General features: G+C 67.2%; 54 protein-coding genes (2 of these 54 running past the window's edge). 36 read left to right on the top strand and 18 right to left on the bottom strand.

From position 1 onward, the window contains the following. From MKK51_RS02205 to MKK51_RS02180, 6 genes are all read left to right on the top strand, one after another. Positions 1-99: the 3' portion of a CmpA/NrtA family ABC transporter substrate-binding protein gene (locus MKK51_RS02205; protein ID WP_243974703.1), read on the top strand. It extends 1,263 nt beyond the left edge of the window; only the last 99 of its 1,362 coding nucleotides appear in the window; the start codon falls outside the window, past its left edge; its stop codon occupies positions 97-99. A 3-nt stretch (positions 100-102) separates the two neighbouring features. Further along, entirely contained in the window at positions 103-942 is an 840-nt protein-coding gene (gene ntrB, locus MKK51_RS02200; protein WP_243974702.1) for a nitrate ABC transporter permease, read from the top strand. Positions 943-951: 9 nt separating this feature from the next. Continuing rightward, positions 952-1,914: an ABC transporter ATP-binding protein gene (locus MKK51_RS02195; protein ID WP_243974701.1), complete on the top strand. Its 963-nt coding sequence runs from the start codon at positions 952-954 to the stop codon at positions 1,912-1,914. A gap of 61 nt (positions 1,915-1,975) precedes the next feature. Then, positions 1,976-2,464 carry a cyanase gene (gene cynS / locus MKK51_RS02190; RefSeq protein WP_243974700.1) on the top strand — a complete coding sequence of 163 codons (489 nt, stop codon included), beginning with the start codon at positions 1,976-1,978 and terminating at the stop codon, positions 2,462-2,464. Between the two features lie 166 nt (positions 2,465-2,630). Continuing rightward, entirely contained in the window at positions 2,631-3,038 is a 408-nt protein-coding gene (locus MKK51_RS02185; protein WP_243974699.1) for a DoxX family protein, read from the top strand. Between the two features lie 226 nt (positions 3,039-3,264). Next, positions 3,265-3,945, top strand: coding sequence for an AAA family ATPase (locus tag MKK51_RS02180; RefSeq protein ID WP_243974698.1), 681 nt, complete (start codon positions 3,265-3,267; stop codon positions 3,943-3,945). A 60-nt stretch (positions 3,946-4,005) separates the two neighbouring features. Here the strand turns inward: MKK51_RS02180 and MKK51_RS02175 are convergent, their stop codons facing one another. Continuing rightward, positions 4,006-5,391 carry a dipeptidase gene (locus MKK51_RS02175; RefSeq protein ID WP_243974697.1) on the bottom strand — a complete coding sequence of 462 codons (1,386 nt, stop codon included), beginning with the start codon at positions 5,389-5,391 and terminating at the stop codon, positions 4,006-4,008. Positions 5,392-5,673: 282 nt separating this feature from the next. Between MKK51_RS02175 and MKK51_RS02170 the strand changes: the two genes are divergently transcribed. The 3 genes from MKK51_RS02170 to MKK51_RS02160 are packed head-to-tail and all read left to right on the top strand — an operon-like array spanning position 5,674 to position 9,472. Then, complete coding sequence (locus tag MKK51_RS02170; protein ID WP_243974696.1) at positions 5,674-6,192, top strand: (2Fe-2S)-binding protein; 519 nt, start codon at positions 5,674-5,676, stop codon at positions 6,190-6,192. Next, positions 6,189-7,202, top strand: a complete 1,014-nt coding sequence (locus MKK51_RS02165; RefSeq protein WP_243974695.1) for an FAD binding domain-containing protein — start codon at positions 6,189-6,191, stop codon at positions 7,200-7,202. The genes MKK51_RS02170 and MKK51_RS02165 overlap by 4 nt, the downstream gene beginning before the upstream one ends. A 14-nt stretch (positions 7,203-7,216) precedes the next feature. Next, on the top strand, positions 7,217-9,472 hold the full coding sequence (locus MKK51_RS02160) for a xanthine dehydrogenase family protein molybdopterin-binding subunit (RefSeq protein WP_243974693.1): 2,256 nt from the start codon (positions 7,217-7,219) through the stop codon (positions 9,470-9,472). Between the two features lie 64 nt (positions 9,473-9,536). Here the strand turns inward: MKK51_RS02160 and MKK51_RS27340 are convergent, their stop codons facing one another. The 3 genes from MKK51_RS27340 to MKK51_RS02145 all read right to left on the bottom strand — a co-directional run bounded on the left by MKK51_RS27340 (position 9,537) and on the right by MKK51_RS02145 (position 12,911). Next, a complete protein-coding gene (locus MKK51_RS27340; RefSeq protein WP_243974691.1) occupies positions 9,537-11,396 on the bottom strand; it encodes a calcium-binding protein in 1,860 nt (619 codons plus the stop codon). A 422-nt stretch (positions 11,397-11,818) separates the two neighbouring features. Then, positions 11,819-12,337, bottom strand: coding sequence for a hypothetical protein (locus tag MKK51_RS02150; protein WP_243974689.1), 519 nt, complete (start codon positions 12,335-12,337; stop codon positions 11,819-11,821). A gap of 76 nt (positions 12,338-12,413) precedes the next feature. Then, complete coding sequence (locus MKK51_RS02145) at positions 12,414-12,911, bottom strand: GNAT family N-acetyltransferase (protein WP_243974688.1); 498 nt, start codon at positions 12,909-12,911, stop codon at positions 12,414-12,416. A gap of 443 nt (positions 12,912-13,354) precedes the next feature. Here MKK51_RS02145 and gntA point away from each other — a divergent pair, with 443 nt between their 5' ends. The 10 genes from gntA to mnhG all read left to right on the top strand — a co-directional run bounded on the left by gntA (position 13,355) and on the right by mnhG (position 22,271). After that, on the top strand, positions 13,355-14,077 hold the full coding sequence (gntA, locus tag MKK51_RS02140) for a guanitoxin biosynthesis heme-dependent pre-guanitoxin N-hydroxylase GntA (RefSeq protein ID WP_243974687.1): 723 nt from the start codon (positions 13,355-13,357) through the stop codon (positions 14,075-14,077). Further along, positions 14,058-14,705: a DUF1989 domain-containing protein gene (locus MKK51_RS02135; RefSeq protein ID WP_243974686.1), complete on the top strand. Its 648-nt coding sequence runs from the start codon at positions 14,058-14,060 to the stop codon at positions 14,703-14,705. The genes gntA and MKK51_RS02135 overlap by 20 nt, the downstream gene beginning before the upstream one ends. Before the next feature lie 51 nt (positions 14,706-14,756). Continuing rightward, positions 14,757-15,473, top strand: coding sequence for a ribonuclease HI (gene rnhA, locus MKK51_RS02130; protein WP_243974685.1), 717 nt, complete (start codon positions 14,757-14,759; stop codon positions 15,471-15,473). Then, the gene (locus MKK51_RS02125) at positions 15,470-16,033 is read left to right on the top strand and encodes a DNA-3-methyladenine glycosylase (RefSeq protein WP_243974684.1); all 564 of its coding nucleotides are present in this window, start codon (positions 15,470-15,472) and stop codon (positions 16,031-16,033) included. The genes rnhA and MKK51_RS02125 overlap by 4 nt, the downstream gene beginning before the upstream one ends. Before the next feature lie 197 nt (positions 16,034-16,230). Further along, positions 16,231-19,161, top strand: coding sequence for a monovalent cation/H+ antiporter subunit A (locus MKK51_RS02120; protein WP_243974683.1), 2,931 nt, complete (start codon positions 16,231-16,233; stop codon positions 19,159-19,161). Beyond that, entirely contained in the window at positions 19,161-19,529 is a 369-nt protein-coding gene (locus MKK51_RS02115; RefSeq protein ID WP_018041828.1) for a Na+/H+ antiporter subunit C, read from the top strand. The genes MKK51_RS02120 and MKK51_RS02115 overlap by 1 nt, the downstream gene beginning before the upstream one ends. Further along, on the top strand, positions 19,526-21,133 hold the full coding sequence (locus tag MKK51_RS02110) for a monovalent cation/H+ antiporter subunit D (RefSeq protein WP_243974682.1): 1,608 nt from the start codon (positions 19,526-19,528) through the stop codon (positions 21,131-21,133). Before MKK51_RS02115 ends, MKK51_RS02110 begins: the two co-directional genes overlap by 4 nt. Then, the gene (locus tag MKK51_RS02105) at positions 21,130-21,621 is read left to right on the top strand and encodes a Na+/H+ antiporter subunit E (RefSeq protein ID WP_243974681.1); all 492 of its coding nucleotides are present in this window, start codon (positions 21,130-21,132) and stop codon (positions 21,619-21,621) included. Before MKK51_RS02110 ends, MKK51_RS02105 begins: the two co-directional genes overlap by 4 nt. Positions 21,622-21,648: 27 nt before the next feature. After that, positions 21,649-21,933: a K+/H+ antiporter subunit F gene (locus tag MKK51_RS02100; RefSeq protein WP_027171019.1), complete on the top strand. Its 285-nt coding sequence runs from the start codon at positions 21,649-21,651 to the stop codon at positions 21,931-21,933. Then, the gene (mnhG, locus tag MKK51_RS02095) at positions 21,930-22,271 is read left to right on the top strand and encodes a monovalent cation/H(+) antiporter subunit G (RefSeq protein ID WP_243974679.1); all 342 of its coding nucleotides are present in this window, start codon (positions 21,930-21,932) and stop codon (positions 22,269-22,271) included. Before MKK51_RS02100 ends, mnhG begins: the two co-directional genes overlap by 4 nt. A 26-nt stretch (positions 22,272-22,297) precedes the next feature. On the opposite strand, the gene MKK51_RS02090 is transcribed toward mnhG, so the two are convergent. Together MKK51_RS02090 and MKK51_RS02085 are read right to left on the bottom strand one after the other, a co-directional pair. Continuing rightward, complete coding sequence (locus MKK51_RS02090) at positions 22,298-24,049, bottom strand: monovalent cation:proton antiporter-2 (CPA2) family protein (protein WP_243974678.1); 1,752 nt, start codon at positions 24,047-24,049, stop codon at positions 22,298-22,300. 69 nt (positions 24,050-24,118) lie between these two features. Next, positions 24,119-25,057, bottom strand: a complete 939-nt coding sequence (locus MKK51_RS02085) for a pirin family protein (protein WP_243974677.1) — start codon at positions 25,055-25,057, stop codon at positions 24,119-24,121. Between the two features lie 438 nt (positions 25,058-25,495). On the opposite strand from MKK51_RS02085, the gene MKK51_RS02080 reads away from it, so the two are divergent. Next, positions 25,496-27,688: a transglycosylase domain-containing protein gene (locus MKK51_RS02080; RefSeq protein ID WP_243974676.1), complete on the top strand. Its 2,193-nt coding sequence runs from the start codon at positions 25,496-25,498 to the stop codon at positions 27,686-27,688. A 293-nt stretch (positions 27,689-27,981) separates the two neighbouring features. On the opposite strand, the gene dut is transcribed toward MKK51_RS02080, so the two are convergent. The 3 genes from dut to MKK51_RS02065 all read right to left on the bottom strand — a co-directional run bounded on the left by dut (position 27,982) and on the right by MKK51_RS02065 (position 29,798). Next, the gene (gene dut / locus MKK51_RS02075) at positions 27,982-28,488 is read right to left on the bottom strand and encodes a dUTP diphosphatase (RefSeq protein ID WP_243974675.1); all 507 of its coding nucleotides are present in this window, start codon (positions 28,486-28,488) and stop codon (positions 27,982-27,984) included. Beyond that, positions 28,485-29,372: an HpcH/HpaI aldolase/citrate lyase family protein gene (locus tag MKK51_RS02070; RefSeq protein WP_243974674.1), complete on the bottom strand. Its 888-nt coding sequence runs from the start codon at positions 29,370-29,372 to the stop codon at positions 28,485-28,487. The genes dut and MKK51_RS02070 overlap by 4 nt, the downstream gene beginning before the upstream one ends. 210 nt (positions 29,373-29,582) lie before the next feature. After that, positions 29,583-29,798 (bottom strand): hypothetical protein, encoded by a 216-nt coding sequence (locus MKK51_RS02065; protein ID WP_243974673.1) that lies wholly within the window; start codon positions 29,796-29,798, stop codon positions 29,583-29,585. A gap of 451 nt (positions 29,799-30,249) precedes the next feature. On the opposite strand from MKK51_RS02065, the gene MKK51_RS02060 reads away from it, so the two are divergent. Beyond that, complete coding sequence (locus tag MKK51_RS02060; protein ID WP_243974672.1) at positions 30,250-32,445, top strand: putative bifunctional diguanylate cyclase/phosphodiesterase; 2,196 nt, start codon at positions 30,250-30,252, stop codon at positions 32,443-32,445. Positions 32,446-32,452: 7 nt separating this feature from the next. Here MKK51_RS02060 and MKK51_RS02055 read toward each other — a convergent pair whose 3' ends face one another. The 3 genes from MKK51_RS02055 to MKK51_RS02045 all read right to left on the bottom strand — a co-directional run bounded on the left by MKK51_RS02055 (position 32,453) and on the right by MKK51_RS02045 (position 34,200). Continuing rightward, entirely contained in the window at positions 32,453-32,797 is a 345-nt protein-coding gene (locus MKK51_RS02055; RefSeq protein ID WP_243974671.1) for a hypothetical protein, read from the bottom strand. Positions 32,798-32,911: 114 nt separating this feature from the next. Beyond that, on the bottom strand, positions 32,912-33,589 hold the full coding sequence (locus MKK51_RS02050; protein ID WP_243974670.1) for a transglutaminase-like cysteine peptidase: 678 nt from the start codon (positions 33,587-33,589) through the stop codon (positions 32,912-32,914). A 212-nt stretch (positions 33,590-33,801) separates the two neighbouring features. Continuing rightward, complete coding sequence (locus MKK51_RS02045; protein WP_243974669.1) at positions 33,802-34,200, bottom strand: DUF3775 domain-containing protein; 399 nt, start codon at positions 34,198-34,200, stop codon at positions 33,802-33,804. Positions 34,201-34,323: 123 nt separating this feature from the next. Here MKK51_RS02045 and MKK51_RS02040 point away from each other — a divergent pair, with 123 nt between their 5' ends. The 3 genes from MKK51_RS02040 to MKK51_RS02030 all read left to right on the top strand — a co-directional run bounded on the left by MKK51_RS02040 (position 34,324) and on the right by MKK51_RS02030 (position 36,452). Next, positions 34,324-35,076, top strand: a complete 753-nt coding sequence (locus MKK51_RS02040) for a DUF429 domain-containing protein (protein ID WP_243974667.1) — start codon at positions 34,324-34,326, stop codon at positions 35,074-35,076. A gap of 9 nt (positions 35,077-35,085) precedes the next feature. Beyond that, entirely contained in the window at positions 35,086-35,643 is a 558-nt protein-coding gene (locus tag MKK51_RS02035; RefSeq protein ID WP_243974666.1) for an NUDIX hydrolase, read from the top strand. Positions 35,644-35,780: 137 nt separating this feature from the next. Continuing rightward, positions 35,781-36,452, top strand: a complete 672-nt coding sequence (locus MKK51_RS02030; protein ID WP_243974665.1) for a carbonic anhydrase — start codon at positions 35,781-35,783, stop codon at positions 36,450-36,452. A 154-nt stretch (positions 36,453-36,606) separates the two neighbouring features. Here the strand turns inward: MKK51_RS02030 and MKK51_RS02025 are convergent, their stop codons facing one another. Next, entirely contained in the window at positions 36,607-37,308 is a 702-nt protein-coding gene (locus MKK51_RS02025; protein WP_243974726.1) for a DUF4142 domain-containing protein, read from the bottom strand. Positions 37,309-37,678: 370 nt separating this feature from the next. Here MKK51_RS02025 and MKK51_RS02020 point away from each other — a divergent pair, with 370 nt between their 5' ends. The 9 genes from MKK51_RS02020 to MKK51_RS01975 all read left to right on the top strand — a co-directional run bounded on the left by MKK51_RS02020 (position 37,679) and on the right by MKK51_RS01975 (position 46,970). Then, a complete protein-coding gene (locus MKK51_RS02020; protein ID WP_243974664.1) occupies positions 37,679-38,539 on the top strand; it encodes a universal stress protein in 861 nt (286 codons plus the stop codon). Between the two features lie 143 nt (positions 38,540-38,682). Continuing rightward, entirely contained in the window at positions 38,683-39,288 is a 606-nt protein-coding gene (locus MKK51_RS02015; RefSeq protein ID WP_243974663.1) for a hypothetical protein, read from the top strand. 116 nt (positions 39,289-39,404) lie between these two features. Beyond that, positions 39,405-40,004, top strand: a complete 600-nt coding sequence (locus MKK51_RS02010) for a hypothetical protein (RefSeq protein WP_243974662.1) — start codon at positions 39,405-39,407, stop codon at positions 40,002-40,004. 191 nt (positions 40,005-40,195) lie between these two features. After that, positions 40,196-40,843: a cytochrome b/b6 domain-containing protein gene (locus MKK51_RS02005; RefSeq protein WP_243974661.1), complete on the top strand. Its 648-nt coding sequence runs from the start codon at positions 40,196-40,198 to the stop codon at positions 40,841-40,843. Further along, positions 40,840-41,619: a molybdopterin-dependent oxidoreductase gene (locus MKK51_RS02000; RefSeq protein ID WP_243974659.1), complete on the top strand. Its 780-nt coding sequence runs from the start codon at positions 40,840-40,842 to the stop codon at positions 41,617-41,619. Before MKK51_RS02005 ends, MKK51_RS02000 begins: the two co-directional genes overlap by 4 nt. A 491-nt stretch (positions 41,620-42,110) precedes the next feature. Beyond that, a complete protein-coding gene (locus MKK51_RS01995) occupies positions 42,111-42,302 on the top strand; it encodes a hypothetical protein (RefSeq protein ID WP_243974658.1) in 192 nt (63 codons plus the stop codon). A 66-nt stretch (positions 42,303-42,368) separates the two neighbouring features. Further along, positions 42,369-43,235 (top strand): serine O-acetyltransferase, encoded by an 867-nt coding sequence (gene cysE / locus MKK51_RS01990; protein WP_243974657.1) that lies wholly within the window; start codon positions 42,369-42,371, stop codon positions 43,233-43,235. A gap of 353 nt (positions 43,236-43,588) precedes the next feature. Further along, entirely contained in the window at positions 43,589-44,980 is a 1,392-nt protein-coding gene (locus MKK51_RS01980; RefSeq protein ID WP_279600922.1) for a family 2B encapsulin nanocompartment shell protein, read from the top strand. After that, positions 44,967-46,970 carry a family 2A encapsulin nanocompartment cargo protein cysteine desulfurase gene (locus MKK51_RS01975; protein WP_243974656.1) on the top strand — a complete coding sequence of 668 codons (2,004 nt, stop codon included), beginning with the start codon at positions 44,967-44,969 and terminating at the stop codon, positions 46,968-46,970. Before MKK51_RS01980 ends, MKK51_RS01975 begins: the two co-directional genes overlap by 14 nt. Before the next feature lie 76 nt (positions 46,971-47,046). Here MKK51_RS01975 and MKK51_RS01970 read toward each other — a convergent pair whose 3' ends face one another. The 4 genes from MKK51_RS01970 to MKK51_RS01955 all read right to left on the bottom strand — a co-directional run bounded on the left by MKK51_RS01970 (position 47,047) and on the right by MKK51_RS01955 (position 52,951). Beyond that, positions 47,047-47,475, bottom strand: coding sequence for a DUF6691 family protein (locus MKK51_RS01970; protein WP_243974655.1), 429 nt, complete (start codon positions 47,473-47,475; stop codon positions 47,047-47,049). Further along, the gene (locus tag MKK51_RS01965) at positions 47,475-47,966 is read right to left on the bottom strand and encodes a YeeE/YedE family protein (RefSeq protein WP_409565594.1); all 492 of its coding nucleotides are present in this window, start codon (positions 47,964-47,966) and stop codon (positions 47,475-47,477) included. Before MKK51_RS01965 ends, MKK51_RS01970 begins: the two co-directional genes overlap by 1 nt. A 107-nt stretch (positions 47,967-48,073) precedes the next feature. Further along, a complete protein-coding gene (locus tag MKK51_RS01960; RefSeq protein WP_243974653.1) occupies positions 48,074-49,765 on the bottom strand; it encodes a methyl-accepting chemotaxis protein in 1,692 nt (563 codons plus the stop codon). Positions 49,766-49,936: 171 nt separating this feature from the next. Continuing rightward, entirely contained in the window at positions 49,937-52,951 is a 3,015-nt protein-coding gene (locus MKK51_RS01955) for an FAD-binding and (Fe-S)-binding domain-containing protein (RefSeq protein ID WP_243974651.1), read from the bottom strand. A gap of 126 nt (positions 52,952-53,077) precedes the next feature. On the opposite strand from MKK51_RS01955, the gene MKK51_RS01950 reads away from it, so the two are divergent. Continuing rightward, complete coding sequence (locus tag MKK51_RS01950; protein WP_243974650.1) at positions 53,078-54,124, top strand: threonine aldolase family protein; 1,047 nt, start codon at positions 53,078-53,080, stop codon at positions 54,122-54,124. A 7-nt stretch (positions 54,125-54,131) separates the two neighbouring features. On the opposite strand, the gene MKK51_RS01945 is transcribed toward MKK51_RS01950, so the two are convergent. Further along, positions 54,132-54,893, bottom strand: a complete 762-nt coding sequence (locus tag MKK51_RS01945) for a GntR family transcriptional regulator (RefSeq protein WP_243974649.1) — start codon at positions 54,891-54,893, stop codon at positions 54,132-54,134. A gap of 159 nt (positions 54,894-55,052) precedes the next feature. Between MKK51_RS01945 and MKK51_RS01940 the strand changes: the two genes are divergently transcribed. Together MKK51_RS01940 and MKK51_RS01935 are read left to right on the top strand one after the other, a co-directional pair. Beyond that, positions 55,053-56,228, top strand: coding sequence for a pyridoxal-phosphate-dependent aminotransferase family protein (locus tag MKK51_RS01940; protein WP_243974648.1), 1,176 nt, complete (start codon positions 55,053-55,055; stop codon positions 56,226-56,228). Between the two features lie 122 nt (positions 56,229-56,350). After that, positions 56,351-56,537 carry the 5' end (the start) of an MFS transporter gene (locus tag MKK51_RS01935; protein WP_243974647.1) on the top strand. It continues 1,109 nt past the right edge of the window, so only the first 187 of its 1,296 coding nucleotides appear in the window; its start codon is at positions 56,351-56,353; the stop codon falls past the right edge of the window.

The following is a 56,537-nucleotide window of genomic DNA, read 5'->3' as shown; positions in this document are numbered from 1 at the left end:
ACGACCACGTCGAAATCCTTCTCGGTGATGGGCAAGGTCTTCGATCCGGCGAAACCCGAGGAGTACCTGAGCTCCTTCGCCATCAAACGGGCGGGCTGAGCCATGAAGGCCTCCCTCCCGCTCCGGGCCGGAATCGTGTCCCTGGCCGTCCTCGCCGCCTTCCTGCTGCTCTGGCAGATCGCGGTGGGCGGGGTCGCCAAGACCGAGGCCATGGATCCGGAATACGCAGCCCTCATGGGCGCGAGCGCGACCACGGGCAAGTCGGCGATGCCGGGGCCCCTCGACGTCGCGGCCACGGCCTGGAAGCACCTCAAGGACCCGTTCTACGATCGCGGGCCCAACGACAAGGGGCTCGGCATCCAGCTCGCCTATTCCATCGGCCGGGTGGCACTGGGCTACGGCCTCGCGGTTCTGGTAGCCATTCCCATCGGTTTCCTCATCGGCATGTCGCCGCTGATGGGCCGGGCCCTCGACCCGTTCATCCAGTTGCTGAAGCCGGTCTCGCCCCTCGCCTGGATGCCGCTCGCCCTCTACACGATCAAAGATTCGAGCCTGTCCGCGATCTTCGTGATCTTCATCTGCTCGCTCTGGCCGATGCTGATCAACACCGCCTTCGGTGTCGCCGGAACGCGCAGGGAATGGCTGAACGTCGCCCGCACCCTGGAGGTCGGGCCGGTCCGCCGCGCTTTCACGGTGATCCTGCCGGCGGCCGCGCCCACCATCCTCACGGGCATGCGCATCTCCATCGGCATCGCCTGGCTCGTCATCGTGGCGGCCGAAATGCTCGTGGGCGGAACCGGCATCGGCTACTTCGTCTGGAACGAATGGAACAATCTCTCGATCACCAATGTGATCGTCTCGATCCTGGTCATCGGCCTCGTGGGCATGATCCTCGACCAGCTGCTGGCGCGCGCGCAGCGTCTCGTCACCTTCCCCGAGTGAGGCCGCGCCATGAGCACGCTCCTCCCCTTCGCGCGGCACTCCGCGAGTGCCGCTCCCGACCCCGCCGCCGGGACCAGCCGCATGTCCTCCTCCGAAAAGTTCATCTCCATCGAGGGGATCGCCCGGCGTTATCCCGCCCCCGGCGGCAAGCCGAACACCGTGTTCGAGAACCTGTGGCTGCCCATGCGGCGGGGCGAGTTCGTCTGCATGATCGGGCATTCCGGCTGCGGCAAGACCACGGTGCTCAACATCCTGGCCGGGCTGGAGGCGCCGAGCGAGGGGGTCGTCATCGTCGACGGGCAGGCGATCGAGGGGACGAGCCTCGACCGGGCGGTGATCTTCCAGGGCCACGCCCTGCTGCCCTGGCGCACGGTGCTCGGCAACGTCGCCTATGCGGTCTCCTCGCGCTGGCGCAAGGCGTCCCGCGCCGAGGTGGAGGAGCGGGCCCGCAAGGCCATCGCAACGGTGGGCCTCGCCGGCTCCGAGCATAAGCGCCCGTCCGAACTTTCCGGCGGCATGAAGCAGCGCGTCGGCATCGCGAGGGCGCTGGCCATCGAGCCCAAGATCCTGCTCATGGACGAGCCGTTCTCGGCCCTCGACGCGCTCACCCGCGGCACGCTGCAGGACGAGGTGCGCCGCATCTGCATCGAGACCGGCCAGACCGTCTTCATGATCACCCACGACGTCGACGAGTCGATCTACCTCGCCGACCGCATCGTGCTGATGACCAACGGCCCCGAGGCCAAGGTGGCGGAGATCGTCGAGAACCCGCTGCCGAAACGGCGCGAGCGCGCGAACCTCCATCACGCGCCGGGCTACTACGCCCTGCGCAACCACCTGATGGACTTCCTCGTCAGCCGCTCGAAGACCCTGCGTGACGCCATGCCCGCCGGCTACGACCAGCGCCACCCGCCCATGGTGCGGCCGGGTTCGGACGGGCCGGAGCCGCTCCCCGTCCCCGTCGCCTCGTAAATCCGCGCCACTCAGATCCGCGCGCCACCCCTCACCTACGTTCCTCCACCGGAGACCTCACATGAAGCGCGAAGACCTCACGGAAAAGCTCCTCGACATCAAGCGCGAGAAGGGCTGGACCTGGAAGCACATCCAGGCCGAGATCGGCGGCCTCTCGCCGATCCTCATCACCGCCGCCTGCATGGGGCAGATGAAGCTGCCGAAAGCCCAGGCCAGGAAGGCGGCGGAGCTGTTCGGCCTGACCGAATCCGAAGAGCGGATGTTGAACGAGGCGCCCTATCGCGGCTCGATCCCGCAGATGCCGCCCACCGACCCTCTGATCTACCGGTTCTACGAGTTGGTGATGGTCTACGGCACCACCTGGAAAGAACTGATCCAGGAGGATTTCGGAGACGGCATCATGTCGGCGATCGATTTCAACATGACCATGGAACGAGAGCCCAACAACAAGGGCGACCGGGTGAAGATGAACCTGTCCGGAAAGTTTTTGCCGTATAAATATTATGACAACGAAGAAGGCGTGCCGGATTACGGCTTCAAGGAGTCGTAGAATCGGGGCCGTAGATCAGAAACATTCCAGGCTGTAGCGTCACCGCGGCTGCAAGCACGCCGCGGTGACTTTTCTCACGCGCGGCGAGTCGACGACGGAGGGGGTTTCGTGCTGATTGCGGAGGCTTGGCCGCACGCACGGCCCTCCCCTCGGAGATTGTTTCAGCATGAATCTCAACGCCCTCTCATCCACCTGGGCTCCCCGCCTCCTCAGCATTCTGCGGATCGTGGCCGGCGTGCTGTTTCTGGAGCATGGCACGCAGAAGCTGTTCGGGTTCCCCATGCGCATGGGCGGCGGGGCGGCACCGGCGCTGTTCACGCTCTTCTGGTTCGCGGCCATCCTCGAGATCGTCGGAGGCGCGCTGATCATCCTCGGCCTGTTCACCCGGCCGGTGGCGTTAATCCTCTCCGGCCAAATGGCCTTCGCCTATTTCATCGCCCATGCGCCGAAGAGCCCATTCCCTGCCCTCAACAGCGGGGATGCGGCCATCCTGTTCTGCTTCCTCTTCCTCTACCTCGCCGCCGCGGGCGCGGGTCCGTGGAGCCTCGACGCGCAGCGCCGCGGACGGTTCTGAGCCGGGGCTCATCGCCCCGTCGGCAATGCCCGGACGGGGTGATCGGAGGGGTCGCGCTCCGTCCGATTCAGAGACGATCCCTGCCATAGGGCGTCCCCTGAAGTCGGCGGGCGTGTTGCCTTCATGCCCGCCTTGGGCGGAGCCGATGGCGGGCTTTCGAGGTGACGGAGACAGGTCGTATGGCGCCTGACGAGACCCATCGGCCGCGCGTCGGCGGGCCGGCGTGATGACGGAGGAGCCGGCCGGCGGCCGGCGCATCCGCGTCGTCGCCATGGCCGTGCAGAAGGGAGGCACCGGCAAGACGAGCCTCGCCGCCTCCCTGTCCGTGGCGGCGGCGGAGGATGGCGAACGCGTGATCGCCTTCGACCTGGATCCGCAGGGGTCTTTGGCCGGCTGGGGCGCTCTTCGCCGGAAGGGCGGAGTGAGCGTCGATCGGGTCCAGGCCTGGGAGATTGGGCAGATGCCCGAGATCCTGGAAGACTGCCGAGAGAACGGAACCACCCTCGTCGTCATCGACACCGCCGGCACCGCCACGGGTCTGGCCCCGGCCTTGCGAACGGCCGACCTCGTCGTCGTGCCGGTGCGGCCGTCGCGGCTCGACCTCGTGGCCGCGAGGCCGACCCTTCAGACCCTCGTCGGCCTCGGGATGCGGAGCCAGCTCGCCCTCGTCCTCAATCAATGCCCGCCCCCGCCCTCCCCGCGCACCGATGCCTATGCGGCACAGTTGCGCTCGCTGGGCGTGCTGGCCGAACCCAACATCGTGCACCGGGTGGATCATCAGGACGCCGTAGCCTCCGGCCTCGGCGTCACCGAATACGCACCCCAGGGCCGGGCCGCCGAGGAGATCCGCGCCCTGTGGAACTGGCTCGACACGAAGATGAGCCTGTCGGGTGCGGAAGCGTCCTGAGCAGGTTCGCAGCCGGTGGTTTCAGGGCGGAAGACCGGCAATCGCTTCCGCGCACCCCGCTCAGCGCTCCCCGAATGCCGCGAGGATGCGCGCCCAGGAGCGCGTGCCCTTGTGGAAGCTCCTGAGATCGTACTTCTCGTTGGGCGAATGGATGCGGTCGTCGTCGAGGCCGAAGCCGATGAGGAGTGTGTTGCGGTCGAGCAAGCGCTTGAAGTCGCCGACGATGGGGATCGAGCCGCCCGCGCCGATGGTCACGGCGGGAACGCCCCATTCCTCGGCGAGCGCGCCCCTCGCGGTGTCCAGTTCGGGCATGTCGAAGGGCAGGCTGATGGCGCGGCTGCCCTTGTAGCAGATCACCTCCACCGAACAGTCGGCCGGAATGCGCTCGCGCACGAAGGCCTCGAAGGTCCGCGCGAGTTGTTCGGGGTCCTGGTCGTCCACGAGGCGGAACGAGATCTTGGCGCTGGCCTGCCCCGCGATGACGGTCTTGGTGCCCTCGCCGGTATAGCCGCCGATGATGCCGTTGACGTCGCAGGCCGGACGCGACTGGATCAGTTCGATGAGCATGCGCCCGCGCTCGCCGGCCGGCTCCGACAGGCCGATGGGACCCAGAAACTTGTCCGCCGTGAAGTCGAGGCCGCGCCACTGCTCCAGGATCTCGGGGGGGGTCTCGCGCACGCCGTCGTAGAAACCCGGAAGAGTCACCTTTCCATCGGCATCGTGCAGGTCGGCGATGATCTTGGACAGGACGTGGATCGGGTTGCGCGCCGCACCGCCGAAGAAGCCCGAATGCAGGTCGCGGTCGGCGCAGGTTACCTTCACCTCGAAATAGGCAAGGCCTCGCAGGGAGGTGGTGATGGCCGGCGTGGTCGGGTTCCACATGCTGGTGTCGCAGACGAGGACGATGTCGGCCGCGAGTTTTTCGCGATTCGCCGCGACCCACTCGGGCAGCCCCTGCGAGCCGTTCTCCTCGGCGCCCTCGATGAGGAGAGTGACGCCGCAGGGCAGTTCGCCCTCCATGGCGATGAAGGCGCGGCAGGCCTCGACGAAGGTCATGACCTGACCCTTGTCGTCCGAGGCCCCCCGCGCCACGATCTGCTTCTCACCCTTGGAATTCAGGGAGATGCGCGGCTCGAAGGGCAGCGTCTCCCACAGGTTTTCCGGGTCCACCGGTTGCACGTCGTAATGGCCGTAGAACAGCACGTGCGGCTTGCCGGGCTTGGGCGCATGCGCCAGCACCACCGGATGCAGCGAGGTCTCGTGGATGGCCGTCTCGAACCCGAGCGCCGTCAGGGTGCCGGTGAGCCATTGCGCCGCCTCGCGGCAATGGCCGGCATAGGCCGGATCGGTGGAAATCGACGGGATTCGCAGGAAGGCGAACAGCCGCTCCAGGGCATTGTCGAGGTCGCGGTCGATGTCGTTGAGAACCGGGTCGAGGGCGGCCATCGCGCGTCCTTCTGACAAGAGGGGATGGCGACAGGGTTAGCCGAGGGGATGAGCGGGCGCAAACCAAGTCGCGGAGCGTCGTGGGCTCGGACGACGTTCAGATGCTGCTCGGCATGCATTCGAAGATCGACACGGAAACCACCCTCCCGGGAACAGGCGCAGATTGGAACGGTTATCGAGTGGACCGGCGTGGGGCGTGGACGTTTCTTCCCCTCGCGCCTCCGCCCATTCGAGAAACGCGGCCGGTGCCCTGCCCGGCCCCTGATCCCTCAGGACACGCCCATGCTCATCGACAGCGGATCGCCCGGCGCTCCGGCCACCATCGGCATCAGCCTGACCATCAACGGCGAGGTCCGTGAGCTTCAGGTGGCGCCGTGGACCACCCTCCTCGATCTGCTACGCGAGGATCTCGACCTGACCGGTACCAAGAAGGGCTGCGACCACGGTCAGTGTGGCGCCTGCACCGTGCTGGTGGACGGCAAGCGTATCAATTCCTGCCTCGCGCTGGCCGTGATGAAGGACGGCACCGAGATCGTCACCGTGGAGGGGCTCGCCAGACACGCCGGACAGGACGGTGCGATGCACCCGCTCCAGGCCGCTTTCGTGGAGCGCGACGCCTTCCAGTGCGGATATTGCACCCCTGGCCAGCTCTGCTCTGCCGCCGGGATGATCGCGGAAGGTCACGCCACGTCGCGTGAAGAAATCCGCGAGGCCATGAGCGGCAATATCTGCCGCTGCGGCGCCTACACCAACATCGTCGATGCCATCGAAGACGTGATGCACGCGGGAGCCGCCCGATGAACCGCTTCGATTACGTCCGCCCGACGACGGTCGAAGAGGCGGTGAGGGCCATCGGCTCGACTGCCAAGGCCCGTTTCATCGCCGGCGGCACCAACCTCGTCGACCTGATGAAGTACAATGTCGAGCGGCCTGAGCGCCTCGTCGACATCACCCGTCTGCCCCTCGAAGCCATTGAGGAGCATCACGGGGGCCTGCGCATCGGTGCCCTCGTCACCAATTCCGCAGTGGCCTATGACGAGCGTATCAAGGACCGCTACCCGCTCCTGGCGAGCGCGATCCTGGCCGGTGCCTCGGGCCAGTTGCGCAATGCCGCCACCACCGGCGGCAACCTCAACCAGCGCACCCGCTGCTATTATTTTTATGACGAGGCCACGCCCTGCAACAAGCGCGAGCCGGGCTCGGGCTGTCAGGCGATCGGCGGCGTCAATCGCATCCACGCCATCTTCGGCACCAGCGAGAAATGCATCGCCACCCACCCGTCCGACATGTGCGTGGCACTGGCGGCCCTCGAAGCGCAGGTCCGCGTCACCGGACCGGGGGGCGAGCGCCGCATTCCCTTTGCCGAGTTCCACCGCCTGCCGGGGGACACACCGCAATACGACACCGCTCTGAAGGCGGACGAGATTGTCCTGTCCGTTGATCTGCCGGACGAGGATTTTGCCGGCCACCACACCTACCTGAAGCTGCGCGACAGGCTTTCCTACGCCTTCGCCCTGGTGTCGGTGGCCGCTTTGGTGCGCCTCGACGGCGACATGATCGGCGAGGCGCGCTTTGCGCTCGGCGGTGTCGCCCATAAGCCCTGGCGCAACGCCGAGGCCGAGGCCTTCCTCACGGGCAAACCCGCCACCCGCGAGAGTTTCGAGGGCGCCGCCGAAATCGTGATGCGGGACGCCAAACCCCAATCCGAGAACGGCTTCAAGATTGAGCTCGCCCGGCGCGCCATCATCCGCGGCCTGACCCAGGCTGCTGCCGGCACGCCCCAGTCGCAATCCGACAAGCGCATCGCCTGAGGACCCGTCCAGACATGGCCAACAGCATCTCCTCCACCGGCACGGACAGCTTCGTCGGCACCGCGCGCAGTCGCGTCGATGGCCCCGCCAAGGTCACCGGCCAGGCGAAATACGCCGGCGAGTTCACCGCCATCGACCTCGCCCACGGCTACGTCGTTTCCGGCGGCATCGCCAAGGGCCGCATCACCGCCATCGACAGCGCGGCGGCGGAAGCCGTACCCGGTGTCCTCAAGGTCTTCACTCATGAGAACCGGCCGCGCACGGCCTGGCTCGACTACAATTACCAGGACGCCGTGGCGCCGCCCGGCTCACCGTTTCGCGCCCTCTACGACGACAAGATCCATTACAGCGGCCAGCCCGTCGCCCTCGTGGTGGCGGAGGATTTCGGCACAGCCCGCTATGCCGCCTCCCTGGTGAAGGTAGCCTACGAGGCGGAGGAGTCCCATACCGACGTGGAGCGCCAACGTGAGTTCGCTTACGAGCCGCCCAAGAAGCGCGGCGGCATCAAGCCGCCGCCCGAGCCCCGGGGCGATGCCGACGGCGCCTTCGCCAAGGCGCCGATCCAGCTGCGTGGCGATTACACGCTGGCCGTGGAGCACCACAACCCGATGGAGCCGCACGCTTCCACCGTGGTCTGGGATGGCGACGGTGCGATCACCGTCTACGACAAGATCCAGGGCGTCTCGAACAGCCAGGGCTACATCGCGGGCGTGTTCGGGATGGACAAGGACAAGGTGCGGGTCCTGAACCCGTATCTCGGAGGCGGCTTCGGCCTCGGCCTGCGCCCGCAATACCAGCTCTTCCTCGCGGTCATGGCCGCGCGCGAGTTGGAGCGCTCGGTGCGGGTGACCCTCACCCGCGACCAGATGTTCACTTTCGGCTACCGTCCCGACGTGCGCCAGACCGTCTCCCTCGGTGCGGACGAAAACGGCAGGCTCCAGTCGATCAAGCACGATGCCCTGTCGGGCACCTCGCGCTTCGAGGACTACCAGGAGGTCGTCGTCAATTGGTCGGCTATCCTCTATGGCGGCTGCGAGAACGTCGCGTTGGGCTACAAGCTGACGCAGATCGACACCTACACCCCCGCCGACATGCGGGCTCCTGGCGCGGTGACGGGGGTGTTCGCTCTCGAGATCGCCATGGACGAACTGGCCTACGCCACCGGCCAGGACCCGATCGCCGTGCGACTCAGCAACTACACCGACCGCGACCCCACCGAAGACAAGCCCTTCGGTTCGAAGGCCCTGCGCTCCTGCTACGAGCAGGGCGCGGAGCGCTTCGGCTGGTCGGAGCGCAATCCTGAGCCCCGCTCCATGCGGGACGGCAAGGAACTCGTCGGCTGGGGCATGGCCACCGGCGTGTGGGAAGCGCTGATGCAGAAGTCCGCGGCGCAGGCGACGCTCACCGCCGACGGCAAGCTCGTGGTCGGCAACTCCACCGGCGACATCGGCACCGGCACCTACACCATCCTCACGCAGATCGCCGCCGACGCCCTCGGCCTGCCCATGGAGGACGTGACGACGAAGCTCGGCGACACCGATCTCGCCGAAGCTCCCGTGGCCGGCGGCTCGTGGACGGCAGCCTCCTCCGGCACTGCGGTGATGAAGGCCTGCCGCAAGATCGCGGCGGACGTCTTCGCCATGGCCCGCGCCATGGACGACTCGCCGCTTGCCAATGTCGATCTCGAGCGCGTCGTCTTTACCGGCGGCCGGATCGAGGTGGCCGGCGACCCGTCGCGCAGCATCTCCCTCGTCGAGGCGATGAAGGCGGCGGGGGTCGACAAGGTGGAGGCCACCGAGAGCGCCGGCCCCGATTCGGGCCACGCCAAGGAATTTTCCTCCTACACCCACTCGGCCGTCTTCGCCGAGGTGAAGATCGACGAGGAGCTGGGCCAGGTCCGCCTCACGCGCATCGTCTCGGCGATCGCGGCGGGCAAGATCATCAATCCGAAGACCGCGCGCAGCCAGATCCTCGGCGGCGTGGTCATGGGGATCGGCTCGGCGCTCGAGGAAGAGTCCATGCTCGACCACACGGTCGGCCGCTTCATGAACCACAATTTCGGCGAGTACCACGTGCCGGTCCATGCCGACATCCAAGACATCGACGTGATCTTCGTGAAGGAGGACGACAAGGCCAACCCGATGGGCGTGAAGGGCCTCGGCGAGATCGGCATTGTCGGCACGGCGGCCGCCATCGCCAACGCGGTGTTCCACGCCACCGGCAAGCGTATCCGCGACCTGCCGATCACCATCGACAAGATCATCGGATGATCCGCGACGGAGCGGCCCGAACCGCAATGGTTCGGGCCGCTCCGTTCGAGGGGATCGGGTCCGCTCAGACGATGACGAAGTCGGACGCCGTTAGGAGCGGCCGCGTGTCGAGAATGGCGAAGACGACGGCCTTGGCCGCCCCGTTGCCGTCAGCGTCGTAGGCGACCTCTCCTGTAGTGTGATCGTAGAGAATGCGATCGGTCTTATCGACAGCGCCGCTGGCGACGTCCTTGAACAGCGCCGCCTTGAGGGTGCCGGTGGCGATTCCCTTGAAGATGGCGTCGTCCAGCCTGATCGTGTCGTCGGCGGCGACGAAGTCCATAATCCGGTCGACGTTCTGCGGCCCGAGCGTCGTGTCGAACACGAACGTGTCCTTGCCGAGCCCGCCGTTCAAGAGATCGGTATTCAACCCGCCGTTGAGAACGTCGTTGCCGCCGAGACCGTATACGACGTTCGCGCCGGTGTTTCCCGTGACCGTGTTGGCAAGAGCATTACCGAAGGCGCGAAGATCATCGGCGCCCGTCAGCAGGATGGAGTCGACATTGTCGTCGGCCGTGTAGTTGACCGATGCCTTGACGAGATCGGAACCCTTGTTGCGCCCCTCGACGATCGTATCGCCCATGTTGTCGACGATGTAAGTGTCGTCGCCGGCACCGCCCTCCATCGCGTCGGCTCCCTTGCCGCCGTCGAGGAGATCGTTGCCGTTGCCGCCGAGAAGTTTGTCGTTGCCGGTATAACCGTAGAGCTTGTCGTTGCCGTCCAATCCGTTGAGCAGGTCAGCCCTCGCCGATGCGCTGGCACCCTTCAGAATGTTGTCGCCCGCCGTTGCCCCAGCGACGGCAAAGTAATCGGCCGTGGTCGTGGAATACACCTGGACGATGTCTTGCGAGTTGGATTCGTTCGATCCGTAGGAATAGTCAGAGCTGACGATGGCGAACTGGCCATTGCTGAGGGCCACGGGATAGCCGCCATCGCTGAAATAGTTCGGCGTGACCGCATCGGAGAAGAACTCGTATTCGTCGCCCGTCGCCTTGCCGTTCTCGTCGTAGAGATATCCGTGCAGGCTCGCGAGGTTCACGTTCTCCCCGAGCTCTTGGAAATCACTCACCACTTGGAGGATCTTCCCGTTCGAGAGGGCGATCATGGACTCGAAGTAGGGATTGCTCAGTTCCGTGTGCCGCACGAGGTCCGCTCCGTGCGTGAATCCCTTGCTGCCGGCGATCCAGATCGAGGAATCGACGGGATTCCGGATGTCCTCGGATTGCCCCTGTCCGGTCTGGTCAAAATAATACTCGGATGCTTGAAATGCGAACGCGAAGTTGCCGTTGGCGAGGGCCGTCGTCGCGTATTTCACATCGACATCCGCCGGCGTCGCCAGATCGTCGGCATGGCCGAGCAGGAACGCGGCGCCCGACACCTTGCCGGCGGCCGTGACCACGCGGGCCATGACGTCGACGCCGGTGGCGTCCGATTCGGTCCAGGTCACCAGGTAGCGTCCGTCCGAAAGGGCGAGCACCTTGGTGCTTTGATGCACGTCGCCGGTCATGTCGCGGTCGACGACGACGGTCGCCTTCAGGCGATGCGCGGCATCGAAGATGTCGACGACCCTGTCGTTGTCGCCATCCGTCGTCCCGGCGGCGATCCGAGCCAAGGCGGTCGTCCCGGTGTTGCCGTAGGCAATGCCGACATCCTGGCCGAAATGGTCATCCGTCCCGTCGACCGTCGCCAGAGCGGTCGTGTAGAACGTCGCTAGTTTCCCCGATGCGGTCATCGTCGCGAGCGCGATCTTGCCGTCGATGTGAAAGCCGGCATCGTCGAAGCGCTGAACGCTTTTGTCGATGCTGACGAGGTACGATCCGTCGCCGACGTCGTGAACGTTGTCCACGGGCGTGGTGCCGAGCTTGATCGGATTCCCGATAGCCACTCCGGCTGCGTTGAACGTCTGGAGGTATTGCGATTGGATGACGGTACCGGTGGACCAATCATTACTCTGATAAGTTTGCAGTATCGAGTATCCACCCTGCGCCGTCGGCACGACACCACTAACGAAACCATTGCCAAAGAGATCGTCCGTCTTGAACGGCTCGCCAACATTGACCAACATCGTCCGCATTATCCCTGCTCAAATATGCGGCGGCAAAAATAGAAACGGTCACACTTCCCGACAAGTGGCCATGGATACGTATTCACCAAATATGGCCGAGAGTGTTAATTTTGCAACCAATACAGCCGTTCGCGTCGCACTAAATACTGATGATATTTTTAACTATCAAATTAAACCCTACTAAATTTGATAATAGATAGAATATTTATTGCCAATTAATAGCAATTAGGATGTCTTAAAAATTAAAATTGAATAAAAATCTTGCCTTTATTGCAGATGCATCTCTTCGCACCCTCTCCGACCGCCCAAGCCGACGAACGCTCATGCTTTCGATCCGAGGCCACAACTCGCCATCGACAGCGGCTCTCCGACTGAGCGTTCAGCCCGCATCTTAACCGCCTTTCCGCCAGATACTCCGTATCCCGCGCGATCCCGGAGAAGTGGCCCGAGCCCCAGGTGTGGAGCCAGGGCAGGCCGACGAAGGACAGGCCGTCCACCGGGGTGACGCCGCGCGTGTGGATCGGCAGGCCGCGCCCGTCGAAGGCGGGAGCGTCGATGATGGCGTAATCGGCGCGGAAGCCCGTCGCCCAGATCACGCTGCCGATGCCGGCCGCCAGACAATCGAGGCTGGGCGCCTGTGGTCCCGGCGCCCAGAGGGGGGTGTAGTGCGCCTGTTCGGGACCGGCGATTCCCCTGGTTGCGATGTGCCTGTCGATGGCGCCCTGGATGCCGGTATAGACCGCATCCGCCCTCCACCACACAGAGGCCGAATCCCTCCCTGTGGGAGGGAAAAGCCAGTGACGCCCCCCCCGTCGCCAAGGCCCTCGACTCAACTCGTCACTTCGCCGGAGAGCAAATGAGCTTCTCCATCAAGATCAACCGCGAAGCGACGGTCTGGACTTCGTAGGGCTTCCATTCACCGGTCGGCACAAACCCCATTCGCTTCCAGAAGCCACCCACGGGATTGGCTTCGACGACTGAGAGCCTGATCACACGGGCTTCAAGATCGTCTCGAATGAATGTCTCCGCTTGCGTATAAAGATCACGACCGAGCCCGGCGCCATGCAAGTTCTCCCGCACGGCAAGAAGACCGATGAAGGCGGTTCCGAGGAGGGGGTATCCGTCGATGATATCCAACAAGCCCACTGGATACCCATCTTGGTGAGCAACGAAAGAATGCTTGTCTTCGATTGAGGCGCTGGGCGGACGAGCCGTCGCAAATTCGAACGCCGCTCCTTCTCTTCGGCATCCACCATCAACGTAGGTGGAATACTTCTGTAGATCGTCGAAGACGCCTTCAACATCGACCAAGTCCTGTGTGGTGACGCGGGACAAGCGTAGTCGTTCGTTCAGCATTCGTTAGGGCGCAGCTTTCCCGGCGATGATGCCGAAAAACGGACCGGCAGAAAACCGCACGAAGCGGACCTTCCAAAGGTCTTCATTGTGGGTCGCATACCGGCCCTGCGGAACGGGCCGTCTCCTTCATATCCCGACCACCGGCCTATGCGGAGTCTCCTCGAATCTACGTCAAGTCGCGCTCAAGATGTGGCGGGCGGATCGCTCGGTAAGCGCAGTTCACTGTATGAAACAGGACCAACCGTCCCAGATGAGACCATGCGACGTATCCGCCCTCATCTTGGCTGATCTCATGCAATCCTGTGGATAGCGACGTCCTGTCCCTGAACGAGTCGGAACCTCCCCGGCGGCGATCGGTTTGCCATGTCCTCATCAAGGCCAGTCGCACAAGCGAGCCTCGACCGACAACGATCCGGAGCCTCATGCTGTTTCCCACCGACGATGCCGCGCACCCCCTCGCCTTGGAATTCCACGCCTTCATCAAGGATCAGCCCTTCCCCTGCGTCGGCGCGAAATCGGCCCTCGCCAAGGGGCAGCTGAAAGTCCTGGTCGCGCGCGACGTCGCTTCGGGCTGGGACGACACGCGGATCTATCCGGCGCTCCTCGCCTTCATTTGCCGCTACAGGGCGAACCCGAAGCTGTTCCAGAGCTTTGCCGTGGTGTTCGAGAAGGCGGCGCCCCTGTCGGAAGAGCTGTTCGAGGGGCACCTGTGGGACCGCGTGCAATCCCTGTCCGACAAGGACGCCTTCCTCGGCCAGCGTTACGACAAGCGTGTGCAGGCCGACCCGGACGACCCGCATTTCGCCCTGTCCTTCGGCGGCGAGGCGTTTTTTATTGTCGGAATGCATCCCGGCGCGAGCCGGCCCGCCCGCCGCTTCTCGCATCCCGTCCTCGTCTTCAATGTGCGCGCGCAATTCGAGCAGCTGCGCGCGGAGGGCCGCTACGAGGGGCTGCGCTCGGCGATCCTCGCCCGCGACGAGGCGCTGGCCGGCTCGATCAATCCGATGCTGGCCCGGCACGGTGATGCTTCCGAGGCGCGCCAGTATAGCGGCCGCGCCGTCGGCGGCGACTGGGTCTGTCCGTTCCAGGGGCGGGCGACGGGCGCCAATGACCCCGTCGCCGAGAATGGCCGCGATGCCGCCTGACACCGCCCTCCCCCCCATCCGCCGCCACGAGATCGCGCCCCGCAGTGGCGTCGCCTTCGAGCTCGCCAAGGGCGACCGCCTCACCGTCATCGACCCGAAGGGCGAACAGGTGGCCGACCTCCTCGCCTTCTCGGCCGCCGACCGCAACGAGGTGATCTCGTCGGGCCGGACCCTCGATTATGCGAGCCGCATCTACCTGACGACGGGCGACCCGATCTACTCCAACCGCTCCAACGTCCTCCTGCGTATCGTCGAAGATACGGTGGGGCGGCACGATTTCCTCCTCACCCCCTGCTCGGCCGACACGTTCCGCATCATCTATGGCGACGCGCATCCGCACCGCGGCTGTTTCGGCAACCTCGCCGCGGCGCTCGCGCCTTACGGCATCGAGCCCGACCGGATCCCGGTGGCCTTCAACGTGTTCATGAATGTCGTGGTGAGCGGAGAGACCGGGGAATTGAAGGTCGAGCCGCCCCTGAGCCGGGCCGGCGATCATGTGACGTTCGAGGCGGAGACCGACCTGATCATCGGGCTTACCGCGTGTTCGGCCCTGCAGTCGAACAACAACGCCTTCAAGCCGATCCACTACGAGATCCGGCCCGCCGGTGTGGCGCTGCAATCGCCCTGACCCTGCGGCTCGTGTTAGGGGCCCCGCTGCCCCGGACACGAGATCAGCGTCATGACGACCACGAAGCCCGCCCTCGCCCGCGCCGTCGCCTATGCCGATGGCGGCTGCGATCCGAATCCCGGCCCCGGTGGATGGGGCGTGGTGATCGAGGGGCCGGAGGGCAAGATCGAGTTGTGTGGTGGCGACCGCGCGACCACCAACAACCGGATGGAACTGACGGCGGCGATCAAGGCCCTGTCGCATTTCCCCGCCGGCTCGGCGATCGAGATGCGCTGCGACAGCCAGTACGTCATCAAATCGGTCACCGAGTGGATGCGCGGCTGGAAGGCGAAGGGCTGGCACACCAGCACCGGGCCGGTGAAGAACGTCGAGCTGATGCAGGAACTCGATGCCCTGAACGCCGCCCGCGACGTGAAGTGGACCTGGGTGCGCGGCCATACCGGCAATGTCGGCAACGAGCGGGCCGACCGGCTGGCGGCGCAGGGGCGACGGCAGGCCCTCGGCCTGGCTCCGGCGGGCGAGCCGGTGCCGTCTCCCGCCGTCCCGGCGGTGGTCCCCCCTCCGGGCGTGTCGGCTGAACCGCCGGCCCCTGTCCCCCGCACGACGCAGGTAACGATCGATCTCGGCCTCGGCCTCGACGTGTCGCGGGGGGCCAAGCTCGCCGGCCTCACGCCCCAGGCCTTCGTCGAACGCGCGATCCGCGTGGCGCTGAAACTCGGGCCGGACGGCATCGCCCGCGTGCTGGATGGCGGTTCCGCCAAGCCGTGAGTCTCGGTGCGGAGTTCTACGCGCGGCCGGCGGCGAGAGTCGCCGCCGACCTGATCGGCTGCCGCCTCCTCGTCTCCGGAATCGGCGGACTCGTCGTCGAGACGGAGGCCTATGACCGGAGCGACCCGGCCTCCCATAGTTTCAATGGCCCGACCCGGCGCAACGCCAGCATGTTCGGGCCGCCGGGCCATGCCTATGTCTACCGGTCCTACGGCATGCACTGGTGCCTCAACCTCGTCTGCGAACCGGGAAGCGCGGTGCTGATCCGCGCACTCGAGCCGGGGCAAGGCATCGAGACCATGCGCGAGCGGCGCGGGCTCGACGCTCTCCGTCTCCTCTGCGCGGGCCCTGGCCGACTGTGTCAGGCCCTGGCGGTGACGAGCCTGCACGACGGCCTCCCCCTCGACCGGCCGCCCTTCGAATTGGAGGACCGACACGCGACACCGGAGATCCGGGCAGACCGCCGTATCGGCATCACCCGCGGGGCAGACACCCCGTGGCGCTTCCTCCTCGCGGGATCGGCCTATCTCAGCAAGCCGATGTCGCGCCGACGGGAATAGGCCGCCGGAAAAGAGGCGGAAGTGCCTTCGATGTCGCGGAAATTCCCGGATTCTCGCGGCTCTCCGCCCTCGCCACGTCCGATGTTGCAGCCTATACCGCAGCTGACCGACGCGAGCGCCCCGCTCTTCGCTTCGCCGGGATCCCCTCCGCACCCGATGGAGGGCGGTCCCGCCCAACGAGGATCTTGCCCGAGCCGATGCCGCCTCACCTGCTACTCGCCACCGCCGCCATCCTGCCCTTCCTCGGTAGCGTCGTGGCGATCTGCCTGCCGGGCCATGCGCGCAACGCCGCGGCGATCGTCGCCGGTGTCGTGATGGTGACCTGCCTCGCCTGCATCGGTCTCCTCTACCCCGCCGTCGCCGGCCCGGACCCCGTGATCTGGGCGATGGACTGGCTGCCGACGCTTGGCGTCCGCTTCGTGCTGCGGCTCGACGGGCTGTCCTGGCTGTTCACCGTCCTTGTACTCGGGATCGGCGCGCTCGTGGTCCTCTATGCGCGCTACTACATGGCGGAAGCGGACCCGGTGCCGCGCCTGTTCTCGTATTTCCTCGCCTTCGTCGGCGCGATGCTCGGCATCGTGCTCTCGGGCAACCTGATCCAGCTCTTCGTCTTCTGGGAATTGACGAGCATCGTCTCGTTCCTGCTCATCGGCTACTGGTCCGACAACGCCTCCGCCCGTGACGGCGCGCGAATGGCCCTCACCATCACGGCGGCGGGGGGCCTCTGCCTGTTCGTCGGGCTGGTGCTGATCGGGCAGATCGTGGGCAGCTACGACCTCTCGGTGGTGCTCGCCTCCGGCGACGCGATCCGCCGCAGCCCGCTCTACCTGCCGGCCCTGGTGCTGGTCCTGGCCGGCGCGCTCACCAAATCGGCGCAGTTCCCGTTTCACATCTGGCTGCCGCGCGCCATGGCGGCACCGACGCCGATCAGCGCCTACCTGCATTCGGCGACCATGGTGAAGGCCGGCATCTTCCTGATGATCCGGTTCTGGCCGGTGCTGGCCGACACCGAGGCCTGGTACTGGATCGTCGGCACCGCCGGCATGATCACGATGCTGGTGGGCGCCTGGAGCGCGATCTTCCAGCACGATCTCAAGGGCCTGCTCGCCTATTCCACCATCAGCCATCTCGGGCTGATCACCCTGCTCCTCGGCCTCGATTCGCCGCTGGCCGTGGTGGCGGCGATCTTCCACACGGTGAACCACGCGACGTTCAAGGCCTCGCTGTTCATGGCGGTGGGCATCATCGACCACGAGACCGGGACGCGCGACATGCGCCGCCTCAGCGGCCTATGGCGGGCGATGCCCTATACGGCGACGCTGGCGATGGTCGCCGCCGCCGCGATGGCGGGGGTGCCGCTCCTCAACGGCTTCCTGTCGAAGGAGATGTTCCTGGCGGAGGCGGTGGACAACGCCGATGGCCACCTGCTCAACCTCGCTTTGCCCGTGCTGGCGACGTTGGCGAGCGCCTTCACCATGCTCTACTCCGTGCGCTTCATCCGGCAGGCCTTCTTCGGGCCGCCCCCCCACGATCTGCCGCATGCCCCGCACGAGCCGGTCCGCTGGATGCGGATCCCGATCGAGCTGCTCGTCCTCGTCTGCGTCGCCATCGGCCTCGTGCCGAACCTGACGATCGGTCCCCTCCTCGCAGGCGCCGTCCGGGCCGTCCTCGACGAACGGACGCCCGATTACGACCTCGCCATCTGGCACGGCTTCAACGCGCCGCTGGCGCTCAGCGTGGTGGCACTGCTGGGCGGCATCGCGCTCTACGTGGCGTTCGGGCGGCGGATCAACACCAATCCCCGCGGCGGCCCCTGGCTCATGGACCGGATCGACGGCGGATGGCTGTTCGAGCGGACGATGACCGGCCTCGTGAACGGTGCCCGCCGGCTGGAAGCGGGTCTCGGCGCCGAACGCCTCCAGGCACAATTGCGCATCCTCTTCCTCACCGTACTCCTGGCCGCCGTCGTAGCGGGAGCCGCACGGGGGCTCGACCTGTTCGCGCCGGGTAAGACCACGGCGTTCGACCCGGCCTTCGGGCTGATGTGGCTCGTGGGCGCTGCCTGCGCCGTCGGTGCGGCGGAGCGGGCGAAGTACCACCGGCTGTCCGCCGCGATCTTCGTCGGCGGGGCGGGCCTCGTCAGCAGCCTCACCTTCCTCTGGCTCTCCGCCCCGGATCTCGCGGTGACGCAGATCCTGGTGGAGATCGTCACCACCGTCCTGCTCCTCCTCGGCCTGCGCTGGCTTCCCAAGCGCGACGCGGCGATTCCGGCGCCGGCCGCGGAGAAGGCGCGGTCGCGCCGTCGCCGTCTCGTCGACCTGTGCATCGCCGCCTTTGCCGGGCTCGGGCTCGCCGGGCTGGCCTACGCCGTGATGACCCGGCCCGCCGTCGACGGCATTGCTCGCTGGTTCGTCGAGGAGGCCTACCCGCTGGCGGGCGGGCGCAACGTCGTCAACGTGCTGCTGGTGGATTTCCGCGCCTTCGACACGCTGGGCGAAATCTGCGTGCTCGGCATCGTCGGTCTGACGGTGTTCGCGCTCCTGCGCCGCTTCCGCCCCGCTGCGGACAGTCTGGGGCCTCCCAAGCAGCAGGTGAATCACGACGCCTATGACGATGCCCGCGAGGGCCGCAGCCTCGGCGACACCGCCGCCGATGCCCTCCTCGTCCCCCGAGTGGTGATGACGTGGCTGTTCCCCTTCATCGTTCTCCTCGCCCTGCACCTGTTCCTGCGCGGACACGACCTGCCGGGCGGCGGCTTCGCGGCGGGCATCGCGCTCACCATCGCCTTCATGCTGCAATACATGGCCCAGGGCGCGCAGTGGGTCGAAGAGCGGCTGCGGATCCAGCCGATCTCTTGGATCGGCATCGGCCTGCTGGTCTCCGTCCTGGTCGGCGCCGGCTCCTGGCTGTTCGGGCGTCCGTTCCTGACCGCCTATTTCGCCTATTGGGAGCCTCCGCTCCTGGGCAAGGTTCCGGTGGCGAGCGCCCTGCTGTTCGATCTCGGGATCATGGTGCTGGTGGTGGGCGCCAGCGCGCTGATGCTCGTCGCCCTGGCTCACCAATCCCTGCGGCGCACCCGCCCCGCCGAGTCGGGGGTGGAGCGGGCCGTCGAGAAGGAGCCCGCCTGATGGAGATCGTCCTGTCCCTGGGGATCGGCGTCTTCGCCGCCTCGGGCATCTGGCTGATGCTGCGCCCCCGCACCTTCCAGGTCGTGCTGGGCATCTCGCTGCTGAGCTACGCCGTCAACCTCTTCATCTTCGCCATGGGCCGTCTGACCGTGGGCGCGCCGCCGGTGCTCGGCGCCGGGGCCGACATCGTCTCGGTGGACGATCCGGTGCCGCAGGCCCTGGTCCTCACCGCCCTGGTGATCGGCTTCGCGCTCACCGCGCTCTTCCTCGTCGTGCTGCTTGCCGCCCGCGGCATCACCGGCAGCGACCATGTCGACGGCCGCGAGCCGCATCTGGCGGAGCCGAATCCAGAGAATCCGCATCCATGAACGCCACGGTTCTGAATGCCCCCCTCGTCAGCGACTGGACCGAGCATCTCGTCGTCCTGCCCATCGTGCTGCCGATCGCGGTGGCCGGGGCGATGTTCCTCATGGACGAGCGCCGGAGTCGGTTGAAAGGGGCGCTCAGCCTCGCCACGGTGCTGGCCCTCCTCGGCATCGCCCTCGCCCTTGTCTGGCGCGCGAGCGAGGCGGCGCAGATCTACCGCCTCGGCAACTGGGCCGCGCCCTACGGGATCGTCCTGGTGGCAGACCGGCTCTCGGCCCTGATGCTGGCGCTCGGCAGCGTGCTGGGCCTGTGCGCCCTGATCTTCTCCTTTGCCCGCTGGGGCCGGGCGGGGCCGCGCTTCCACGGCCTGTTCCTGCTGCTCCTGATGGGCGTGAACGGCGCCTTCCTCACTGGAGACCTGTTCAACCTCTTCGTGTTCTTCGAGGTGATGCTGGCCGCCTCCTACGGTCTCGTCCTGCACGGATCGGGCGAGACGCGGATCCGGGCCGGCCTCGGCTACATCGCGGTCAACCTCGTCGCCTCGCTGTTCTTCCTCATCGGCGTCAGCCTCATCTACGGCACGATGGGGACCCTCAACATGGCCGACCTCGCCCGGCGGCTCGCGGTCCCGGAGGCGGGGGAACTCGCCCTGTTCGAGATCGGCTGCGCCGTCCTCGGGATCGCCTTCCTCATCAAGTGCAGCGCCTGGCCGCTCGGATTCTGGCTGCCCACCACCTACGCGGCGGCGAGCGCGCCCGCGGCCGCGATCCTCGCGATCCTGAGCAAGGTCGGCGTCTATGTGGTGATGCGCCTGAGCCTGCTGCTGTTCGGGGCGGGACTGTCGGAGGGGTTCGGACAGACCTGGATCTTCGCCGCCGGTCTCGCGACGATGGCGTATGGCGCCATCGGCATCCTCGCCGCGCGCGACCTCACGCGAGCGGCGGGCTACGCGGTGATGATCTCGTCGGGCACCGTGCTGGCGGCCTTGGGAACGGGTAACGACGGGGCGCTCTCGGGCGCCCTATACTACCTCCTCGGCTCCACCCTCGCGGCAGGCGCCCTGTTCCTGTTGGCCGAGATCCTCCAGCGCGGGCGCGACCCGCTGGAGGCCGCCCGGGCCGTCTTCGCCGACGAGTACCGCGACCCCTTCGACGATGCCGATGCCACCGAGATCGGGCGGGCGATCCCCGCGGCGGTGGCGCTTCTCGGGAGCGGCTTCCTCGTCTGCACGCTGATGCTGGCGGGAATCCCTCCGCTCTCCGGTTTCGTCGGCAAGCTCGCGATCTTCACGGGGCTCACCACGGGCACGATGACCGCGTCCGCCTGGTGGCTCATCGCCGCGCTGACGCTCTCGAGCTTCGCCACGCTGATGCCGATGGTGCGGCTCGGCATCAAGAATCTCTGGGTTCCGAGCGACGACCCGCCGCCGGTCCTGCGCCTCTCGGAATTCACCGCCCTCGCCGGCCTGCTCGCCGCCTGCCTGGCCCTCGCCCTCTGGGGCGGCCCGGCCCTCGCCTATGCCGACGAGACCGTCCGCTGGTTGGCGCAGCCACAGGATTACGTTCGCGCCGTCCTCGGGGTGCCTCAGGAAGGCGGCGGGTCATGAGCCGCATTCTGCCCTACCCCCTTCTGTCGGCCTGCCTCGCCGCGACATGGCTCCTGCTGAACGCGCCGCTCTCACCAGGCAACGTCCTGCTGGCGCTCCTGATCGGCCTCACGGTTCCCGCCGTCATGCTGGCGCTGAGACCTCAGCCGGTGCGCGTGCGCGCGCCCGGCACCCTCGTCCGACTCGCGGTGACCGTGCTCTACGACATGGTGCGCTCGAACATCGACGTCGCCCGCATCATCCTCGGGTTGCGCCGGGGCGAACGGCGGACCGGCTTCGTCACCATTCCCCTCGACATGCGCGAGCCGTTCGGCATCGCACTCCTGTCGATCATCCTCACCGGCACGCCGGGCACGCTCTGGGTTCAGTACGATTCCGATACCGGCAGCCTGCTCATGCACGTGCTCGACTACACGAAGGGCGACGAATGGGTGCGACGGGTGAAGGACCGCTACGAGCGCCCCCTGATGCAGATTTTCGGTCCATGATTTTCTTCGTCCCATGAGGTTCTTTCCATGAGCGCCACCACCGTTCTCGACTGGGGGCTCGGCTTCGCCCAGGGGATGCTGGTTCTGGCCATGGCGCTCGCCGCATGGCGGATGCTGCGCGGCCCCCGCGCCCAGGACCGCATCCTCGGCCTCGATACCCTCTACCTCAACGGCATGCTGGCGGTGGTGGTCCACGGCATGCGCACCGGCAGCGGCCTCTATTTCGAGGCCGCTCTGATCCTCGGGATGATCGGCTTCACCGCCACCGTGGCGCTGGCGAAGTTCCTGATGCAGGGCGAGGTGATCCAGTGAACGGGGCCGGACTGCCCGTCTGGGCTGCGTGGCTGGTGGTGGTTCTCGCAATCGCCGGCGCGGGCTTCTCGCTCACCGGCGCCTTCGGCCTCATCCGCCTCCGGACGTTCTACGAGCGCGTCCATGCCCCCACCCTGGGCGCGACCCTGGGCATGGCCCTGATCCTCATGAGCTCGATGCTGCTCCTGTCCCTGATCGAGGGCCGCCTCGTCCTGCGCGATGCCCTGATCGGCGTGTTCCTCACCGTGACGACGCCGGTGACGCTGCTCCTCCTCGCCCGCGCCGCGGCGCAACGCGACCGCCACGAAGGCAATCCCGACGCTCCGCCGGACATGTGAGGCGCGGCCGGCGACATCGCCGTTCCTCAGGCCTCCGCCGCATTCCCCCGGATCAGGTCGCGCCCGGCATAGATCCCGCCCACGGTCTCCATATCCAACCGCTCGGCGTCGCGGCGACGGACTTCGGCCATGACCGCGCTGGCGGCGCCCGGCTCGTCGCCGATGGCGAGGAGCGCCTGCTCGCCGAAGGCAAGAGCCGATTCGAACGTCTCCCGGAGCTGGTAGGCGACGCCGGCATGGATGAGTTCGATCGCGTGCTCGCGGTCGCGGGCGCGGGCGAGGACGGGCACCAGGGGGAATTCGGCCCTGGCCAGTTCGGCGATGCGCCGGGCGGCCTCGCGGTCGTCGATGCAGATCAGGATCGCCCGCGCCGTGGCGGCCCCGGCCGCGTGCAGGATGTCGAGGCGCGCGCCGTCGCCGTAATAGACCTTGAAGCCGAATTGTTCGGCGATGCGGATATAGGCGGGATTGGTGTCGATGATCGACACCGAGCAGCCGCGCGAGATCAGCGGCTGGCTCACCACCTGGCCGAAACGGCCGAAGCCGATGATGAGGGCGCTGCCCACGAGGTTCTCCGGCACCTCGACCCCCTCCGTCGAGACCGGGGCCTTAGGGCCGAGGCGGTCGAAGGCGATGACCATCAGCGGCGTGACGGCCATGGAGAGGATGATCGTCGCCGTCAGGATCGCGTTGGTGGTGCCGTCGATGATGCCCGCGCTCGCGGCGGCGGCATAGAGCACGAAGGCGAACTCGCCGCCCTGCGCCATCAGGGCCGCGTGCTCCACCGCCTCGGGATGCAAGGCGCGCAGGAGACGGGCGACGGCGTAGATGACGATGCTCTTCACCACCATGTAGGCGGCGACACCGGTGACGATGAGCACACCGTTCGCGGCGATGACCGTGAGGTCGAGGGACATGCCGACGCCGAGGAAGAACAGGCCGAGCAGGATGCCCCGGAACGGCTCGATATCGGCCTCCAGCTGGTGCCGGAAGCTCGATTCCGAGAGGAGGACGCCCGCCAGAAAGGCACCCATCGCCATGGACAGCCCGCCGAGCTGCATGGCCAGGGCCGAGCCGAGCACGACGAGGAGGGCGGCCGCCGTCATCACCTCGCGGGCCTTGGCCGCGGCGAGCAGGCGGAACAGCGGGTTGAGCAGCCAGCGCCCCGCCGCCACCAGGGCGGCCACGGACCCGAGGGCGATGCCGATGCTGGAGACGCGCTCCATCGTGCCGGTCGCCTGCCCGCCGGGTGCCAGCAGCGCGACGATGGCGAGCAGCGGCACGATGGCGAGATCCTCCAGCAGGAGGATCGCCACGATGCGCTGTCCCTTCGGCGTCGAGAGCGACCCGCGCTCCTCGAGAAGCTGCATGACGATGGCCGTGGAGGTCAGGACGAAGCCGGTGCCGGCCACGAACGCGATGGCGGGCGAGAACCCCATGACGATGCCGACGAGCGTCAAAGCGGCGATGCAGACGCCGACCTGGGCGAGACCGAGCCCGAAGATCTCGCGCCGCATGCCCCAGAGCCGGGACGGTTCCATCTCCAGCCCGATGATGAACAGGAACATCACCACGCCGAGTTCCGCCACATGCAGGATGGCGTGGGCATCCGAGAACAGGCCGAGGCCGAACGGGCCGATGGCGAGCCCCGCCACGAGGTAGCCGAGGACCGAACCCAGGCCGATCCGCTTGAACACCGGCACCGCGACGACGCCGGCGGCGAGGAGGGCCACCACCTGGACGAGTTCGCTCGCGGCACCGGATGCTTCAACTGCCATGATGTCGACGTCTCCGCTGGAAGAGGGTTCGCGGGCGACGCCCCATCGGCCTCGCTCCGGTCTCACGCATCAGGGGTAGCGCACGGGCGGGGGTGATTCCGGTAACGGGATGAACTCGGATTCGCCGGGCACGGTGTCGAAGCGGGCCTGGTGCCAATCCTCCTTGGCCTGCTCGATCCGCTCGGGGCGCGAGGAGACGAAGTTCCACCAGAGATGGCGCGGCCCATCCATGGGCTCGCCGCCCAGCACCATGAACCGCGCGGCTTCGGTCGCCCGCACGCTGATGCGGTCGCCGGGATTGAAGACCAGAAGCTGGCCGGGGCCGAACCCGTCCCCGGCGATATCGATGGCGCCCGAAACGGTGTAGATCGCGCGCTCGTCATAGGTCGGATCGAGGGGCAGCACGGCGCCTGCCTCCAGCATCACGTCGGCATAGACCATCGGGCTCGACGTCCGTACCGGCGATCGCGCGCCGAAGGCCTCCCCGGCGATCAGCCGGACGGTCTTGCCCTCGCCGGTGAGGATCGGCAGCGCATCCGCCTCGTAATGCTCGAAGGCGGGGGCGGTCTCCTCGTCCTTGCCGCTGAGCGCGACCCAGCTCTGGATGCCGAACAGCTTCGAGCCGGTCCGGCGCAGCCCGGCGCCGGTCCGCTCCGAATGGGTGATGCCGCGACCGGCCGTCATCCAGTTGAGCTCGCCCGGACGGATCGGCAGTTCGGTGCCCAGGCTGTCCCGGTGCATGATCTCGCCGTCGAACAGATAGGTCACGGTGGAGAGGCCGATATGCGGATGGGGCCGCACGTCCATGCCCTGGCCGAGCAGGAACTCGGACGGCCCCATCTGGTCGAAGAAGATGAACGGACCGACCATCCGGCACTCCGTCGACGGCAGAGCCCGCCGGACGGAGAACGAGCCTAGATCCCGCGAGCGCGGGACGATCAGGGTCTTGATCGCGTCGCAGGAGAAGTGATCGCCCGGAACCGGGTCGTCCGCACCGTGCCAGCTCATCACCCGTTTCCCCTTTTGCTCGGTCCGACTGAAATGTATCGCGGTTTAAGGGGCAAGCTCGGCCTCGATCCACGCGACCGTCTCCATCGGCCCGCTCGTTCGGGCCAGGGAATACGCTCGTGCCTGGACGAAATCTCGAAGGACGCCGGCCTGTCCGCGCCGGTCTCGTTATCGCGCCCCCGCAGATGGAATGAAATATAAACGATGGAAACCGATCGTTTCCAGAAGCGCATCTATCGTCACCGCCCTGGCGATGGCGGGGAGGGTTCGACGAGCAGAAATCGCCCCCCCTCGCCGCAACGACAGATCAGTCAAAACTCGCCTTCGACTCCAAAATCCCAATACGATCCGGGTTAGGAACCCTTAAACCCGCCGTATTTACCATGCGGTACCAGAGCCTCCCGGATCGCGGGACGCTCACAGGTTCAGACGAAACGCATGGCGAACGGACGCAAGGGGCGCGGGCGGGAGGAGCCGAACTTCGACGTGCCGGAAGGGCGCATCGGTGGTCGCGGTGACCTCAACCTGCGCCTCAACGGCCACGATCGCGCCGGAGGTGGTGTGGGCAAACGCTCGACGAGCAGCAACGGCCAGGGCGACGGCCCCCGGCGTCCCTCGGCGCGGGCCAAGGCGACGGCCCGCAAGCCGCGCCGGCGCTCGTTCCTCGGCAGCCTGTTCTACGGCACCCTCGTTCTCGGCCTGTGGGGCGTCATCGCCATTGCGGGGCTGGTGGCCTACCATGCCTCGCAATTGCCGCCGATCGACCAGCTCGCCGTCCCGAAGCGCCCGCCCAACATCGCCATCCTCGCCAGTGACGGCTCGCTCCTGGCCAATCGTGGCGAGACCGGCGGACGGGTGGTGAGCATCGGCGAGCTACCGCCCTATCTTCCACGCGCCTTCGTGGCGATCGAGGACCGGCGCTTCTACAGCCATTTCGGCGTCGACCCGGTGGGCATCGCCCGCGCCGTCGCCCAGAACATCACCCGCCGGGGCGTTTCGCAGGGCGGATCGACCCTGACGCAGCAGCTCGCCAAGAACCTGTTCCTGACATCGGAACGCTCCGCATCGCGAAAAATCCAGGAGGCGATCCTCGCCCTCTGGCTGGAGCACCGCTACACCAAGGACGAGATCCTCGAACTCTACCTCAACCGGGTCTATTTCGGCGCCGGCGCCTACGGCATCGAGGCCGCCGCCCAGCGTTATTTCGGCAAGCCCGCCAAGGCGGTGACGCTGGCCGAAGCCGCCATGCTCGGCGGCCTCGTCCAGGCCCCCTCGCGCCTCGCCCCCAACCGCAACCTGCCCGCCGCCCAGGCCCGCGCGGCCCAGGTCCTCGCGGCCATGGAGGAACTCGGTTTCGCCAAACCCGCCGAGGTGAAGCTGGCGCTGGCGACACCGGCACGGCCGGCGAGCAGCCGCGGCGGCGGCTCGGCCAATTACGTGGCCGATCTCGTCATGGACGTGCTCGACGACTTCCTGCCGAAATTCGACACCGACATCGTCGTCACCACCACCGTCGACGCCCGCCTCCAGGGCGCGGCCGAGAAGGCGCTGGTGGACGAGTTGAACCAGAAGGGCTCGCGCTACAACGTCGCCCAGGGGGCCGTGGTCTCGATGCGGCCGGACGGGGCGATCCGGGCGCTCATCGGCGGGCGCGACTACGCCCAGAGCCAGTTCAACCGGGCCACCACGGCCAAGCGCCAGCCGGGCTCCTCGTTCAAGCCCTTCGTCTATCTCGCCGCCGTGGAGCGCGGCCTGACCCCGGACACCGTGCGCGACGACGCGCCGATCAGCATCAAGGGCTGGAACCCGGAGAACTATTCGCGCGACTATCGCGGCCCTGTCCCCTTGCGCGAGGCGCTGGCACTCTCGCTCAACACCGTGGCCGTGCGCCTCGGCCAGGAAGTCGGCCCGAAGACGGTGGTGCAGGCGGCCCAGCGCCTCGGTATTTCCTCGCCGCTGCAGGCCAACGGCTCCCTGGCGCTGGGCACCTCGGAGGTGACCCCGCTGGAGATGGTGGGCGCCTACGCCGCCTTCGCCAATGGCGGCACGGGGGTGAACCCCTATGTCATCGCCAACGTGAAAAGCACGACGGGCAGGGCGCTCTACCAGCGCAAGGACACCAATCTCGGCCGCGTGATGAGCGCCGAGACGGATTCAATGATGAACGCGATGATGCACGAGACCTTCGTCTCGGGCACCGCGAAGAAGGCCGAGGTTCCTGGCTGGGATCTCGCCGGCAAGACCGGCACCAGCCAGGATTTTCGCGATGCGTGGTTCATCGGCTACTCGGCGACCCTGGTCACCGGCGTCTGGCTCGGCAACGACGACGGCGAGTCCACGAAGAAGGTCTCCGGCGGCAACCTGCCCGGAGAGATCTGGAAGACCTACATGACCGTGGCCCTCAAGGGCCAGACTCCGACGATGCTGCCGGGCGCGAACCATTGGCGCAACCGCGCCCCGGCGGAGGTTCCCGCCACCACCGGCACCGCACCGGGGGGCCTCATCGGCGCCCTTCTCGGCGAGCCGCAATCCGCCGCCCCGCCCCCCCGCGTCGCTGCCAACCAGCGCGCCCGCGGGCCGAGCCAAGACGACCGGAATTTCCTGGAAAAGCTGTTCGGCGTGGGGGAATAGGCGCGGGGGCGCCTATTCCCCTCTCCTTCGATCAGACCGTCTTGGGAATCACCTTGTTTCGGAAGAACGAGAATCGGGTCGTGATCGGATCGGCGTTCCCGCCGACATCCGGCGCACCGGGGCGACGGCCCCATTGATGATCGCCGCCAGGGCACGACCGGCTTGTTCGCCGCCCTCAATATCCATGCCGGGACCGTAATCGGTCGCAGCATACGCCATCACCTCTCAGTCGAGTTCCACGCAATCCTCGGAAGCGTCGAACGCTTCATTCAGAGGACGGTTCACTCAGACCTCTAGCGCCGGCCGGTCGATCCGAAGCCGCCCTGCCCGCGAGCGGATTGCGGGGCGGGCTCATCGGAACCGGAGGCGTCGAGGAGGGTGAAGGCCGGCCGCGTCACGCGGGTGAAGACCAGTTGCGCGATCCTGTCGCCGGGACGGATGACGATGGTCGCGGTAGGGTCGGCATTGCGGTTCCAGGCCGAGATCATGAGAGGCCCCTCGTAATCCGCATCGATGACGCCGGTCCCGTTGCCCAGGACGAGACCGTCGCGGTGACCGAGGCCAGAGCGCGGGAAGACGAGGCCGCACCAATCCGGATCCCGGATCAGCACGCTGAACCCCGCCGGAATCAGGATTGCGGGAGCCTGTGGCGTCAGGTGGAGGGGTTCGTCGAGGCAGGCATGGAGGTCGAGCCCCGCTGCCGCCGCGGAGCCCCAGCGCGGGAAGCCCCATTCCCGCAATCGCGGATCGCGGATGCGCAGATCGACCGCCGGGGGAACGGAAGGAGACCCGCCGCTCACGCCGCCCGTGCCGCGATGGCGTCGGCGAGGGCAACGATCCGGGAGGCCTCCACCGCATGGAGCCGTTCGATCATCCGGCCGCGAAAGGCAATGGCCCCGCGCGTCCGGTTCTCCGGCTCGGTGAAGACGGCGATGATCGCCCGCGCCTCCTCGATCTCGGCCTCCGAGGGGCCGAACAGTTCGTTGGCCGTGGCGATCTGGCCGGGATGGATCAGCATCTTCCCGTCGAACCCGCTGTCTCGGCCCTGCTCGCATTCGGCCCTGAACCCGCTCTCATCGCGAAAAGCATTGTAGATGCCGTCGATCACGTCGATCTCGTAGGCGCGCGCCGCCATGACAACGTTCATCAGCCACGGCATCAGAGCCGGACGGCCCGGCACCCCGAGCCGGACCCGGCTGGTCTTGGCGAGATCGTTCGGCCCGACGAGGAGGCACGACAGGCGCGTATCGACGTCGCGGGCGGCGCTGGCGATCTCGGCAATGTGCAGGATCGCCAGGGGCGTCTCGATCATCGCCCAGACGCGGGTATGGTCCGGCGCACCGAGCCGGCGCAGGCGCGAGCCGACCGCGACGAGGGCATCGGGGCCGGAGACCTTCGGGATCACGATCGCGTCCGGCCCGGCGGGGGCGATGCGGGCGAGATCGGCCTCGCCCCACGGCGAGTCGAGGCCGTTGATGCGGACCGCGACCTCGCGTCGGCCAAAGGGCCGGGAGGCCACCGTGGCGGCGACGGCGTCCCGCCCCTCTGCCTTCACATCGGGCGCGACGCCATCCTCGAGGTCGATCATCACGACGTCGGTGGGCAGGCCGCGCGCTTTCTCCAGGACCCGCGGATTGGAGCCGGGCATGGCAAGGACGCTGCGACGCGGACGGATCTCGGTCATGGCGCGTCGATCTCCTGAAGCCGTGGCTCGTTGCACCGGCCGCCCGGCGATACCGCCGGCCTTCTCCCGTTTCAAGATCTCACCGCAGAGGAAGACCGATGCGTCCCCGAGCAGGTTCGCCTTGGCGAGCCAACGCCTCACATCGCCCGGGTCTCTGGCGTGCCGCAGGTTTCGGGCCGCAGGACCGGTGACCACTTTTGCGAAACCTGTTCAGCCCTCGGGGGCAGCCCAGATCTCGTGCAGCCCGGTCCGGTCCCGGAACCAGAACACCCGCTTGAAGGGATCCGCGCCAGATTCCGGATAGGACGATGCCAGTCTTCTGGCGAGCAGGACCGCCTCGCTTTGAGACTGGATGGCGTGGGCCAGAGTCTTCCAAGATTGTTCGCAGCCGTCCCCCATCTTCCTTACGTAGATCGAATGCGCCATGATTGACCACCGTCGGGTATAAACATGAATGAACGATAGATATACATCAATCAAGCATACGAGATTTGGTTTTCCGTGATTTTGCAGCATGGTTAATGGATTTTAATAAGATTTCCAGTATTTGATCAATTTCTTGCGCAACACGACCCGTGACGGCAGTTCGTCCAAAAAGCGACGCACGTGGCCGATAGCGACTCACGTGGCGCTATTGGCGGAACCGTGACCGAATCTGATGTGTGAGATAGGGTCGACCGTCTCCGCGAGAGGTTCCACAATATCCGTCAGGGATGTGGACCCATTTCGGCGAAGACCGGCGACCATCCTGCTTCGCCCCGTGGAAGCGATATCCGGAACGCGCGTCCCACATCGATAGGTCCGAGCCTCGGCGGCACGGTCCGTTAGCATTTGACAGAGTAGTCCAAGTGAAACCGCTCATGCTCGGTGCCGATCCATGCTCCCTCCACCATCGGCACCTGCCGGAACCGACGACAGCCATGCCCCGACGGACGACGCCGAGCGTCTGGCCGCCTTGCGCTCCTGCCGCATGATCGGTGCGGCCCCGGATGCCGGTCTCGAGCGCATCGTCGCAGTGACGGCGGCGAGCCTCGGCATGCCGATGGCCTGGGTCTCCCTCGTCGACGATAACGTCTCCTGGCTGGTGGCCCGTATCGGCGTCGATCTTCAGCGCATGCCGCGGCACGGTCTGCCCTGCGAACGCGTCCTCGCGCAGTCCGAGATTGTCGTCATTGACGCGAACGACGACGGCCTTCTCTTCCGCGATCTGCCGGGCGTCCGGTTCCATGCCGGTGCGCCCCTGATCACGGCCGAGGGGCACTGCATCGGCTCGCTCTGCGTCCTCGACACGAAGCCGCGCGCTGATTTCAACGATGCCGAGCGGTCGAAGCTCGCCGCTTTCGCCGATCTCGTCATGGACCGGCTGGACATGCGCCGGGCGCAACTAGCCAACACAGCGGCGATCGGCTTTGCCCAGGCTGCCGAATATGCCCTGCTCGTGGTGGACGGAACGGGCACCATCACCTTCTGCAATCCCTCGGCCGAGGCCCTGTTCGGCTATGCCGCGGGCGACATGGTCGGCCGGCCCATTGAGATCATCATTCCCGAGCCGCTCCGCGCCGCCCACAGGGCGGGGCTGCGCCGGATCGCCTCCGGGGGGGCGTCACACTTGGCCGGCCGCACCATCGAGCTGACGGCCCTGCACCGCGACGGAGGCACGTTTCCGATCGAGTTCTCGATGTCGGTCTGGCAGGAGCCCGGCGGAATCGGGATGGGCGCCCTCATCCGCGACATCAGCGAGTGGCGCGCCCGCGACGCCAAGCTGGTTCAGCTCGCCCACCACGACAAGCTAACAGGCCTCACCAATCGCGCCCTCTTCGACGAGCGCCTGGACGGGTGCCTGGCGACGGACCGTTACGCCACGGTGATGCTGCTGGATCTCGACGGCTTCAAGGAGGTCAACGACAGCCTGGGGCACGCCGTCGGAGACGTCCTGCTCCAGGCCGTAGCGGTGCGTCTGTCGTCCTACGTCACATCTCAGATCACGGTCGCGCGGTTTGGTGGGGACGAGTTCGCGCTGCTCCTTCCGGGCCGGGGCAACCCCCTCGATGCGGCGGCCCTGGCGGCGAAGATCCTGGAGGCGTTCCAGACCCCGTTCCCGGTGGCAGGGCATGTCTTTCATGTCGGTCTCAGCATCGGCGCGGCGATTGCCGGGCCGGGAACCGTCCGGGACGAGCTGATCGCCGATGCGGATCTGGCCCTCTACCAGGCCAAGCGTGACGGGCGGCGCTGCTTTCGCCTGTTCGAACAATCCATGCGCAATGCGGTGGTCGCCCGGCGGACGCTGCACGACGAATTGACCCGCGCGGTGGAGCACGCCGAACTGGTGCTGTATTACCAGCCGCAGGTCGAACTGGCGTCGGGGCGGATCATCGGTGCCGAAGCCCTGCTACGGTGGCAGCATCCCACCCGTGGCCTGCTGTTGCCAGCCGCCTTCATCGACGCCCTCGAAGCCCATCCCCTCGCCACCGCCATCGGCCGATGGATCGTCGACGATGCCTGCCGGCAATCCGCATTCTGGCGCGCCCTCGGCTTGCCGCCCCTGCGGGTTGCCGTGAACCTGTTCGGGGCCCATCTCAGGACGGGGCGACTGGCCCGCGAGGTGATCGGCGCGCTGGAACACCACGCGCTGCCGCCGAGCCTCCTCGAAATCGAGGTGACGGAGCGGATCGCCCTCCAGACCGACGACTCCCTGCTGGACCCGTTGCGCGAGCTTCATCGGCACGGCGTCTCCATCGCCTTCGACGATTTCGGCACCGGCTACGCGTCGCTGAGTTCGCTCAAGCGCTTCCCGCTGACGCGCCTGAAGATCGATCGCGGCTTCGTGCGCGACATCCTCACCGATCGGCAAGACGCGGAAATTGTCCGGGCCGTGCTCGGCATGGCCCAGAGCTTCGGCCTCGATGTCATCGCCGAGGGGATCGAGACGATCGAGCAGGACACGATGCTGCGCATGATGGGATGCCGCGAGGGCCAGGGCTACCTCTATGGCCGGGCCATGACCGCCGAGGCGCTGGCCGCCCTGGTCATGGGCGGGCGGCTCGAAGGCAGGCGGGGGCCGAAAGCGGCGTGATGGGTCGTCAGAGCGGGCGCGTGCCGCTCGCCTTGCTGAGAAGCCAGCCCTTGGCGCGCTGGATGAGGGCCGGACGGACCCGCGACACGTCCTCGTCGTCCACCAGGGGAGAGGTGGATAGGGCGGCGAGATAAGCCGCTTCGCTGGAGCGGCAGGATTTCACCGCCGACTCGACGGCCAGTGTCCGGCTCGTCACGAGTGCCTGCAGGTCGAAATTCCGATGCAGGCATCCGCGCCACGACGCGTGCAGGGCACCGACGTCGGAATCCCGTGCCGTGGCGGGGGCCATCCAGCACAGGGGCACGATGGCGGCCAGGAGCACGGCTGCGGGCAAGCGGTTCAGTGTCGTCATGGCGAGGGATTCCCGAACCCGGCAACCCTCGCCCGCACGCGCTTAACAAGTCGCTAATGCATCGCCTTTGATGCGATCCTCCTCCGGGACGGCATGTCCCGGCGCATCCCTTTCCTATCGGTTGGCGGTGGTCACCGGCGAGACAGCGCGGCCGAGGGACACCCAGGCCATGGCGTTCTGGCTCTCGCGCTTGATGAAGGTGTAGCCGGTCTGGCGCCAGGGCAGCACGCTGTTGGTCTTGTTGTCGAGGATGAGGTCGCCCCGGTCGGTGACCAGGGTGAGGACGGCATGGCCCTCCCCCTTCTCGTCGATGACCACCGTCATCCGCATGGCCCGGCGCGGCAGGCCGGCCTCGGCGAGAAGCCTGCGCTTGAGAAGCTGAAAGTCCTCGCAATCGCCTGCACCGGATTCGGCGAGATCCCAGCGGTCGGCCACGCCGAGCTGCTCCATGTCGGTGACGGCACGAATGGACTTGTTCACGCGTCGGTTCACCGAGACGATGGTGTTCCAGATACCGGGCGTCAGGCTGATCGCGGCGGGCTCCGAGACATTCACCGCGCATTCGGCGGCATAGGTCTCGCAGAAGGTGACCCAGGCGCTGATCGGGCGGGCGGCGCCCGCGGTGGAGATGGTGCTGGCCACGCTGGGGAGAGAGGCCAGCGTCTGGGCGAAGACGGGATTCGGCAGGGTGGCGAGGGTCGCGACCGCCAAGCCGGAAAGCAGGCTCAGACCGCCGATGGTGCGCTTGATGGCGTGCACCGCATGGTGGAACTTCGAAATCGCGATCCGCATGGCCGCCGCTCGTCCCGTTAATCTGTTGTTAACGAACGTCTCACGGCCACACTGGAACGGCAATCGTCGGGTTAATAAAAGGTTAACGCTGTGGATTTCGAGGCATGGCGCCAGAATTGGGCCACCGTTGCCCCGGTGCCACGCCAGCCCGCATCGGGTACGCCTCGCCCTGCCCGGATCGGCCGTTGCGGGGCGAGGCGTCCGGAGACGGTCTACGCGTCGGCGATGTCCTGGCTGATCCCGAGGGCGGCGAGCCCTTCGTCGAGGAGATCGCCCGCATCGGGCGAGGCCATGATCTCATGCAGAGCCCCCTCGCCCACCGCCTCGCGTTCGCGGGCGAAGCGCACGGCCTCGCCCCATTCCTCCGCCTCCATGTCGCCGCGCCCGACATAGAGAAGAGCGAGAAGGTTCGCCCGCTCGTCGTCGTTGAGGCCGGAGATCATCGAGCGGACCTCCGATTCCGTGGCATCGTCAGTGCCGGACGTGAGCACGTCGGTGGAGCCGTCATCGATCGGGTTGGAGCCTGAATCGGGGTCGGTGGCACCCTCCTTCACGTCGAGCGCCCTGACCCGGAGGATGATCTCGGTGACCTTGTCGACGGCGATATCCATGGAACGATCCTGTGAAGCGTGCCGCCCGCGGCGGCGTGACCCGATGCGACGGGACGACCCTCGAAGCCGGCCGTCCTTGAGCAGCGTCAACCCGCCAGAACCGTCGCGGTTCGCGGGGCTCGCATGACGCATTGGATCGCCGGGCTCGACGGCTGCCGTGGCGCCTGGGCCGGAACCCTCCTCGACCTCGACGATCCCGGCCGATACCGCGCCGCGCGCTTTGCCCGCGTCTCCGATCTCCTGCACGGGCCGGAAGCCCCGGTCTGCGTCGGGATCGATGTCCCGATCGGCCTGCCCGACCGCGTCGAGGGCGGCGGCCGGGTCGCCGACCGCGCGGCCAGGGCCTATCTCGCGGGCGGACAGTCCAGCGTGTTCCCGGTGCCGCCGCGGGCGGCGGTCCATGCCGGCAGCTACGAGGAGGCCAAGGTGCTCTCCCGCGCGGCCAGCGTCCCGCCCTTCGCGCCCTCGATCCAGTGCTGGAACATCACCCGTTACATCCGTGAGGTCGACGACCTGCTCCTCGCGCGGCCGCCGCTCCGCGAGCGGGTACACGAGGTTCACCCGGAAGTGGCCTTCCGCCGTCTCAACGGCGACCGCCCGCTCGTATCGGCGAAGAAGGGGCCCGGGCGTCGGGACGGGCTGGAGGAGCGCCGCGCGCTCCTGCGAAGGGCCGGTCTCCCCGCAGGGCTCGTGGACGCGGAAAGACCGGCCGGAATCGGGGCCGACGATCACCTCGACGCCCTCGCCGCCCTGGTCGTCGCCCGCGACATCGTCCTCGGATGCGCGATCCCGATGCCCGACCCGCCGGGACGCGACCGCCATGGCCTGCCCGTGGTGATCTGGGCGCCTGCTGGCGAGGGGCCGATTCCCTGTTAAACCCACTGCATGATTCTACCGTCGACACCCGAACCCGAACGCACGTCACCCGAAGCCCTCGGCGCGCCGCCCCTTCGCCACGTCGCCCGTGCCCTGGTCTTCGACCCGGAAGACCGGCTGCTTCTGATCGCCTACGAGGCGCAGCGCCCCATCGATCCATCGCGACCGGAGAATCGGACTTTCTGGTTCATGCCGGGTGGCGGGCTGGAGCCCGGCGAAAGCCACGCGCAAGCCTGCCTTCGGGAACTCGGAGAGGAAATCGGGGTTTTCGATGCCGAGATCGGGCCGCAAGTCGCTGCCTGCGACGGTCCGTTCTTTCTGTTCCCGAAGCCGCGTGATGCCCGCGAACGCTATTTCGTCGTGCGTCTGCCCAGCGACGAGGTCGATACCGGGCGCCTCGCCGAGACCGAGGACAGCACGGTTCTCGGTACGCGCTGGTGGACGCTCGACGAGTTGGACGCCAGCAGCGAGCGGATCGAACCCGCGGGCCTCGCCCATCTGGCCAGACGCATCGCGTCGGGCGAGCGGCCTGAGCCGCCCGTCACGCTAGCCTGGCATCAGGTGTGAACCCGCACTGGGCTACCGGCCCAATACTGGGCCACACAGGGCCTCGGAACCAGATACGGCACAGGTCTCGCTAGTCGAGGTCGAGAACCGGGTTGCCATGGCGACCCCCAACAACAACGCTCAAGGAAGGCAAACGCATGTTTCCAGAAAAGCTGACCTCAGGATACCGGTCGTTCCTCGATGGACGCTTGTCCGACGAGGCCAAGCGCTACGCCGCCCTAGCAAAGGGCCAGAGTCCGGAAGTCTTGCTGATCGGCTGCTGTGACAGCCGCGTTTCGCCGGAAGTGATCTTCGATACCGGACCGGGCGAACTCTTCATCATCCGCAACGTGGCCAATCTCGTGCCCCCGTTCGAGGAAGGCGGCGAGTACCACGGCACGTCGGCGGCCATCGAGTTCGCCGTCCAGGCCCTGCAAGTGAAGCACATTGTCGTTCTGGGTCACGCCACCTGCGGCGGCATCAAGGCCTATGCCAACCCGCCGGGCCCGCTCTCGACGAGCGACTTCATCGGCAAGTGGGTGTCCCTGGTGAAGGGGGCAGAGGAGAAGCTCAAGGTCCAGAAGGGGCCGGACCATCTGACGCGCCTCGAATACGCCACCGTGGCGCAGAGCCTCGAGAACCTGATGACATTCCCGTTCGTCCGCGAGCGCGTCGCCGACGGCCGCCTTGCGCTTCACGGCGCGCATTTCGGCATCGCCCATGGGGAGCTTCTCCTGCGCAATCCCGAGACGGGGGACTTCGAGCCCGCCGTCGATGGCGGCGGAAAGGCGATGACCCCAGCCTCGCTGATGCACAGCAGCGAAGTCTGAACCGATCGAGCCCCCGCATCCTACCGGATGTGGGGGCTCGCCGGCCAGAACCATGAAAGACGCGCATAGAAAAACGCCGGGCCTCACCAGCCCGGCGTTTTCATAGTGACCACCCCCGCCGCCGGTCCACGGAGCGGCGGCGGAAACAGACCCCTTAGCGGGCGCCGGGAAGACGCTGCGCCATCTGGTAGTGCTGCTGGAGCACCGGCAGAGCCTGCTCGGCATGGGCGCGCAGGGCCGGGTTCGTGCCGGTCTGAGCGTAGGACTGGTACATGCCGATGGCCGCCTCGTGCGAGCGCACCTGGATCTGGCCGTAGAGACGGTCGAAGCGCGGACCGGCCGGGGCGGCGGCGAGCTCGGAGAGCATGGCCTGCTGCTGCGGATCGACCGGGACCATGGTGGTGCCGGCGGTGGTGTCGACATCACCGTTGAAGGCCTGGCTACCAGCGGCGGCACCACGGCTCGCGCCACTGCCAATCCCTTCGACGGCGCCCACCGGGCCGCCGCTCAGCGTACCGGCCACGACACCCGTGGCAGCACCCGTGGCTGCGCCCACCGCGCCACCGGCGATCGCCAGGGGAGCGCCGATCAGGCCACCGGGGCCGCCGTTGCCGGCATAGGTCCGCTCGCCGCCGGCCAGGGCCACGTTCGCGGCGCGGTGGTCTCGCACGGCGTCACGCGCAAAACGGATCACCTGCGGGTTGCGGCTCTTCGAAAGGGCGATCTGGCCGGACTGGACCTCGAACGCATTGGCCTGCATCGCCTGCAGCCGGAAATCGCCGGACATGTTCTGTGCCGCGGCGGGGGTCGCCATGGCAACGGCGATGGCGGACAGCGCAACGTACTTGTTCATGATTTTGACCTCTGGATAGGATCGTGAAAACGCAAGGGCGGCGGACCGGACCGCATCTCTGCCGATCGGCGCATCCGACAACGCCACGTTCGCCGGACAACGACAGTGCATCCATTGGGTTCCCGGAGAATGTCGTCGTAACGCTGGCGATTCTACTGATATCGACGGGATCACAGCGATGATCAGGACGGCCCTATAGCCAAGCTTCACCTGTCGTTTTAGCCTTGCAGGCCCGCACGACCCTATGGATGCCCGGTGCAGCATCTGATGCCTTCAGAAAAGCGTGGGTTGACGACGAGCCGGAGTTTTCCGGAACGCAAAACCACACTAGCCTGCCCGTCGGTGGCGATGGCGTGGATGGAGGCTCCCGGCGATGAAGACCCTGCTCGTTCCGGTGGCGCTCCATGACGCGCTGCCCTCCGTTTTTGCGACGGCGCTCCTGGTGGGACGCCGCTTCGGCAGCCTCATCGAGGGTGTCTCCCTGCGCCCGGCGCTCGCCGAATACGTTCCGGTGGACATGGTCGGCGGCATGACGTGGCTGCGCGACGAGGAGGCCGACAAGGCCGAGGCCGAGGATGCCGGCAAGCGCTTCATCGACTTCCTCGCCGGGGCCGGCATTCCCGTCGCCACCGAGGGGCCGTGCACCCCCGAATTCGTGGCCGCCGCCGGAACCCGCTACCGCTGGCGGCCGGACGTGCCGGCGGGCGACGCGTTCCTCGGACATTACGCTCGCCTGTTCACCGCCACCGTGGTGGGCCGTCCCGGCTCCGGCGACGGCGCCCCGCGCATGACCACGTTCGAGACGGCCCTGTTCGAGAGCGGCCGGCCGATCCTGCTTGCGCCCCCCACTCCGCCAACGAGCCTCGGCGAGGCGATCCTCATCGCCTGGAACGGGTCGAGCGAGACTGCCCGGGCGGTGGCCTTCGCCATGCCCTTCCTACGCAAGGCCTCGCGCATCCGCGTCGTCAGCGCGGAGGGCGGGATGGTGCCGGGGCCGAGCGCGGAGGATCTGGCCAGGGCGCTCGCCTGCGAAGGCATCTTCGCCGATCACAAGGCCTTCACCGAAGGCCGGCGCACGCCCGGCGAGGTCTTCCTCAACGAGGCGCAGGAATTCGGCTGCGACCTCCTGATCAAGGGCGCCTACACCCAGAGCCGCCTGCGCCAGATGATCTTCGGAGGCGCCACCAGCCACGTCCTCGCCCATGCCACCATGCCGATGCTGATGGCTCACTGACCGGTCAGCGGTAGCGCGCAATTGATTTGTGCGCATACGAACCCGATGCCACATCGCGCGTTGTCCGAGCGCTTCTCGCCGTGAAGGCTGAAGCGTCCGGCGAGGATTCCGACAGCCGGGATCGCACCAGCGCAAGGCATTCCATGACACGACGGATCCTCACGGCCGCCACCTTCGGCTTTGGCCTGTTCGCCAGCCTGCCTGTCATGGCCGACTCCGCGCCCGTCCGCGTGCGCGGCACGATCGAATCCGTCTCGGCCGATCACGTCACGATCAAGCCCCGGACCGGTCAGGCCGTCTCCGTGAAATTCGCCGATTCCATGAGGGTGGCCGCCGCCAGCAAGGCCGAGATCGGGGACATCAAGCCCGACAGCTACATCGGCACCGCCGCGACGCCCCAGGCCGACGGCACCCTCAAGGCTCTCGAAGTCGCCGTCTTCGCCCCGAGCATGCGCGGCACCGGCGACGGCCATTATCCGTGGGATCTCGAGAAGGAGAACACGATGACGAACGGTGCCGTGGGCGCCCTCGCGGGCACCACCGTGCGCACGATCACCGTGACCTACAAGGGCGGCGAGAAAACCATCACGGTCCCCGAGGACGTTCCGATCGTCTCCCTCAACCCGTCCGACAAATCCGCCATCAAGGTCGGCGCCCGTGTGGTGGCGATCACCAAGGCGGATGCCGAAGGCACAATGGTCGCCGACCGCATGATCGTCGGCGAGAACGGTACCGTCCCGCCAATGTAACAGGCAGCCGACCCGAGAACACACCATTCCGGGGCGGCGGCGCAGCCCCGGCATCGGGAGCGGATCACCTTGAATCCGCCCTGACGACAACGACGCCGAACCTCCGAGGAACCGCCATGCTGAAATCATTCCTGACGACGCTCACCCTGACCCTCGCCGTGTCGGCCACCGCCGCCCAGGCCGACGACATCACGCGCTATCGCGGAACCATCGAGAAGGTCGACGGCACGGCCGTGACGATCAAGCCGCGGGTGGGCGAGGCGCTGACGGTGAGCATGGCGCCGGACGTGAAGGTGCTGGCGGCCTCCACCGGCAAGCTTACGGACATCAAGCCCGACAGCTACATCGGAACGGCGGCCATCCCGCAGCCGGACGGATCGCAGAAGGCGCTGCAGGTCACCGTCTTCGCGTCGTCCCTGCGCGGCACGGCGGACGGGCATTACCCGTGGGATCTCGGCTCCAACTCCACCATGACCAACGGCGCCATCGGCACCATCTCCGGCACCGAGGGGCGGACCCTTCTGGTCAAATATCAGGGCGGCGAGAAGAAGGTGAACGTGCCGGAAGACGTGCCGGTGACCCTGGTCGATCCGGGCGACAAGTCCGTCGTCGTCGACGGCGCGAAGGTCGTGGCCTTCACCAAGAAGGGTGCCGACGGCAAGCCCACCGCCGTGATCCTCATCGTCGGCCGCAACGGCACCGTCCCGTCGATGTGATGCCGTTGTGCCCTCCCCCCCGCTGCGGGGGGAGGGTGCCTGAGATGTATGCGGAAGAGGGGGAGGCGACCTCTCCGGTCGATGGCGCTCCCCTGTCCCGATCCGCTTCGCGGGCCGCCCTCTCCCGCAGAGGGGAGAGGGTGGGTTGCGCGAAACGCCGTTCGAGCGGCCTTTGAAAGGGCGAACCCGCGATGTCACCGTCTGCCGCCGGCCCCTCCCGCATCACCGTGATCCACCCGCTCGTCGTGCGCGTGACCCATTGGATCAACGCCGTCGCGGTGTTCTGCATGCTGTTCAGCGGCTGGGCGATCTACAACGCCTCGCCGTTCTTCCCCATCGTCTTCCCGAAATGGGCGACTCTCGGCGGCTGGCTCGGCGGGGCCCTCGCCTGGCACTTCGCCGCGATGTGGCTGTTCGCCCTCAACGGTCTCGCCTACGTCCTCTACGGCCTGTTCGCCCGGCATTTCGCCAAGTCGTTCCTGCCCGTCAGCCCGAGGGCATTCTGGCGCGACGCCAGCGATGCGGTCAGGCTGCGCCTCGTCCACCGGATCGGCGAGTACAACGCGGTCCAGAGGGTCGCGTATCTGGTGGCGTTCCTCCTCGGAATCCTCCTCGTCGCCTCCGGCCTCGCTTTATGGAAACCGATCCAGTTGCAGGGGCTCGCCTCACTGTTCGGCGGATATGAATGGGCGCGGCGCGTGCATTTCCTCGCCATGTCCGGCCTCGTCGGCTTCATTTTGCTCCATCTGGCCCTGGTCATCCTGGTCCCGCGCACCCTCGTGGCGATGGTGACCGGCCGCGCCCGCATTCCCATCGACCCCGTGGAGACGCGCTCATGAGTCGTGACGAGACCGAGGCGAAACGCCTGCGCGCGCTTCGCCGGGAGATCCAGCCGGAATTGGTGAAGCTGGAGCGCCGCCTGTTCCTGCGCTCCGGCCTGTCCCTCGGCGCCCTGTCGCTGCTCTCGGGCTGCGACCTCTCCACCGGCGCCAACGGAACGCTGATCGACCGGACGCTGTGGGCGATGTCGCGCGCCAACGATCGGGTCCAGGCTTGGCTGTTCGACGCGAACAGGCTGGCGCCGACCTTTCCGGCGAGCATGATCGACACGCCCTTCCGGTTCAATGCCTATTACCCCCCGGACAACATCCCCGAGATCGACGAGGCGACCTGGAAGCTCGATGTCGGCGGCCTCGTCGCCGACAAGGCGCCCTGGACCCTGCAGAAGCTGCGTGCTCTGCCGCAGGAGAGCCAGATCACCCGTCACATCTGCATCGAGGGCTGGAGCCAGATCGGGCAATGGAGCGGCGTGCCGCTGAAGGCCTTCCTGGAGCGGGTCGGGGCCGACCTCACCGCCAAATATGTCGGCTTCAAATGCGCCGACCGCTATTATGGCAGTCTTGACATGCCGAGCGCCCTCCATCCGCAGACGGTGCTGGCCCTGGATTTCGGCGGCACCGCCCTGCCCCTCGAATACGGCTATCCCCTTCGCGTGCGCGTGCCGACGAAGCTCGGCTTCAAGAGCCCCAAGCACATCGTCTCGGTCTTCGTGACCAACGATTATCCCGGCGGCTACTGGGAAGACCAGGGCTACAACTGGTTCAGCGGCATCTGATCGGCGCGCGGCTCCGGCAAGGCCGGACGGCGAGGCCAGCAGCTGCGAATCGCCCTGGAAGAACAAGCCTGCTCCTCGTGCCGGACACAAGGGAAGGATCTTTCCGGAAGCACTTGGTCTTTGAAAATCACTCTCGTTGACCCAGACGAGTCAAGATATGCACAATGCAGGGAGACCAAAGAACCACCTGCCCGCCCGCGCCATGCCTCCCAGGAAAGGTTTGTCCGCTGGCAATGCTTGGATTGGAAATCCGTGTCACCACGCCTTGGACGGTTACCCGCCGACGTGACCATCGGCCCGGCGCCTGCGGAGTGCACGCCGTGTCTCGCGCGAGCATCGATACTCGGCGAACGCTCATAGCCGGGAACCCGAGAACAGCAGCGAACCCGTGAGAAGCGCGGTTCGAAGCATGTGGAGTCCTGACCGGCAGTGGCCGTCGGGTGCTCGGGCAATCCCCTAACACTGAAAAACGACACCCGGAGGAGGGAACGATGGTTCTCGGAGATCAGGTCGTGTTCGCGAGACTCGATGTCGCCGAGGCGCTCGGCATCTGGCGCCACGCCACGGGGCGTATCGTCGACATCGTATCCGGCGCCGATGGGGCCGAGGCGGTCAATGTCCAGTTCGAGGGCCACGGCCTGCTCGTGGGCTATATCGCGACGCTGTTCCAACGCATCGGCTGAGGGGGCGGCCTGCAGGGGTAGAATGCAGGCTCTCGCGAGCCGGGCGCGAGGAGTGAAAGACAGACCATGACAGCGGGCAACCTGGCGACGCGCAGCGTTCCGACCAACATCCTCCGTCCGCCCCTGCGCAGTGTGAGCCAGACCACCGTCGAAGCCGACCTCTGGCGCGCCATGCGCGCCGAGGCCGAGGCCGCGTTGATCGAAGAGCCGCTCTATGCCGGCATCATCCAGGCCACTGTCCTGGATCAGCCGAGCCTGGTTCATGCCCTCGCCTACCGCCTCGCCCATCGTCTCGGCGACGGCGACCTCTCGCGCCTGTCCACCCGCGACCTCTGCCTCTCCGCCTTCCAGGCGGACCCGCATGCGGGCGACCACGCGGTGCGCGACATCGTGGCCATCCGCGAGCGCGACCCGACCTGCCGCCGCTATCTCGATCCCTTCCTGTTCTACAAGGGACTGGCCTCCCTGGAGAGCTACCGGGTGGCCCATTGGCTCTGGCACCAGGGCCGCGCCACTCTGGCGCTTCATATCCAGAGCCGAATCTCCGAGGTGTTCGGGGCCGACATCCATCCCGCCGCTCGTATCGGCTCGGGCGTGTTCATCGATCACGCCACCGGTGTCGTAATCGGCGAGACCACGGTGATCGCCGACGATGTCTCGATCCTGCAATCGGTGACCCTCGGGGGCAACGGCAAGGAGAGCGGCGACCGCCATCCGAAGATCGAGCGCGGGGTCCTTCTCAGCGTCGGCGCCAAGGTGCTGGGCAACATCCGGGTCGGCGAGGGCGCGAAGGTCGCCGCCGCCGCCGTGGTGCTGCACGCCGTGCCCGCCCACACCACCGTCGCGGGCGTGCCGGCCCGCGTCGTGTCTCGCATCAGCCCCACCGAAGACCCCGCCCTCAGCATGGACCAGTTTTTTGGTGAAGGAATTTAGGGAAACGATTTTTCAACTCTTCTTCTTTCCAAAAGGCAGCGAAGTCGAGACAAATTATCTACCATAACGTCATAATATAGAATACAATTATTTTATATGGCTTAAAATAGAATATTCATTCTCAAATTGCGCGAATCTATAGAACAGAATTTCGTTGACGCTCTTCAAGTTCAAGCGTTAGAAACAACCCGCCCCCGCAGTGACGCTTTGTCTGAGGCAGCGGGGGCTGACCAAGATCAGTCCAAGATTATCCATCGAGCGAGAGCGGACGCGCGACAGGCGCGGCTTCGATGCGGCATGCGCTGCGTCAAAGCCGGCCGACGCCTCCTGCCGCAATACGGAGACGAACACCCATGAGTGGACCCGGTCTGAGCGTGAGCGCCTCGGCGGCACGCAATCTCGCGACGGCGACCGTCACGTCGGTCCAGAACGCGGCCAATACCCCGCGCTGGTTCCATCGCCTGCTGCCCTTCGTCGACGTCGCCGGCGGCGTCTATCGGGTCAACCGCCGCGCCGTGGTGCTGGCCAAGCCCGGCCGCATCGAACTCGCCAACGACGGCGGCACCCGCACCGTGCGCCCGTCCTCCCTGCGCAGCGTCCCGCTGTTCAGCCGCCTCGGCGACAACGAGCTGTCGGCCCTCGCCTCCAAGTTCACCGTCTCCCAGCACAAGGCGGGCGAGATCATCGCCGAGGAGGGCTCCACCGGCCGCAGCCTCACCGTCGTGGCCGAGGGCACCGTCGAGCTGACCCTGTCGGGCCCGTTCAAGAACCGCCTGCGCCAGGGTCTCGCCACCGGCGGCGACTATTTCGGTGACAGCGACCTCGTGAACGAGAACGCCCCTGCCCCCGCCGTGAAGGCGCTCTCGGCGGTGACGCTGCTCACCCTCGACCGCTCCGCCATCGAGGACGAGGGCATCCGCTCGCGCATCTCCCAGTTCGTGGAAGAGCGTGATCGCCTCAAGGGCCACACCAACAGCGAGGGCGAGCAGGGCATCGAGCTTCTGGCGGTCCATACCGGCGAGCCGCGCCTGCCCACGACCTATGTCGATTACGAGGTCGACCCGCGCGAGTACCACCTCTCCACGATCCAGACGATCCTGCACACCCACACCCGCGTCACCGATCTCTATTCCAACGAGATCGACCAGCTTCGCGAGCAGATCCGCCTCACGGTCGATGCCGTCAAGGAGCGGGAAGAGTGGGAGCTGTTCAACAATTCCGAGTTCGGCCTCCTCCACGAAGTCAGCCAGCGCCAGCGCATCCCGACGCGCGGCGGACCGCCCACCCCGGACGATCTCGACGAACTCCTGACCCTGGTCTGGAAGAAGCCCGCCTTCTTCGTGGCCCATCCCCGCGCCATCGCGGCCTTCGGCCGTGAAGCCACGCGCCGTGGCGTGCCCCCGGTGGTGATCCACCTGTTCGGCTCGCCCTTCATCACCTGGCGCGGCGTGCCGATCGTGCCGAGCGACAAGCTGCCCATCGACATCGATCCGGTGACCGGCGCCCAGACCACCTCGATCCTGCTGCTTCGCGTTGGCGAAGGCGAGCAGGGCGTGGTCGGCCTGCAGAAGTCCGGCGTCACCGGCGAGATCGAGACCGGCCTGTCGGTGCGCTACATGGGCACCAACGACCATTCCATCGCCTCGCACCTCGTGACTCGCTACTTCTCGGCCGCCGTGCTGGTGGAAGACGCCATCGCACGCCTCGATAACGTGCTGCTGGGCAACTACCATGACTACGCCTAACGCGCCGGGCCTCCCCACGGGGTTGGTCGGCGACACGGCGCATGCGGATCTCGTCGGGCGCCTCGCCCGGGAGATCTACGGTCAGGGTCAGGCGGCGTCCGCGCCCCTGACCCCCAACCTGCCGCAGACCCCGCAAGCCCCCCAGGCCCTGGAGAATCTTCCCCAGGGCTTCGGCCACCCGCTGGCGCCGAAGGCGGATATCGGAACGCCGTCGCTCCCCTCGGGCGCGGCGCCCGCAGGGCTCCAGCCCGATGCCTCGGCGCTGGCCGCGCGCTCGTTCGGCGCACCGCCCGTGGGCCTTCCCGGCCTGACGGGGCCGGGCTTCACCCAGCCCTCGGCCTTTCCCTCGGTCCATCCCGAGGCGCAGGCCCCCCGTGGGGGACTGCCCGAGTTCTTCGTGCCGAGCGTCGACGACGTCGCCGCTTTCCTGCCCGGCGGCCACGATCTCCATGCCACGATCGCCAAGGACCACCCGCGCGCCAATGCCTTCGCGCATGGGTTCGCGCCGTCCCTGGTTCCGGGAGCCCCCGGCCATCCGGGCCCGGACGCGTCGCACAAGGACGCCTCGCGGGAGACCTTCTCCCGCACCGGCCGTGCCGCTCCCGACGCATCCCGCAAGGTGGAGATCGCCGACGAGCCGTTCTCGTCGGGTGAATACTACTTCCTGACGGATCGCAGCCGGACGGGCAGTGCCGCGCCCGCCCCGTCGTCCCGCGTCGAGCCGGGCCACCGCCACGCCCCCCATGTCTCGTCGCAGGGCTCCAGCCCGGTGGCGGCCCCCTTCGACGTGGAGCGCGTTCGCAAGGACTTCCCGGCCCTGCACCAGAGCGTCAACGGCCATCCCCTGGTCTGGCTCGACAACGCGGCCACCACCCACAAGCCGCAGAGCGTCATCGACGCGACGAGCGAATTCTACGCCCGCCACAACTCGAACATCCACCGGGCCGCCCATACCCTGGCGGCACGCTCGACGGACCTGTTCGAGGGCGGGCGCGAAAAGGTGCGGCGGTTCCTCAACGCTCCGTCGAAAGACGACATCGTCTTCCTGCGCGGCACCACCGAGGCGATCAACCTCGTGGCCAATTCCTATGGCCGCGCGAATGTCGGTCCGGGCGACGAGATCATTGTCAGCCAGATCGAGCACCACGCCAACATCGTGCCCTGGCAGCTCCTGACCCAGGCCACGGGGGCGACCCTGCGGGTGATCCCGGTCAATGACCGGGGCGAGATCATCTTCGAGCAGTTCGCCGCCCTGCTCTCGGGCCGCACCAAGATCGTGTCGGTGACCCATGTCGCCAACGCGCTCGGCACCATCAACCCGGTGGCGGAGATCATCGCGCTCAGCCATGCCTACGGCGTGCCGGTGCTGGTGGACGCGGCCCAATCCTCGCCACACATCCCCCTCGACGTGCAGGCGCTGGATGCCGATTTCCTCGTCTTCTCCGGCCACAAGGTGTTCGGTCCCACCGGGATCGGCGCCCTCTACGGCAAGAAGCACCTGCTGGAGGCGATGCCCCCCTGGCAGGGCGGAGGCCACATGATCGAGGACGTCACCTTCTCCAAGACCGTCTACAAGGGCGCGCCGGAGAAGTTCGAGGCCGGCACGCCCGACATCGCCGGCGCCGTGGGCCTCGGGGCGGCCCTCGATTACCTCGAGAGCGTCGGCCTGCCCGGTATCGCGGCCTACGAGCACGACCTGCTCGAATACGCGCAGGGAGGGCTCGCCGACGTGAAGGGCCTGCGCCTCATCGGCACCGCCCACCAGAAGGCCAGCGTCATGTCCTTCGTCGTCGACGGGCACGAGAACGAGGCCGTGGCCAAGCACCTCGACGCGCGCGGCATCGCAGTGCGCTCGGGCCATCACTGCGCCCTTCCCGCCCTGCGGCGGTTCGGGGTCGACCAGTCGGTGCGCGCCTCGCTCGCCTTCTACAACACTCGCGCGGACGTGGACGCGTTCCTCAAGGCTCTGCACGCCCTGCCGCGCCGGTAGCGCAAGGGCCACGACACCGCAAAGCTCCACCACACGGCCCGGTCGGTTCTCCGACCGGGCCATGTGCGTTCGCGTCTCACTTTCCGGATGCGGCAGCGGTGAAGCGATGGAGCAGCATGCCGGCCACCATCGCCGCCACGAACCCGATGACCTGCGGCAAGCCCAGCGTCAGTCCCGCCAGCGCCGGGCCGGGGCAGAGGCCGACGAGGCCCCAGCCGATGCCGAACAGGGCGGCGCCCCCGATCAGGCTCGCCGTGATCGGGCGGCTCTGGGGAATCTCGAAGCGTTGCGCCAGAACGGGTTTGCGCATCCGCGACACGAGGACATAGCCGAGCGCCGAGACGGCGACCGCGCCCGCCAACACGAAGGCGAGGCTAGGATCCCAGGCCCCGGCCACATCGAGGAAGCCGAGAACACGCGCCGGGTCCATCATGCCCGACAGTGCGAGACCGAAGCCGAACAACAGGCCGGCGAGCAACCCCACGGAGGACCGCAAGCTATCCATCACCATCCTCCGTGGCGGACGAGGAACACCGTCGCGGCGGCGGCGGCCATGAAGGTCGCCACCGCAGCGATGGAGCGGGGCGACAGCCGAGCGAGCCCGCAGACGCCGTGGCCGCTCGTGCACCCCCCTCCGAGCCGCGTCCCGTAGCCGACGAGGAGGCCGCCGAGGACGATGAGTGGCCACGGCGCGTCGAGGTGCACCACGGGCCATGCGCCGTAGGCGAGGCGATACAGGAGCGGGCCGAAGAGCAGGCCGACGAGGAAGGCCCAGCGCCAGGGCGTGTCCCTGCTCAACGGCCGCATCGCCCCGGCGGCGATGCCGCTGATCCCAGCGATGCGGCCGTTGAGGACGAGGAGCAGGGCGGCGGACGTTCCGATGAAGATTCCCCCGGCAAGGGCCGACAGGTAGACGATCATGCGGCGGCTCCAGCGTGCCCGGCCGGAACGCCCTCGAAGGAGCGTGGCAGACGGTTCGTCATGGGCGGAAAACACTCGATGAGACGGCGACCGACCGGCTCAGTGAAAGGTCGAGCTGCCGCGTTCGTCCGTCAATATGGCCGGCACCCGGCAAAGACCAGCGTGCCCAGCCCCGTTGACGGTCACGCAGCCCGCACGGTCCCGAGGAAACGGGCGACTTCAGTCCCGAGATGCTCGGACTGGCGAGACAGTTCGGATGCCGCCGAAAGCACCTGCGCGGCTGCCGCGCCCGTCTCCTCGGAGGCCTGCGCTACACCCGCGATGTTGTTCGTCACCTCGCCCGTGCCGGTGGAGGCCTGAGCCACGTTGCGGACGATTTCCTGCGTCGCCGCACCCTGCTGCTCCACGGCTGCCGCGATGGAGGCCGCCACCTCGTTGATCTCACGGATGCGTGCTGCGATCCCGCCGATGGCCGACACGGCCTGGCCCGTCGCGCCTTGGATCTGGCTGATCTGGCTGCCGATCTCGTCGGTGGCACGTGCCGTCTGTGCGGCGAGTTCCTTGACCTCGGTGGCCACCACCGCGAATCCCCGACCCGACTCGCCGGCACGGGCGGCCTCAATGGTGGCGTTGAGCGCCAGCAGATTGGTCTGGCTCGCGATGTTGGCGATCAGCCCGACCATGTCGCCGATGCGGGACGAGGCCTGGCTCAGGGCCTGCACGAGCAGCAGGGTCTGGTCTGCCTCGTCCACCGCGGTTTGCGCCAGGTTCGACGAACCGGCGACCTGACGTCCGATCTCCTGGATCGACGAGCCGAGCTCCTCCGCGGCGGCGGCCACGGTATGGACGTTGGTGGCGGCTTCCTCCGCGGCCGCGGCCACGGTGGTGGATTGGCTGGCGGTCTCCGTCGCGGTGGCGCTCATGGTTCGCGCGGTGGTCTGCAGTTCGGTGGCCGAAGCGGACACCATTCCCACGACGCTGCCCACCGCCCGTTCGAAGCCGTCGGCCAGTTCCGCCATCGTGCGCCTGCGTGCGACGGCCGCCGCCTCATCGGCAACGCGCCTGATCTCGGCCTGCTCGGCCGCCTTGGCCGCGACCATGGTCTTGATGCCCTCGACCGCACGACCGACCGCGCCGATCTCGTCGCCGCGCGCCGCTTCCGGGATCTGAGCATCGATATCACCGGAGGCCATGCGCTGGAGCACACCGACCAGGCTGCCGATCGGACGGGTGATGCCGAAGACCGAGACGACGATGGCGGCGAGCATGCCACCCAACAATCCGAGGACGCTGAAGATCATCAGGGCGTAACGGGTGGTGTTCGTCTGCCTCGTGAGAGTTTCGGAGTCAGTATCCATGTACTTCGCGATATCTTCGGCCAACGCGCCCCCCTCCTGTGTCATCGCCAGAAAGGTCGGGTCGATGGTCTTGTGCATCAGGGCGAGGGCATCGTCATTCTGGTTGAGGATGCCGAGACGGCGAACTTCGCTCACATCCTGGACGAATTGCTTCACGCGGACGGTCTGCGCGTCGATCCGTGTCACGAAGGTCGGTGCCTGGTCACGGAGATCGGCCAGGACTTTCATTAGCTGGGGCAGCGTTGCTTCGAATCTCCCATCAGCCTCTTTTGTCTGAGCTTCTTCGGTCTCGGCGATGATGCGGAAGACCAAATAGTTCAACGAGAAGATCAGCTGACTGGTCTGCCGTGCGCTCGCGACGGCCTTGGCCTCGTGATCGATGAACAGATTGTAGGCGTCGTCGATCTGGGACATGCGCGATTGGGCGTACCAGGCGCAGCCGCCGACGATCACGCTGATAAAAGCCAGGATCGCCAAAAGTTTTGGGAGGATCTTGAACCTCGAAAGGAGCTGCATGGCCGTAAGTCTCTGATGTCTCCGCTTATACAAGCACGTCCTGGTTAAATTTTTGTCTAACTCCTGACAATCTGCAGTGCATGAGACATTCAAGCTTTATATATGTCAATTATATTGAAATTACCGGACATCGAACAGTAAAATGTGGCTCCCGACGAGAGGGCTGTGCCGTCATCGAATATCGGTATCGTATCGGGGGCGGCCCGCCATCGCCGCGTCCAGCACCCGCGCCACGTGGAGCGCTTCGAGCCCGAGGCCGTCATGGATCTGGTGGCGGCAGCTGGTGCCGTCGGCCACGACCAGATCGTCGGCGCCGGCCTTGCGCAGGGCCGGGAACAGCGAGAGCTCGGCCATGGCCAGCGACACGTCGATGGTCTCCGCGCCGTAGCCGAAGGCGCCCGCCATACCGCAGCAGCTCGATTCGATGACCCGCACGTCGAGCCCCGGCACCGCGCGCAGCACCCTCTCCACCGCGCCCATGGCGGCGAAGGCCTTTTGGTGGCAATGGCCGTGCAAGTGGGCGACCCGCCCGCCCTGATCCGCTAGTGGCAGGGTGATCCGCCCGGCATCGAGGTCGACGGCGAGCACCTCTTCGAACAGCAGGCTGGCCTTGCTCAGCTCGCCCGCCTCGGGGCCGGGGAGCAGGGATGCGAACTCGTCGCGGAAGGTTAGCAGGCAGGAGGGTTCGAGGCCGACGATCCGCGCGCCCGCCCGGATGAAGGGCAGCAGCGTGGTGAGCGTGCGGCGGGCCTCCTCGCGGGCCCGGTCGGTCTGGCCGGACGCGAGGTAGGTGCGGCCGCAGCAGAGCGGACGCCGCCCGCGATTGGGGAAGACCCGGTGCAGGCGGTAACCGGCGGCGATGAGCACCCGCTCCGCCGCCTCCAGGTTCTCGCGCTCGAAAGCGCGGTTGAACGTGTCGCCGAACAGGACGACGTCGCGAAAATCTCCGGTCACATCGCCGGGATGGGCCGGCTCGCCCTGCTCCGTCCACGGCCTGCGCCAGCGCGGCAGGGTGCGCCGCGCCGAGAGGCCGGCCACCCGCTCCGACAGCCTCGCCAGGGCGGGCACCCGGTCGCGCAGATTGAGGAGTGGCGCGAGCCAGGCGGCGGTGCCGGCATAGAGCGGCAGGGCCGCCACCAGCCTCTCCTTGAGGGGCAGGCCGTGGCGGGCATGGTAATGGTGCAGGAACTCGACCTTCATCTTCGCCATGTCGATGCCGGTGGGGCATTCGCGGCGGCAGGCCTTGCACGAAACGCAGAGATCCAGGGTCCGCTTCATCTCGTGGCTGGTGAAGGCGTCGGCACCGAGCTGGCCCGAGATCGCCAGCCGCAGGGAGTTCGCCCGGCCGCGCGTGAGATGCTGCTCCTCGCCCGTGGCCCGGTAGGACGGGCACATCGCCCCGCCCGCGAGCTTCCGGCAGGTGCCGTTGTTGTTGCACATCTCCACCGCGCCGCCGAAACCGCCCCATTCCGACCAGTCGAGGGCGGCCTTCGCCGGCTGGCTGACGGAATAGCCCGGCTGGAACCGCATCAGTGAACGGTCGTCCATCCGCAGCGGCCGGACGATCTTGCCCGGGTTGAGCCGGTTCTCCGGGTCGAACCCGTCCTTGACCTGCTCGAAGGCGCGGGTCAGACGCTCCCCGAACATTGGTGCGATGTATTCCGAGCGCGAGATGCCATCGCCGTGCTCGCCCGAATAGGAGCCCTTGAAGCGGCGGACCTGTTCGCTCGCGGCCTCCGCGATGGCCCGCATCTTGGCGACGTCGCCGCCCTGCTTCATGTCGAGGATCGGGCGCACATGCAGACAGCCGACGGAAGCATGGGCGTACCAGGTGCCGCGCGTACCGTGGCGGGTGAACACCTCCGTCACCGCGTCGGTGTAGTCGGCGAGATGCTCCAGCGGCACCGCGCAATCCTCGATGAAGGAGACCGGCTTTGCGTCGCCCTTCATCGACATCATGATGTTGAGGCAGGCCTCGCGCACCTCCCATACCGATTTCTGGCGGATCGGCTCCGGCACCTCCACCACGGCCTCCGCATGGCCGTTATCGGCCATGCAGGCGTCGAGCCGCCTGAGGTCGGCCAGGAGCGCGTCGAGGTCGTCGCCTGCGAATTCGACCAGCAGCAGGCAGTTCGGACGGCCACGGGTGATGTCGGCCAGTGTCGCTCGGAACAGCGGGATGTCGGCCCCGAGCACGAGGACGTTGTTGTCCACGAGTTCCACTGCCACCGGATCGAGGTCGACGATGGCCTTCGTCGTCTCCATGGCGGAGCGGAACGAGGGAAAGTGGCAGACCCCCATGACCCGGTGCGCCGGCAGGCGCGACAGCTTCAATGTCACGCTGGTGGTCGCCGCCAGCGTGCCCTCCGAGCCGACGAGAAGATGGGCGAGATTCGGCCGTGCCTCGATCAGCGCATCGAGATTGTAGCCGCCCACCCGGCGCTGCACCCTCGGGTACATACGCAGGATCTCGTCGCGTTCGGATTCGGCCAGAGCCCGCATGGCGGCGGCGAGGTCGTCCGCACGGCGCGAGCCGGTGACGCCCGTCGCCGCGTTCCCGGTAAGACCGAAGCCGAAGGGCTCGCCGTCATGGAACAGGGCCTCCATGCCGAGCACGTTGTCGCTCATCTTGCCGAAGCGCAGGGACCGCGCGCCGCAGGAATTGTTGCCGGCCATGCCGCCGATGGTGCAGCGGGTGGCTGTGGAAGGCTCCACGGGGAAGAACCAGCCATCCGCCCTCACCCGCGTGTTGAGCCGCTCCAGCACCATGCCGGGCTCGACGGTGATCGTTCCCGCGTGGCGGTCGTAGGCGAGAATGCCGTTGAAGAAGCGCGAGCAATCGACCACGAGACCGCGCCCGATGGGCTGGCCGTTCTGCGAGGTGCCGCCGCCGCGCAGGATCACCGGAACGTCGTGCTCGGCGGCGATCTTCAGCGTGGCGGCGATGTCGGCGGCGCTGCGGGGCAGGACCACGCCCGCCGGCATGATCTGGTAGATCGAGGCATCATTGGCATAGCGCCCCCGGGTGAAGGCATCGAACTTCGCCTCTCCGCTCAAGGCCTCGGCGAGGCGGCGCGGCAGGCCGGCTCCCCGGCGGTTGGCGGCGCGCGGGGTGATCGCCCCCGGCCCGGCGCCGGGCGACGGGGCGGGATTCGGGCCGGTGGCGGGCTCAGCCGTGGCGGTCATGATCCATCGTCCTCGTGGGGGTGCCGCGCGCCGGCTTCAAAGCGATGCGGGTTCCGATAGGGTGGCGGGATCGCCCCGACCGGCTAGAATGGCCCGCACGGATTGCATGCAAAATAGGGCCGGCAGATGATCGATTTGTATAGCGATACGCAGACGCGGCCGACGCCCGGCATGCGCGAGGCCATGGCCCGCGCGGAGGTCGGCGACGAGCAATCCGATTCGGATCCGACGACCCTGGCTCTGTGCGAGCGCGTCGCCGCCCTCCTCGGCATGGAGGCGGGCGTGTTCATGCCCTCCGGAACGATGTGCAACCTCGTCTCGATCCTGGTCCAGACCCGGCCCGGCGACGAGATCGTGGTCGACGACCAATCCCACATCTACAACACCGAGGCCGCCGGCTCGGCGGCCATCGGCGGCGTCTCGGTGAAGGCTCTGGCCACCCCGGCCGGCCTCTATACGCCCGAGGCGTTCGAGGCGGCGATCCGCCCTCCCGCCCGCACGGCGCCGCGCTCGGCCCTGGTCTCGATAGAGCAGACCACGAGCTTTTCCGGCGGCTCGGTCTGGCCGCTCACCGACATGCGCCGCATCCGCGACCTCGCCCATGACAAGGACATGAAGGCGCATATCGACGGGGCGCGCCTCCTCAACGCCGTGGCCGCCACCGACATCTCCGCCAGAGATTACGCCAAAGGCTTCGACAGCGCCTGGATCGACCTGAGCAAGGGACTCGGCTGCCCGGTCGGCGCCGTTCTGTGCGGCTCGCGGCGCTTTATTGTCGAGGCATGGCGGTGGAAATACCGGCTCGGTGGCGCCATGCGCCAGTCGGGAATCCTCGCCGCGGCCGGGCTCTACGCCCTCGATCACCATGTGGACCAGCTGGAACTCGACAACGCCAATGCCGGCGAGCTGAAGGCCCGCATCACCGGCGCGCCGGGCCTCGCCATCGCGCCCGATGCGGCCCAGTCCAACATCCTGTGCTTCTCGGTGGAGCCGCTGGGCGTCACGGCGACCGCCTTCACCGAGGCGTGTCTCGCCGAGGGCGTGCGTATCCGCGCCATCGGCGCGCATCAGATCCGCGCGACCACCCATCTCGACGTCGACCGGGCCGGCATCCTGCAAGCGGCGGACGTGATCCGGGCACAGGCCAAAGGGTGTCACGAGGCCCGCCGCTGAGCCGCCGTCACGATGCGACGTCGGCGGCGGCGTCCGGCGGACACGCCGTCTCCCGCCCCGCCGCCGCCCGACGCTTGTTGCGCAGGTGCACGAACAGGATGTCGCTCAGCTCGGTACCGGCGCGCCGGCGCAACGCGTCGAGGATTTCCTCGTGCTCACGCATCGCCTCGCCCCAGCGGTCGCGATTCTCGTCGAGATTGGCCGAGTAGCGCACGCGGCGCAGGCGCCCGGCAAAGTTGGCGTAGCTCGTCCGCAACGGCTCGTTATCCGCCGCCTGGACGATCCGGTCGTGGATCGCCTGGTTGCAGGCGAAGTAGCCGTGCAGGTCGCGCCGCATATAGCAGCCGTACATCTCGTGATGCAGCCGCTCGATCTCGTCATAGGCGGCGGGCGTGATCTTCTCGCAGGCGAGGCGTCCGGCCAGGGCCTCCAGCCCACCCATGACGTCGAACAGGTCCACAAGCTCCTCGGCGCCGAGCTGGCGCACCCGCGCGCCCCGGTTCGGCAGGAGTTCGATCAGCCCCTCCGAAGCCAGCACCTTGAGCGCCTCGCGCAGTGGCGTGCGCGAGATGCCGAAGCGCTCGCACAGGATGCGCTCCGGCACCCGCGCGCCAGCGGCCAGATTGCCCTCGACGATGTAGTCCCGCAAGCGCGCCAGAAGCTCGCCATGGAGGGATCTCACCAGTGACGGGATCGCGGAGAGACGCGCTTCGTCGACGGTGGCGAGGCCGGCATCGGCCTCCGGTTCAGTGACAGGATCGAGCACCATAATGCGGACTTAGCAGCCGAAGGGCTCAGGGTCGAGGATGTGTGTTTGCATAATAGCGCTTGCTCTCTCAAAAAATGAATGCAATTTTCCGTCGCGTTGCCCCATGGAGCGTCGATCCGGAGCATAGCCTTCCCTCGACCGGCCACCGCGGAGATCTCGATGACGACACGGACCGGACGCCATTTTCTGCACATTCCCGGCCCCAGCCCGGTCCCCGAGCGCGTCCTGCGCGCCATGGACATGCCGGTGATCGATCATCGCGGTCCCGATTTCGCCGGACTCGGCAAGGCGGTGCTCGAAGGGGCCCAGGCCATCTTCCAGACCCGCTCGCCGGTGATCATCTATCCCGGCTCCGGCACGGGAGCCTGGGAATCGGCCATCGTCAACACGCTCTCGGCCGGCGACCGGGTGTTGATGTTCGAGACCGGCCATTTCGCCACCCTGTGGCGCCAGATGGCGGCGCGCTGGGGCATCGACGTGCAGTTCGTCCCGGGCGACTGGCGGCATGGGGTCGATCCGGCACGGGTCGAAGCCATCCTTGCAGAGGACCGCGCCAAGTCGATCAAGGCCGTGATGGTGGTCCATAACGAGACATCTACCGGGGCCACGAGTCGGATCGCGGAGATCCGTAGGGCCATCGACCGGGCGAACCACCCCGCACTCTTCCTCGTCGACACGATCTCGGGCCTCGGCTCGGCCGAATATGCCCATGACGAATGGGGCGTCGACGTCGCGGTGAGCTGTTCACAGAAGGGCCTGATGCTGCCGCCGGGCCTCGGCCTCGTCGCCCTGTCGGAGAAGGCTCTGGCCGCCGCGAAGACAGCGACGCTCCCCCGCTCCTACTGGGATTGGGAAGACATGCTGAAGCCGAATGCCGGCGGCTACTTTCCCTATACACCGGCGACGAACCTTCTCTACGGACTGCGCGAAGCCATCGCCATGCTTCGGGAGGAAGGCTTGGCCCAGGTCTTCGCCCGTCACCAGCGCCTCGCCGCCGCCACCCGTGCCGCCGTCGAGGGCTGGGGGCTTGAGGTTCTGTGCCGGGAACCGTCCGAATACTCGCCCGTGCTTACCGCCGTGGTGATGCCGGAGGGCCATGACGCGGATGCCCTGCGCAATCTGATCCTGGAGAAGTACGACCTCTCCCTGGGCACCGGCCTCGCCAAGGTGGCAGGCAAGGTCTTCCGCATCGGCCATCTCGGCGAATGCAACGACCTGATGCTGATGGCGGCGCTATCAGGTGTCGAGATGGGCCTGAAAGCCGGCGGCGTCCCGCACACGCGCGGCGGTGTCCTGGCGGCCATGGACGCCCTGCGCTCCGGCCTGGACGACTGAGCAGCACCTCCCTCCCGCTTGTGGGGAGGGAGCACCGTGTCGATCGCACACTTTGCGCGTCCCCCACGAACAACCGGCGCTCAGATCGGGCGGGGTTGCGCGCTCAACCCGAGGAAACCCCGATGACGCCAGCTAAAAGACGCGTCTCCGCGTCGAACATGGTGCTGTTCCTGCTCTGCCTGATGTATTTCGTCACCTATCTCGACCGGGTGAACATCGCCACGGCGGGCGGCGAGATCATGAAGGATCTCGGGCTCTCGAACACCCAGTTCGGACTGATCCTGTCCGCCTTTGCCTATCCCTATGCCA

Origin of the sequence: Methylobacterium sp. E-045, assembly GCF_022829685.1 — a bacterium.
Lineage (GTDB): Bacteria > Pseudomonadota > Alphaproteobacteria > Rhizobiales > Beijerinckiaceae > Methylobacterium.
This window is presented reverse-complemented; position numbering and strand designations above follow the sequence as displayed.

Bases quoted from the DNA above. Each gene is read 5' to 3' on its own strand.
- ntrB (WP_243974702.1), top strand. From the start codon at position 103: ATGAAGGCCTCCCTCCCGCTCCGGGCCGGAATCGTGTCCCTGGCCGTC.
- MKK51_RS02195 (WP_243974701.1), top strand. From the start codon at position 952: ATGAGCACGCTCCTCCCCTTCGCGCGGCACTCCGCGAGTGCCGCTCCC.
- cynS (WP_243974700.1), top strand. From the start codon at position 1,976: ATGAAGCGCGAAGACCTCACGGAAAAGCTCCTCGACATCAAGCGCGAG.
- MKK51_RS02185 (WP_243974699.1), top strand. From the start codon at position 2,631: ATGAATCTCAACGCCCTCTCATCCACCTGGGCTCCCCGCCTCCTCAGC.
- MKK51_RS02180 (WP_243974698.1), top strand. From the start codon at position 3,265: ATGACGGAGGAGCCGGCCGGCGGCCGGCGCATCCGCGTCGTCGCCATG.
- MKK51_RS02175 (WP_243974697.1), bottom strand. From the start codon at position 5,391: ATGGCCGCCCTCGACCCGGTTCTCAACGACATCGACCGCGACCTCGAC.
- MKK51_RS02170 (WP_243974696.1), top strand. From the start codon at position 5,674: ATGCTCATCGACAGCGGATCGCCCGGCGCTCCGGCCACCATCGGCATC.
- MKK51_RS02165 (WP_243974695.1), top strand. From the start codon at position 6,189: ATGAACCGCTTCGATTACGTCCGCCCGACGACGGTCGAAGAGGCGGTG.
- MKK51_RS02160 (WP_243974693.1), top strand. From the start codon at position 7,217: ATGGCCAACAGCATCTCCTCCACCGGCACGGACAGCTTCGTCGGCACC.
- gntA (WP_243974687.1), top strand. From the start codon at position 13,355: ATGCTGTTTCCCACCGACGATGCCGCGCACCCCCTCGCCTTGGAATTC.
- MKK51_RS02135 (WP_243974686.1), top strand. From the start codon at position 14,058: ATGGCCGCGATGCCGCCTGACACCGCCCTCCCCCCCATCCGCCGCCAC.
- rnhA (WP_243974685.1), top strand. From the start codon at position 14,757: ATGACGACCACGAAGCCCGCCCTCGCCCGCGCCGTCGCCTATGCCGAT.
- MKK51_RS02120 (WP_243974683.1), top strand. From the start codon at position 16,231: ATGCCGCCTCACCTGCTACTCGCCACCGCCGCCATCCTGCCCTTCCTC.
- MKK51_RS02115 (WP_018041828.1), top strand. From the start codon at position 19,161: ATGGAGATCGTCCTGTCCCTGGGGATCGGCGTCTTCGCCGCCTCGGGC.
- MKK51_RS02110 (WP_243974682.1), top strand. From the start codon at position 19,526: ATGAACGCCACGGTTCTGAATGCCCCCCTCGTCAGCGACTGGACCGAG.
- MKK51_RS02105 (WP_243974681.1), top strand. From the start codon at position 21,130: ATGAGCCGCATTCTGCCCTACCCCCTTCTGTCGGCCTGCCTCGCCGCG.
- MKK51_RS02100 (WP_027171019.1), top strand. From the start codon at position 21,649: ATGAGCGCCACCACCGTTCTCGACTGGGGGCTCGGCTTCGCCCAGGGG.
- MKK51_RS02090 (WP_243974678.1), bottom strand. From the start codon at position 24,049: ATGGCAGTTGAAGCATCCGGTGCCGCGAGCGAACTCGTCCAGGTGGTG.
- MKK51_RS02085 (WP_243974677.1), bottom strand. From the start codon at position 25,057: ATGAGCTGGCACGGTGCGGACGACCCGGTTCCGGGCGATCACTTCTCC.
- MKK51_RS02080 (WP_243974676.1), top strand. From the start codon at position 25,496: ATGGCGAACGGACGCAAGGGGCGCGGGCGGGAGGAGCCGAACTTCGAC.
- MKK51_RS02070 (WP_243974674.1), bottom strand. From the start codon at position 29,372: ATGACCGAGATCCGTCCGCGTCGCAGCGTCCTTGCCATGCCCGGCTCC.
- MKK51_RS02065 (WP_243974673.1), bottom strand. From the start codon at position 29,798: ATGGCGCATTCGATCTACGTAAGGAAGATGGGGGACGGCTGCGAACAA.
- MKK51_RS02060 (WP_243974672.1), top strand. From the start codon at position 30,250: ATGCTCCCTCCACCATCGGCACCTGCCGGAACCGACGACAGCCATGCC.
- MKK51_RS02055 (WP_243974671.1), bottom strand. From the start codon at position 32,797: ATGACGACACTGAACCGCTTGCCCGCAGCCGTGCTCCTGGCCGCCATC.
- MKK51_RS02050 (WP_243974670.1), bottom strand. From the start codon at position 33,589: ATGCGGATCGCGATTTCGAAGTTCCACCATGCGGTGCACGCCATCAAG.
- MKK51_RS02045 (WP_243974669.1), bottom strand. From the start codon at position 34,200: ATGGATATCGCCGTCGACAAGGTCACCGAGATCATCCTCCGGGTCAGG.
- MKK51_RS02040 (WP_243974667.1), top strand. From the start codon at position 34,324: ATGACGCATTGGATCGCCGGGCTCGACGGCTGCCGTGGCGCCTGGGCC.
- MKK51_RS02035 (WP_243974666.1), top strand. From the start codon at position 35,086: ATGATTCTACCGTCGACACCCGAACCCGAACGCACGTCACCCGAAGCC.
- MKK51_RS02030 (WP_243974665.1), top strand. From the start codon at position 35,781: ATGTTTCCAGAAAAGCTGACCTCAGGATACCGGTCGTTCCTCGATGGA.
- MKK51_RS02020 (WP_243974664.1), top strand. From the start codon at position 37,679: ATGAAGACCCTGCTCGTTCCGGTGGCGCTCCATGACGCGCTGCCCTCC.
- MKK51_RS02015 (WP_243974663.1), top strand. From the start codon at position 38,683: ATGACACGACGGATCCTCACGGCCGCCACCTTCGGCTTTGGCCTGTTC.
- MKK51_RS02010 (WP_243974662.1), top strand. From the start codon at position 39,405: ATGCTGAAATCATTCCTGACGACGCTCACCCTGACCCTCGCCGTGTCG.
- MKK51_RS02005 (WP_243974661.1), top strand. From the start codon at position 40,196: ATGTCACCGTCTGCCGCCGGCCCCTCCCGCATCACCGTGATCCACCCG.
- MKK51_RS02000 (WP_243974659.1), top strand. From the start codon at position 40,840: ATGAGTCGTGACGAGACCGAGGCGAAACGCCTGCGCGCGCTTCGCCGG.
- MKK51_RS01995 (WP_243974658.1), top strand. From the start codon at position 42,111: ATGGTTCTCGGAGATCAGGTCGTGTTCGCGAGACTCGATGTCGCCGAG.
- cysE (WP_243974657.1), top strand. From the start codon at position 42,369: ATGACAGCGGGCAACCTGGCGACGCGCAGCGTTCCGACCAACATCCTC.
- MKK51_RS01980 (WP_279600922.1), top strand. From the start codon at position 43,589: ATGAGTGGACCCGGTCTGAGCGTGAGCGCCTCGGCGGCACGCAATCTC.
- MKK51_RS01975 (WP_243974656.1), top strand. From the start codon at position 44,967: ATGACTACGCCTAACGCGCCGGGCCTCCCCACGGGGTTGGTCGGCGAC.
- MKK51_RS01970 (WP_243974655.1), bottom strand. From the start codon at position 47,475: ATGGATAGCTTGCGGTCCTCCGTGGGGTTGCTCGCCGGCCTGTTGTTC.
- MKK51_RS01960 (WP_243974653.1), bottom strand. From the start codon at position 49,765: ATGCAGCTCCTTTCGAGGTTCAAGATCCTCCCAAAACTTTTGGCGATC.
- MKK51_RS01955 (WP_243974651.1), bottom strand. From the start codon at position 52,951: ATGACCGCCACGGCTGAGCCCGCCACCGGCCCGAATCCCGCCCCGTCG.
- MKK51_RS01950 (WP_243974650.1), top strand. From the start codon at position 53,078: ATGATCGATTTGTATAGCGATACGCAGACGCGGCCGACGCCCGGCATG.
- MKK51_RS01945 (WP_243974649.1), bottom strand. From the start codon at position 54,893: ATGGTGCTCGATCCTGTCACTGAACCGGAGGCCGATGCCGGCCTCGCC.
- MKK51_RS01940 (WP_243974648.1), top strand. From the start codon at position 55,053: ATGACGACACGGACCGGACGCCATTTTCTGCACATTCCCGGCCCCAGC.